At 73.9% G+C, this 55404-nt stretch carries 53 protein-coding genes, 2 tRNA genes, 1 other RNA gene and 1 riboswitch (2 of these 57 cut by a window edge); of the genes, 30 read left to right on the top strand and 26 right to left on the bottom strand.

The features are described from left to right. From D6B71_RS16645 to D6B71_RS16635, 3 genes are all read right to left on the bottom strand, one after another. On the bottom strand, positions 1 to 787 hold the 5' portion of the coding sequence (locus D6B71_RS16645; protein WP_206051806.1) for an FAD-dependent oxidoreductase. 221 nt of this gene lie to the left of the window's left edge; the window shows 787 of its 1008 coding nt (coding positions 1-787); the start codon lies at positions 785 to 787; its stop codon lies beyond the left edge, outside the window. Beyond that, complete coding sequence (gene thiE, locus D6B71_RS16640; protein ID WP_206051805.1) at positions 784 to 1392, bottom strand: thiamine phosphate synthase; 609 nt, start codon at positions 1390 to 1392, stop codon at positions 784 to 786. The genes D6B71_RS16645 and thiE overlap by 4 nt, the downstream gene beginning before the upstream one ends. Further along, positions 1390 to 1499: riboswitch (TPP riboswitch) on the bottom strand. It overlaps the preceding gene by 3 nt. A gap of 27 nt (positions 1500 to 1526) precedes the next feature. After that, entirely contained in the window at positions 1527 to 3014 is a 1488-nt protein-coding gene (locus tag D6B71_RS16635) for an FAD-binding protein (protein WP_121257105.1), read from the bottom strand. Between the two features lie 118 nt (positions 3015 to 3132). Between D6B71_RS16635 and D6B71_RS16630 the strand changes: the two genes are divergently transcribed. Next, positions 3133 to 4638 carry a potassium/proton antiporter gene (locus tag D6B71_RS16630; protein ID WP_121257175.1) on the top strand — a complete coding sequence of 502 codons (1506 nt, stop codon included), beginning with the start codon at positions 3133 to 3135 and terminating at the stop codon, positions 4636 to 4638. Between the two features lie 3 nt (positions 4639 to 4641). On the opposite strand, the gene D6B71_RS16625 is transcribed toward D6B71_RS16630, so the two are convergent. The 3 genes from D6B71_RS16625 to D6B71_RS22890 form a co-directional block, all read right to left on the bottom strand. Further along, positions 4642 to 5160 (bottom strand): LytR C-terminal domain-containing protein, encoded by a 519-nt coding sequence (locus tag D6B71_RS16625; protein WP_121257103.1) that lies wholly within the window; start codon positions 5158 to 5160, stop codon positions 4642 to 4644. Next, a complete protein-coding gene (locus D6B71_RS16620) occupies positions 5153 to 5488 on the bottom strand; it encodes a type II toxin-antitoxin system VapB family antitoxin (RefSeq protein WP_121257101.1) in 336 nt (111 codons plus the stop codon). Before D6B71_RS16620 ends, D6B71_RS16625 begins: the two co-directional genes overlap by 8 nt. An 86-nt stretch (positions 5489 to 5574) precedes the next feature. Further along, complete coding sequence (locus D6B71_RS22890) at positions 5575 to 5751, bottom strand: hypothetical protein (protein ID WP_164519709.1); 177 nt, start codon at positions 5749 to 5751, stop codon at positions 5575 to 5577. Between the two features lie 179 nt (positions 5752 to 5930). Here D6B71_RS22890 and D6B71_RS16615 point away from each other — a divergent pair, with 179 nt between their 5' ends. Next, entirely contained in the window at positions 5931 to 6404 is a 474-nt protein-coding gene (locus D6B71_RS16615) for a nuclear transport factor 2 family protein (protein ID WP_164519708.1), read from the top strand. A 16-nt stretch (positions 6405 to 6420) separates the two neighbouring features. Here D6B71_RS16615 and eccCa read toward each other — a convergent pair whose 3' ends face one another. Further along, positions 6421 to 10392, bottom strand: coding sequence for a type VII secretion protein EccCa (gene eccCa, locus D6B71_RS16610; protein WP_240641494.1), 3972 nt, complete (start codon positions 10390 to 10392; stop codon positions 6421 to 6423). Between the two features lie 201 nt (positions 10393 to 10593). Here eccCa and D6B71_RS16605 point away from each other — a divergent pair, with 201 nt between their 5' ends. From D6B71_RS16605 to D6B71_RS16580, 6 genes are all read left to right on the top strand, one after another. After that, on the top strand, positions 10594 to 11994 hold the full coding sequence (locus tag D6B71_RS16605; RefSeq protein WP_121257095.1) for a ubiquitin family protein: 1401 nt from the start codon (positions 10594 to 10596) through the stop codon (positions 11992 to 11994). 138 nt (positions 11995 to 12132) lie between these two features. Next, positions 12133 to 12456, top strand: a complete 324-nt coding sequence (locus tag D6B71_RS16600; protein ID WP_121257093.1) for a WXG100 family type VII secretion target — start codon at positions 12133 to 12135, stop codon at positions 12454 to 12456. Between the two features lie 30 nt (positions 12457 to 12486). Then, positions 12487 to 12783, top strand: a complete 297-nt coding sequence (locus tag D6B71_RS16595) for a WXG100 family type VII secretion target (RefSeq protein ID WP_164519706.1) — start codon at positions 12487 to 12489, stop codon at positions 12781 to 12783. 152 nt (positions 12784 to 12935) lie between these two features. Then, a complete protein-coding gene (gene eccD, locus D6B71_RS16590) occupies positions 12936 to 14288 on the top strand; it encodes a type VII secretion integral membrane protein EccD (RefSeq protein WP_121257089.1) in 1353 nt (450 codons plus the stop codon). Positions 14289 to 14295: 7 nt separating this feature from the next. After that, on the top strand, positions 14296 to 15711 hold the full coding sequence (locus D6B71_RS16585) for a type VII secretion protein EccB (protein ID WP_121257087.1): 1416 nt from the start codon (positions 14296 to 14298) through the stop codon (positions 15709 to 15711). After that, complete coding sequence (locus D6B71_RS16580; protein ID WP_164519705.1) at positions 15708 to 17009, top strand: S8 family serine peptidase; 1302 nt, start codon at positions 15708 to 15710, stop codon at positions 17007 to 17009. Before D6B71_RS16585 ends, D6B71_RS16580 begins: the two co-directional genes overlap by 4 nt. Positions 17010 to 17072: 63 nt before the next feature. On the opposite strand, the gene D6B71_RS16575 is transcribed toward D6B71_RS16580, so the two are convergent. Further along, positions 17073 to 17161, bottom strand: a tRNA-Ser gene (locus D6B71_RS16575). A gap of 123 nt (positions 17162 to 17284) precedes the next feature. On the opposite strand from D6B71_RS16575, the gene ffs reads away from it, so the two are divergent. From ffs to D6B71_RS16540, 7 genes are all read left to right on the top strand, one after another. Beyond that, positions 17285 to 17375: signal recognition particle sRNA small type (ffs, locus tag D6B71_RS16570), an RNA gene on the top strand. A gap of 96 nt (positions 17376 to 17471) precedes the next feature. After that, a complete protein-coding gene (locus tag D6B71_RS23840) occupies positions 17472 to 19598 on the top strand; it encodes a DNA polymerase III subunit gamma and tau (protein ID WP_121257083.1) in 2127 nt (708 codons plus the stop codon). 61 nt (positions 19599 to 19659) lie between these two features. Further along, positions 19660 to 20058 carry a YbaB/EbfC family nucleoid-associated protein gene (locus D6B71_RS16560; RefSeq protein ID WP_121257081.1) on the top strand — a complete coding sequence of 133 codons (399 nt, stop codon included), beginning with the start codon at positions 19660 to 19662 and terminating at the stop codon, positions 20056 to 20058. Positions 20059 to 20061: 3 nt separating this feature from the next. Continuing rightward, positions 20062 to 20661: a recombination mediator RecR gene (recR, locus tag D6B71_RS16555; RefSeq protein ID WP_121257079.1), complete on the top strand. Its 600-nt coding sequence runs from the start codon at positions 20062 to 20064 to the stop codon at positions 20659 to 20661. After that, positions 20654 to 21226, top strand: coding sequence for a DUF5063 domain-containing protein (locus tag D6B71_RS16550; protein WP_121257077.1), 573 nt, complete (start codon positions 20654 to 20656; stop codon positions 21224 to 21226). The genes recR and D6B71_RS16550 overlap by 8 nt, the downstream gene beginning before the upstream one ends. 165 nt (positions 21227 to 21391) lie before the next feature. Continuing rightward, positions 21392 to 22666, top strand: a complete 1275-nt coding sequence (locus D6B71_RS16545) for an aspartate kinase (protein ID WP_121257075.1) — start codon at positions 21392 to 21394, stop codon at positions 22664 to 22666. Next, positions 22663 to 23712: an aspartate-semialdehyde dehydrogenase gene (locus D6B71_RS16540; protein ID WP_121257073.1), complete on the top strand. Its 1050-nt coding sequence runs from the start codon at positions 22663 to 22665 to the stop codon at positions 23710 to 23712. The genes D6B71_RS16545 and D6B71_RS16540 overlap by 4 nt, the downstream gene beginning before the upstream one ends. Before the next feature lie 13 nt (positions 23713 to 23725). On the opposite strand, the gene D6B71_RS16535 is transcribed toward D6B71_RS16540, so the two are convergent. From D6B71_RS16535 to D6B71_RS16525, 3 genes are all read right to left on the bottom strand, one after another. Beyond that, the gene (locus D6B71_RS16535; protein WP_121257071.1) at positions 23726 to 24544 is read right to left on the bottom strand and encodes a hypothetical protein; all 819 of its coding nucleotides are present in this window, start codon (positions 24542 to 24544) and stop codon (positions 23726 to 23728) included. 124 nt (positions 24545 to 24668) lie between these two features. Beyond that, positions 24669 to 24742: transfer RNA gene (locus D6B71_RS16530), tRNA-Pro, on the bottom strand. Between the two features lie 123 nt (positions 24743 to 24865). Beyond that, a complete protein-coding gene (locus D6B71_RS16525) occupies positions 24866 to 25789 on the bottom strand; it encodes a metallophosphoesterase (protein WP_121257069.1) in 924 nt (307 codons plus the stop codon). A gap of 26 nt (positions 25790 to 25815) precedes the next feature. Between D6B71_RS16525 and D6B71_RS16520 the strand changes: the two genes are divergently transcribed. Continuing rightward, positions 25816 to 26274: a GatB/YqeY domain-containing protein gene (locus D6B71_RS16520; RefSeq protein ID WP_121257173.1), complete on the top strand. Its 459-nt coding sequence runs from the start codon at positions 25816 to 25818 to the stop codon at positions 26272 to 26274. Between the two features lie 20 nt (positions 26275 to 26294). Here the strand turns inward: D6B71_RS16520 and D6B71_RS16515 are convergent, their stop codons facing one another. Next, complete coding sequence (locus tag D6B71_RS16515; RefSeq protein ID WP_121257067.1) at positions 26295 to 28652, bottom strand: penicillin-binding protein; 2358 nt, start codon at positions 28650 to 28652, stop codon at positions 26295 to 26297. 220 nt (positions 28653 to 28872) lie between these two features. On the opposite strand from D6B71_RS16515, the gene D6B71_RS16510 reads away from it, so the two are divergent. Continuing rightward, positions 28873 to 29160: a WhiB family transcriptional regulator gene (locus D6B71_RS16510; protein ID WP_121257065.1), complete on the top strand. Its 288-nt coding sequence runs from the start codon at positions 28873 to 28875 to the stop codon at positions 29158 to 29160. 30 nt (positions 29161 to 29190) lie between these two features. Here the strand turns inward: D6B71_RS16510 and bagB are convergent, their stop codons facing one another. Next, positions 29191 to 30378 carry an ArsA family ATPase gene (bagB, locus tag D6B71_RS16505; RefSeq protein ID WP_121257063.1) on the bottom strand — a complete coding sequence of 396 codons (1188 nt, stop codon included), beginning with the start codon at positions 30376 to 30378 and terminating at the stop codon, positions 29191 to 29193. Continuing rightward, positions 30378 to 31424 carry an ATPase BagA gene (gene bagA, locus D6B71_RS16500; protein WP_476739134.1) on the bottom strand — a complete coding sequence of 349 codons (1047 nt, stop codon included), beginning with the start codon at positions 31422 to 31424 and terminating at the stop codon, positions 30378 to 30380. Before bagA ends, bagB begins: the two co-directional genes overlap by 1 nt. 142 nt (positions 31425 to 31566) lie before the next feature. Here bagA and D6B71_RS16495 point away from each other — a divergent pair, with 142 nt between their 5' ends. From D6B71_RS16495 to sigJ, 5 genes are read left to right on the top strand one after another with little or no spacing between them, the layout of a single operon-like run. Beyond that, positions 31567 to 32349 carry a CoA transferase subunit A gene (locus tag D6B71_RS16495; protein WP_121257169.1) on the top strand — a complete coding sequence of 261 codons (783 nt, stop codon included), beginning with the start codon at positions 31567 to 31569 and terminating at the stop codon, positions 32347 to 32349. After that, entirely contained in the window at positions 32346 to 32984 is a 639-nt protein-coding gene (locus D6B71_RS16490; RefSeq protein WP_121257061.1) for a CoA transferase subunit B, read from the top strand. Before D6B71_RS16495 ends, D6B71_RS16490 begins: the two co-directional genes overlap by 4 nt. A 51-nt stretch (positions 32985 to 33035) precedes the next feature. Further along, the gene (locus tag D6B71_RS16485) at positions 33036 to 33449 is read left to right on the top strand and encodes a hypothetical protein (protein WP_121257059.1); all 414 of its coding nucleotides are present in this window, start codon (positions 33036 to 33038) and stop codon (positions 33447 to 33449) included. After that, positions 33446 to 34186 (top strand): SDR family oxidoreductase, encoded by a 741-nt coding sequence (locus tag D6B71_RS16480; protein ID WP_121257057.1) that lies wholly within the window; start codon positions 33446 to 33448, stop codon positions 34184 to 34186. Before D6B71_RS16485 ends, D6B71_RS16480 begins: the two co-directional genes overlap by 4 nt. Continuing rightward, positions 34183 to 35076: an RNA polymerase sigma factor SigJ gene (gene sigJ / locus D6B71_RS16475; protein WP_121257055.1), complete on the top strand. Its 894-nt coding sequence runs from the start codon at positions 34183 to 34185 to the stop codon at positions 35074 to 35076. Before D6B71_RS16480 ends, sigJ begins: the two co-directional genes overlap by 4 nt. On the opposite strand, the gene D6B71_RS16470 is transcribed toward sigJ, so the two are convergent. Further along, positions 34965 to 36434 carry an MFS transporter gene (locus D6B71_RS16470; RefSeq protein ID WP_206051804.1) on the bottom strand — a complete coding sequence of 490 codons (1470 nt, stop codon included), beginning with the start codon at positions 36432 to 36434 and terminating at the stop codon, positions 34965 to 34967. The genes sigJ and D6B71_RS16470 overlap by 112 nt on opposite strands. 77 nt (positions 36435 to 36511) lie before the next feature. Here D6B71_RS16470 and D6B71_RS16465 point away from each other — a divergent pair, with 77 nt between their 5' ends. The 3 genes from D6B71_RS16465 (at position 36512) to D6B71_RS22505 (ending at position 40293) form a co-directional block, all read left to right on the top strand. Further along, complete coding sequence (locus D6B71_RS16465) at positions 36512 to 37132, top strand: YdeI/OmpD-associated family protein (protein WP_121257165.1); 621 nt, start codon at positions 36512 to 36514, stop codon at positions 37130 to 37132. Positions 37133 to 37257: 125 nt separating this feature from the next. Continuing rightward, complete coding sequence (locus D6B71_RS16460; protein WP_121257053.1) at positions 37258 to 38610, top strand: hypothetical protein; 1353 nt, start codon at positions 37258 to 37260, stop codon at positions 38608 to 38610. 66 nt (positions 38611 to 38676) lie between these two features. Next, a complete protein-coding gene (locus tag D6B71_RS22505; protein ID WP_126688298.1) occupies positions 38677 to 40293 on the top strand; it encodes a hypothetical protein in 1617 nt (538 codons plus the stop codon). Here the strand turns inward: D6B71_RS22505 and D6B71_RS16450 are convergent. The 4 genes from D6B71_RS16450 to D6B71_RS16435 form a co-directional block, all read right to left on the bottom strand. Then, positions 40182 to 42620, bottom strand: a complete 2439-nt coding sequence (locus D6B71_RS16450; RefSeq protein ID WP_121257049.1) for an ABC transporter permease — start codon at positions 42618 to 42620, stop codon at positions 40182 to 40184. The two genes, D6B71_RS22505 and D6B71_RS16450, sit on opposite strands and share 112 nt — an antisense overlap. Then, positions 42617 to 43408 (bottom strand): ABC transporter ATP-binding protein, encoded by a 792-nt coding sequence (locus tag D6B71_RS16445; RefSeq protein WP_121257048.1) that lies wholly within the window; start codon positions 43406 to 43408, stop codon positions 42617 to 42619. Before D6B71_RS16445 ends, D6B71_RS16450 begins: the two co-directional genes overlap by 4 nt. Before the next feature lie 127 nt (positions 43409 to 43535). Next, positions 43536 to 44219, bottom strand: coding sequence for a response regulator (locus tag D6B71_RS16440; protein ID WP_276311011.1), 684 nt, complete (start codon positions 44217 to 44219; stop codon positions 43536 to 43538). Then, complete coding sequence (locus D6B71_RS16435) at positions 44216 to 45436, bottom strand: sensor histidine kinase (protein WP_121257046.1); 1221 nt, start codon at positions 45434 to 45436, stop codon at positions 44216 to 44218. Before D6B71_RS16435 ends, D6B71_RS16440 begins: the two co-directional genes overlap by 4 nt. A gap of 83 nt (positions 45437 to 45519) precedes the next feature. Here D6B71_RS16435 and D6B71_RS22885 point away from each other — a divergent pair, with 83 nt between their 5' ends. From D6B71_RS22885 to D6B71_RS16420, 4 genes are read left to right on the top strand one after another with little or no spacing between them, the layout of a single operon-like run. After that, positions 45520 to 45675 (top strand): Sp36 family protein, encoded by a 156-nt coding sequence (locus D6B71_RS22885; protein WP_164519704.1) that lies wholly within the window; start codon positions 45520 to 45522, stop codon positions 45673 to 45675. A gap of 11 nt (positions 45676 to 45686) precedes the next feature. Next, positions 45687 to 46178, top strand: coding sequence for a RidA family protein (locus D6B71_RS16430; RefSeq protein ID WP_121257161.1), 492 nt, complete (start codon positions 45687 to 45689; stop codon positions 46176 to 46178). A gap of 2 nt (positions 46179 to 46180) precedes the next feature. Then, the gene (locus D6B71_RS16425; protein ID WP_338036805.1) at positions 46181 to 47065 is read left to right on the top strand and encodes an NUDIX hydrolase; all 885 of its coding nucleotides are present in this window, start codon (positions 46181 to 46183) and stop codon (positions 47063 to 47065) included. A 30-nt stretch (positions 47066 to 47095) separates the two neighbouring features. Continuing rightward, on the top strand, positions 47096 to 47917 hold the full coding sequence (locus D6B71_RS16420; protein ID WP_121257044.1) for an MBL fold metallo-hydrolase: 822 nt from the start codon (positions 47096 to 47098) through the stop codon (positions 47915 to 47917). Here the strand turns inward: D6B71_RS16420 and D6B71_RS16415 are convergent. The 3 genes from D6B71_RS16415 to D6B71_RS16405 are packed head-to-tail and all read right to left on the bottom strand — an operon-like array spanning position 47892 to position 50499. After that, complete coding sequence (locus D6B71_RS16415; protein WP_121257043.1) at positions 47892 to 48779, bottom strand: hypothetical protein; 888 nt, start codon at positions 48777 to 48779, stop codon at positions 47892 to 47894. The two genes, D6B71_RS16420 and D6B71_RS16415, sit on opposite strands and share 26 nt — an antisense overlap. Next, positions 48779 to 49993, bottom strand: a complete 1215-nt coding sequence (locus D6B71_RS16410; protein WP_121257041.1) for a TolB family protein — start codon at positions 49991 to 49993, stop codon at positions 48779 to 48781. Before D6B71_RS16410 ends, D6B71_RS16415 begins: the two co-directional genes overlap by 1 nt. After that, positions 49990 to 50499 (bottom strand): SigE family RNA polymerase sigma factor, encoded by a 510-nt coding sequence (locus tag D6B71_RS16405; protein WP_121257039.1) that lies wholly within the window; start codon positions 50497 to 50499, stop codon positions 49990 to 49992. The genes D6B71_RS16410 and D6B71_RS16405 overlap by 4 nt, the downstream gene beginning before the upstream one ends. A 108-nt stretch (positions 50500 to 50607) precedes the next feature. On the opposite strand from D6B71_RS16405, the gene D6B71_RS16400 reads away from it, so the two are divergent. After that, the gene (locus tag D6B71_RS16400; RefSeq protein ID WP_121257037.1) at positions 50608 to 51699 is read left to right on the top strand and encodes a hypothetical protein; all 1092 of its coding nucleotides are present in this window, start codon (positions 50608 to 50610) and stop codon (positions 51697 to 51699) included. A 16-nt stretch (positions 51700 to 51715) separates the two neighbouring features. Here D6B71_RS16400 and D6B71_RS16395 read toward each other — a convergent pair whose 3' ends face one another. The 4 genes from D6B71_RS16395 to D6B71_RS16380 form a co-directional block, all read right to left on the bottom strand. Further along, a complete protein-coding gene (locus D6B71_RS16395; RefSeq protein ID WP_121257035.1) occupies positions 51716 to 52975 on the bottom strand; it encodes a hypothetical protein in 1260 nt (419 codons plus the stop codon). Next, positions 52972 to 54345 (bottom strand): hypothetical protein, encoded by a 1374-nt coding sequence (locus tag D6B71_RS16390; RefSeq protein ID WP_121257033.1) that lies wholly within the window; start codon positions 54343 to 54345, stop codon positions 52972 to 52974. The genes D6B71_RS16395 and D6B71_RS16390 overlap by 4 nt, the downstream gene beginning before the upstream one ends. After that, positions 54342 to 54884 carry a SigE family RNA polymerase sigma factor gene (locus D6B71_RS16385; protein ID WP_121257031.1) on the bottom strand — a complete coding sequence of 181 codons (543 nt, stop codon included), beginning with the start codon at positions 54882 to 54884 and terminating at the stop codon, positions 54342 to 54344. Before D6B71_RS16385 ends, D6B71_RS16390 begins: the two co-directional genes overlap by 4 nt. A gap of 82 nt (positions 54885 to 54966) precedes the next feature. After that, positions 54967 to 55404 carry the 3' portion of a Crp/Fnr family transcriptional regulator gene (locus D6B71_RS16380; RefSeq protein WP_121257029.1) on the bottom strand. 240 nt of this gene lie beyond the right edge of the window, so 438 of the gene's 678 nt are visible here — the last part of the coding sequence; the start codon falls outside the window, past its right edge — the gene reads right to left on this strand; it ends in the stop codon at positions 54967 to 54969.

Below are 55404 nucleotides of genomic sequence, written 5' to 3'. Positions count from 1 at the left end.
CCCGGTCGAGGGCGGGCCACAGCCGCCGGGCCGCCGTCAGCAGCCGCAGCACTCCGCCGGCGGTGACGATCGGCGGCGCCGCGTGCTCCTCGCTGGTCGCGCCGACGACGACCTCGCCGTCGTCGCGAGGAACCAGGTAGACCGGCTCGCCACCGATCCAGCCGCGGACCGTCCGGGTCGGTGGGTCGCTGCTGCGCAGCCGGAGGATCTCTCCGCGCACCCCGCGGACCAGCCCGGTCCAGGGCTCGGGCAACCGCGACCCCGTCGCGACGACCGTGACGTCCGGGCTCGCCGGGTCGTCGGGCACGACCGGCACCCTGCGCAGCAGCGCCGCGCAGACCGCGCGCGGGTCGACGCTCGACTCGGTCTCGATCAGTGCCCCGCCCGCGACCCGCGTCAACCCGGGCTCGAGGGCGGCGACGCCGCGACGGTCGAGCAGGTCGGCCGGCGTCGCGTGCCGGGCCAGCAGCGCGACCTGGCGCTCCACCTGTTGCAGGTCGCCGGCGTCGTACCCGACGAGGAGGGTGCCGCCCTGCCGTCGCTCGACGCGGAGCCGGTCGGCGAGCGCCGGCCACAGCGCCAGCGAGGCCGTCCCGAGCCGGAGCAGGTCCGCCTCGCCGTGCCACACCTCGGTGGCCGGGCTGAGCATCCCGGCGGCGGCGTAGGACGCACCGGCGGCCGGACTGCGGTCGACCACGGTCACGGCGTGGCCGCGCCGCTGCAGCTCCTCGGCGACGCTCAGGCCGACGATGCCGGCGCCGAGCACCCGGACGCGCAGCCCGCTCACGCGATCGCCGTGAGCAGCTCCTCTGCCGCCTGCACCGGATCCGGATGTCGCCAGAGCCCGCCGATCAGGGCGATGCCGTCGGCCCCGGCCGCCAGCGCGCTCGGCGCCCCGGCCGCGGTGATGCCGCCGATCGCCACCACGGGGAGCACGCCGGTGGCCGCCCGCAGCCCGGCGAGGCCGAGGGGCGCGGGCAGCCCGTCCTTGCTCGTGGTGGCGAACACCGGGCCGACGCCCGCGTAGTCCGCGCCGCCGGCGGCGGCCAGTTCCACCTCCGGCAGCGAGCGGCAGGTCGCGCCGATGACCAGCTCGGGCGCGAGCCGCCGGGCGGCCTCGACCGGGAGGTCGCGGGCGCCGAGGTGCACCCCGTCGGCGCCGGCGGCGACGGCGACGTCCACCCGGTCGTCGACGGTCACCACGGCACCGGCGGGCCGGACCGCGTCGACGACGATGCGGGCGAGCTCGACGAGCTGACGGGTGTCGGAGTCCTTGCACCGCACCTGGAAGCCGTCGACGCCGGCGGCCGCCAGCCGGGGCAGCAGCGAGAGGTCCTCGCGGCCGGAGACGAGGCAGGTCAGCAGGGGGACGGGACGCACGGATCGCTGCACGGTGGCTCCTTCGCTTCCTTCGCCGGTATGAGCCGGATCAGGTTCGACGGTCGGAGCGGCTACAGCTCCCTCTCAGCCCGCTGCCGCGGACTCCCGTGGGTGGATGCCAAGCACGCTAACAGAGCGGCCGGTGGTCAGTCACGGCTCGCTGCGGCCCGCCCTGCCCGTCGGCCGAAGAACGACCCCTCGCCGAGCTGGGTGCCCGAGCAGTAGCCGTTGCCGTCCTGGGCGATGTTGGAGGCGCAGGCCCCGGCAGCGAAGAGGCCGGGCACCTCGGTGCCGTCGTCGTGCAGGACCCGGCCGTCGAGGTCGGTGCGCAGCCCGCCGAGGGTGAACCCGGCGTAGAGCGCGGTGCCGAGGGTGAGGTCGAAGACGCCCCACGGGCCCTGGTCCTGCGGCGCGAGCCAGTCCGGGTGCTTGTGCAGGTCGGGGTCCTCGCCGCGGGCGGCGTGCTCGTTGTAGCGGGCCAGCGTGGCGACCAGCGACCCCTCGGGCAGCTTCAGCTCGCGCTCCATCTCCTCGACGGTCTCGAACCCGTCGAGGAGGGGGACCAGCCCCATCCGCTGCTCGGCCATGTGCTCGCTGTCGACGATGAGGTACGCCGCGGCGTCCGGCTGGTGCAGCACGTGGTACGACGTGCGGGCGTGGTAGCTGTCCTCGGCGACGAAGCGCCGGCCGAGCTTGTTGACGATCAGCCCCTTCACCAGCGACGAGGGCGGGTAGAACGGCGCGGTGATGAACGGCTCGTCCATGTGCTTGAGCTGACCGCCGACCGAGGCGCCGAGCCGGATGCCCAGCCCGTCGTCGTAGGTGGAGCCGAGCGTGAACAGCTTCGAGCCGAGGGCCGGGGTGTGCTCGCTGACCATGTCGGGGTTCATCACGAAGCCGCCGGCGGCGACGACCACCGCGTGCGCGCGCAGCACGCCGGTCTCGCCGAACGAGCGCCAGCCCACGCCGACGACGCTGCCGGAGTCGTCGGCGACCAGGTTCGTCACCCCGGTCTCGTAGCGGACGGCGACGCCGGCCTCGGCGAGCCGCTCGACGAGCAGGTCCATCACGAGCTTGGCGCCCTCGGTGTCCCCGGGCACCGGCACCTTGTGCCCGCGCGGGGCGGGCCGGGCCTGGTCGCGGTAGGGCCAGACCTTCTCGTTGCCGGTGAACATCAGGCCCTCGGTCTTCGGCTGGATCACCGCCTTGCCGGGGAAGAAGGACCGCTCGAACTCGAACCCGAGCGCCTCCAGCCAGTCGAAGTGCTCCACGGAGCCGTCGCAGTAGGCCCGGATCTTGTCGAGCTCGGGCTCCAGCGAGTTCGCGACGAGGTAGTCGTACATGTCGTCGGGGGTGTCGTCGTGGCCGGTGGCCACCTGCACGGCGGTGCCGCCGCCGAGGTAGAAGTGGCCGCCGGCCATGACCGTGGTGCCGCCGGGGACGGCGGCCCGCTCCAGCACCAGCACCCGCGCGCCGGCGCGGGCGGCCTCGAGGGCAGCGCAACCGCCGGCGATGCCGAGGCCGACGACCACGACGTCCCAGGTCTCGGCGTCGCCGGGCAGCGCGTCGGCGGGGAGGACGGCGGGCAGCGCGGTGCCCTTCGCCTCGCCCGGAAGGGGGGTGCTGGAGGTCATGGGCGCCAGCGTAGGGCCGAACTAGAACAAGTTCCAGTTCGATGGTCGATACACTGCGGCCCCGGAGGTCTCGGCAGGCTCGACCACCGGGATGCCCGCCGCCTACCGCCGAGGTGACATGAGCTTCGACGTCCACCAGCTCGACCTGTTCCTGCTGGTCGGGTCCGGGGTGCTGCTCCTCGCGGTGCTCGCGGTGCGCGCCTCGACCCGGGCCGGCCTCCCCAGCCTGCTGATCTACCTGCTGATGGGCGTGCTCCTGGGCGAGTCGGCGCTCGGCATCCAGTTCGAGGACGCCGAGCTGGCTCACGCGCTCGGCTTCGGTGCCCTCGTGGTGATCCTGGCCGAGGGTGGCCTCACCACCAACTGGCGCGAGATCAAGCCTTCGATGCGGCTCGGCGTCGCGCTCGCCACCATCGGCATGAGCGTCTCGGTGGCCGTGGTCGCCGTCTCTGCCCACTTCCTGCTCGGTCTCTCCTGGCAGATCGCGATCCTGCTGGGCGCGGCCACGTCCGCGACCGACGCGGCCGCGGTGTTCTCGGTGCTGCGCACGGTGCCGCTGCCCCGCCGGCTCACCGGCGCGCTCGAGGCGGAGTCGGGCCTCAACGACGCACCCACGATCGTGCTGGTGGTGCTGGTCTCCACCGGAGCCGCCGCCGAGCAGGGGCCGCTGGCGATGGGGCTGACCATCCTGTTCGAGCTGGTGGTGGGCGTGCTCGTCGGCCTGGGCGTCGGGTTCGGCGGCGGCTTCCTGATGCGGCGGGCGGCGCTGCCGTCCTCGGGCCTCTACCCGATCGCGGTGGTCTGCCTGACCGTCTTCGCCTACGGCGGCGGCGTCGCGCTGCACGCCTCCGGCTTCGCCGCCGTCTACGTCGCGGCGCTGGTGCTGGGCAACTCCGAGCTCCCGCACCGGGCGGCCACCCGCTCCTTCGCGGAGGGGATCGCCTGGATCGCGCAGATCGGCCTCTTCGTGATGCTCGGACTGCTCCTCTCGCCGAGCCGGATCACCTTCGAGATCGTCGGGCTGGCGCTCGCGGCCGGACTGATCCTCACCTACGTCGCGCGGCCGCTGTCGGTGCTGGCCAGCGCGGTCGTGCAGCCGATGCCGTGGCGCGAGCTGACGTTCCTGTCCTGGGCCGGGCTGCGCGGCGCGGTGCCGATCGTGTTCAGCACGATCCCCCTCGCGGAGGGTGTCGACGGCTCCCAGAAGCTCTTCGACATCGTCTTCGTGCTCGTCGTCATCTACACGCTGCTCACCGGACCCACGCTGCCGCTGGTGGCCCGGGTCCTCGGCGTGGCGACACGAGACGAACCGCGCGGCTACGAGCTCGAGGCCGCACCGCTGGAGCGGGTGGACGCCGACATGCTGCAGGTCTCGATCTCGCCCGGCTCGCGGATGCACGGCGTCGAGGTGGGAGAGCTGCGGCTGCCCAAGGGGGCCTCGGTGACCATGGTGATCCGGGACGGAGAGACGCTCGTGCCCGAGCGGCGTACCGTGCTGCGCCACGGCGACGACCTGCTGATCGTGACGCCGCGCCGGCTGCGGGAGCAGACCGAGGCCCGGCTGCGGCTGGTCAGCGTGCGCGGCCGGCTGGGCCGCTGGACCGACGAGAAGCCGCCGGCCTGACTGCTACTCGACGACCGGCCCGCACACCCGGGCGGGTGCCGCCGCGGCCACCGACTGCCGCCCCTTGCGCAGCTTGTCGAACTTGTCCCCGACGACGACCACGACGCCGGGGAAGGCGCTGCTGCGGGCGAGCACGGGGACCTTCTTGCCGAGGCGGCTGCGCACCAGCCGGACGGCGGGGTTGTCGGGCTCGTCGCTCCAGATCTGGGCCCGGGCGATGTCGGCGTCGTCGGGTGCGTTGCCCAGCTCGCCCTGGTCGAACCCCTGGTTGGCCAGCTTGCCCATGACGTCTCCGGCCAGGCCGGAGCGCTCGCCGGCGTTGAGCACGCTCACCGTGACCTGCTCGGGGAAGACCCGCTCGCCCTCGGCGATGTCGACCATCGTGCACACCTCGGGCTCGGTCTTCCCCGGGAACGGCTCGGTCACCGCGGACCAGCCCCAGACCGCCCCGACCGCCAGCAGCAGGGCGAGGACGACCATGGTGACGGTGGTCCTGGCCCCGGCCGAGAGCTGCTCAGCCAAGGCCGGCCTCCTGGGCGCCCGCGCGGGTCAACGAGTCGGCGATCGTGTGCACCCGCGCATGGAGGACGTGGCGCTGCTGCAGCGCCGCGCGCAGCGCCCGGTGCAGGCCCTCCTCGAGATAGAGCTCGCCGCGCCACTCGACCACGTGCGCGAACAGGTCGCCGTAGAACGTGGAGTCCTCGTCGAGCAGCGCGGCGAGCTGCAGGGTGTCCTTGGTGGTGACCAGCTGGTCGAGGCGGATCTGTCGCGGCGGCAGCGCAGCCCAGGCCCGGGAGGTCATCCCGTGCTCGGGGTAGGGGCGCCCGTCACCGACGCGCTTGAAGATCACGCGGCGAGTCTAGGCCGTGTCACCAGCCAGCACCCCCGGCCGCCTGCGGACCGACGCGGATCTCGCGGTCGGGCGGGCTCACCCGGTCACACGCACCAGCGCACCGAGTCGTCGACGAGGTCGGCCAACGCGTGGACCCCGCGCAGGTCGTCGCGCTCGGCCATCAGCCGGGCCAGCGCTCGCGAGTGCCGCAGCCGCAGCGCGCTCCCGCGGGCGGCGACGGGGTCGAGCTCGGTGCCGGCGTTGGTGGTGGGGTGTTCCATCGTTGCCTCCTCGGGGGACGGGGCGCCGGAGTGCGGCGCCGGTGCGGCCCGGTGTGGTGGGCCCAGGAGACACTGTGGACAGCCCAGATCGCCGGGAGGTTGACCCCTGGTTACGGGCTTGTCTCACTGACAGGTGATCCGGCTCACGCCGCCTCGCCCGCCCGCCTACGGTGCCTGGCGTGAACCACGACCTTCCCGGAGCCGACGCCGACACGGCGGCCATCTGCCAGCTCAAGTACCGCTACCTGCGCACCCTGGACACCAAGCAGTGGACGGAGTTCGAGGACTGCTTCGTGCCCGAGGTGACCGCCGACTACAACGGCCTGGTGTTCGCGGACCGGGCGAGCCTGGTGGGCTACATGCGCGAGCAGATGACCGAGGGCATGATCACGATGCACCAGGCACACCACCCGGAGATCACCGTGGACGGCGACCGGGCCACCGGCCGGTGGTACCTCCAGGACCGGGTGGTGGTGCCGGCGTTCTCGTTCATGCTCGAGGGGGCGGCGTTCTACGAGGACGCCTACGTGCGCACCCCGGACGGCTGGCGGGTCGCCCACACCGGCTACCGGCGTACCTTCGAGATGACCTACGACCTGCGCGACCTGCCCGGGCTGAAGGTGAAGGGCCCCGGCGAGCACACGCACGTCTGAAGCGAGCCGGGGCCGGTCACAGCGACGGGTCGGTCCAGGCGGTCTGCACGACCTCGACGCCGCGATCACGGGTGAGCAGCCGCCCCCGGCCCGGCGGCGAGGGCTGCGGGCGCAGGTTGCCCAGCAGCGGACCCTCCTCGGGGCTGCCCGACAGCATCAGGCCGGGCATGGCCAGGTCGCGCAGGGTCTGGATCACCGGCTCGTACATGGCCCGGGACGCACCACCGGAGCGGCGTGCGACGAACACGTGCAACCCCACGTCGCGCGCCTGGGCGAGCAGCGGTTGCAGCACCGCCAGCGGGGAGCTCTGCTGGGTCGCCACCAGGTCGTAGTCGTCGACCAGCACGAACACCTCGGCCCCCTGCCACCAGGTGCGGGCCCGGAGCTGCTCGGGGGTGACGTCGGGACCGGGCAGCCGGTTGGTGAGGTAGTCGGCGAGGTCGCCCAGGGCCGGGGCCGCCTGGGTCGCGGAGGTGAGGTAGTTGAGGAGGTACTCCTCGGGGACCTCGCCGAGCAGTGACCGGCGGTAGTCCACCAGGACCAGCTGCGCCTGCTTCGGGCCGTGGGTGCGCATCACCTCGTGCGCCAGGGAGCGCAGCAGCCCGCTCTTGCCCGAGCGGCCGTCGCCGAGCACCAGCAGGTGCGGCTCGGTCTCGGGGTCGAGCATGACCGGCGCCAGCTCCTTCTCGTTGATGCCGAGCACCAGCCCACGCTCGGGGTGGCCGGCGAGCGTCCGGACCTCGTCGAGGTCGATGCGCTCCGGGAGCAGCCGCAGCTTGGGTCCGCGCTGGCCGCGCCAGGCCGCGGCGGAGCGGGCGACCAGGTGGTCGACGCCGTCGCCGAGCGTCGCGGGATCGGGGTCGCCGTCGATGCGTGGCAGTGCCCCGAGGAAGTGCAGCTTGCCCGGCACCAGTCCGCGGCCGGGCCGCCCGGTCGGCACCAGCTGGGCGACCTTGCGGTCGATCTCGGAGTCCATCGGGTCGCCCAGGCGCAGCTCGAGGCGGGTGCCGAACAGGTCGCGCATCGCCGACCGGAAGTCGGACCAGCGGGCGGTCGCGGTGATCACGTGCAGCCCGAAGGTCAGGCCGCGGGTGGCCAGCTGCTGGATCTCCATCTCCAGGTCGTCGAACTCGGCCCGCAGGGTGCTCCAGCCGTCGACGACGAGGTAGACGTCGCCCCATCCGTCGTCGACCTGACCGCGGCGGCGCCGGGTGCGGTAGGTCTCGATGGAGTCGATGCCCTCGGCGCGGAAGAACGCCTCGCGGCGGTCGACGACGCCGCCCACCTCGGCGACGATGCGGCGTACGACGTCCGGTTCGGCCCGCGACCCCACGCCGGCGACGTGGGGCAGCTGGCCCATCGGGGCGAAGGTGCCGCCGCCGAAGTCGAGCACGAAGAACTGCGACTCCAGCGGGGTGGTGGTCAGCGACAGGCTGGTCAGGAGCGTGCGCAGCAGCGTGCTCTTGCCGGTGCGAGGACCACCCACCACCGCGGCGTGGCCGCCGGCTCCGGCCAGGTCGATGGTGAGGGTGTCGCGGCGCTGCTCGCGCGGGCGGTCGACGGTGCCGAGCGGGACCGTGAGACCGCCGACAGCCCGCCAGCTCGGCGAGACCAGACCGTCGTGGGGGTCCTCGACCAGGTCGCCGAACAGTCCGTCGAGGGTGTCGGGCACGTCGAGCGGCGGCAGCCACACCTGGTGGGCGGCCGGTCCGTGGCCGAGCATGCGGGCGACCGCGATGTCGAGCAGCGTCTCCTGGTCGTCCGCCGCGGGCGCGACCGGCTGTGGCTCCCGCTCCGGCTCCGGCTCGGGACGCTCGAGCTGCTGCACCTCGGCGACGGTGAACGGCAGGATGCCCTGGAGGTGCCCGCCGTCGTCGCGGCGCACCGGACGGGGGCCGGCGGGTGGCCCGGAGACGTAGGCCGCCTTGAACCGCACCATGCTCGTCGGATCGGGCTTGAGGTAGCCCAGGCCCGGCACCGCCGGCAGCTCGTAGGCGTCGGGGACGCCGAGCACGGTGCGCGACTCCTGGGCGCTGAAGGTGCGCAGGCCGATCCGGTAGGACAGGTGCGACTCCAGGCCGCGCAGCCGGCCCTCCTCCAGCCGCTGGGAGGCGAGCAACAGGTGCAGTCCCAGTGAGCGGCCCAGCCGGCCGATGGCGACGAACAGGTCGATGAACTCCGGCTTCGCCGACAGCATCTCGGAGAACTCGTCGACGACGATGAACAGCGACGGGAGAGGGGCGAGGTCCTCACCGGCGAGCCGGGCCCGCTCGTAGTCGCGCACGGAGGCGAAGTTGCCGGCCTCGCGGAGCAGCTCCTGGCGGCGCACCATCTCACCCGACAGGGCGTCCTGCATGCGGTCGACGAGCGTCAGCTCCTGGGCGAGGTTCGTGATCACCGCCGACACGTGCGGCATCTCCGACATGCCGGCGAAGGTGGCGCCGCCCTTGAAGTCGACCAGCACCATGTTCAGCTGCTCGGGCGAGTGGGTGAGCGCCAGCCCCAGCACCAGCGTGCGCAGGAACTCGGACTTGCCGGATCCGGTGGCGCCGATCACCAGGCCGTGCGGTCCCATGCCCTGCTGGGCCGACTCCTTGATGTCGAGGTGGATCGGGGCGCCGTTCTCGCCGACGCCGATCGGCACCCGCAACAGGTCGCGGGCCGGTCGCGGCCGCCAGCCGGCGGTGGGGTCGAGCCGGCGGACGTCGCCGAGTCCCATCAGCTCCATGAAGTCGGTGGGACCGGCGATGTCGGCGCCGGGGGTCTCGGCCGGCGAGCCCACCGAGACGGTGTGGAGCGGCGTGAGCCTGCGGGCGAACGCCTCGGCGGTCGCCAGGTCGCACTGGTCGGCCTTGGCGCGCACCGGCTCCTCGCGGACCCGCAGCGCCAGGACCGGGTGGGTCTCGGGGTCCGGGGCCGAGTCGGGATCGGGCAGGTCGAGCTGCAGGCGCAGGCGGGAGGGGTCGGTGAGCTCGTCCCAGCGCGAGGGGAGATCGATCAGGGTGACGCCGTGCAGGCCGTCGGGCGGGACGACGTGGTTGCCCGGCGGCAGCGTGGCCCCGTCGGTGAGCAGCAGCACGTGAGGGACGGCGGGCCGCTCGTCGGCTCCGAAGCGCGGCCGGTCGGCCAGGTCGGCGGGGAGCATGGCGGCCAGGTCGTCGAGGGAGGTGCTGACCATCCGCTTCGGCCCCAACGCATCGGTCTCGCGTCCGCTCAGCGCGTGGGGCAGCCACTTGACCCAGTCCCAGTGGGCCAGGGTGTGGTCGGAGGCGAGCACGGCGACCTGCAGCTGGTCGGGGGAGTGGAACGCGGTGGCCGAGCAGAGCAGGGCCCGGGCCAGGGAGCGGGCCTGCTGCTCGGGGCCACACACCTCGACCCGGTCGAAGGCTCGCAGGTCGACCGAGGCGGGGAGATCGGGCTGCAGCCGGTGCACGACCAACAGCCGGTGCAGAGCCGATGCGGCCGCCGGGTCGACCTGGTCGATCGGGGCGCTCTCCGGCGGCACCAGCTCCAGGGCCAGCGGCTGCGCGCACACGCCGTAGCGGATGTGGAAGGCCAGCGGGTCCGCCGAGCCGCGCTCCCAGACCCGGGTGCGGTCCTCGGCCAGGGCCGGAAGCGCCGCAGAGGACGGGTGCTGCCAGGTCAGGGCGCGGCGCTGCTGGTCGGCCGCGTCCCGGGCGACGGCGCGCACGCTCGCCAGGTAGCGGAGGTACTCCGTGCGGGAGCCGGTCACCTGCTGGTGGCGCTGCTTGCGCTGCCGGTCGATCTGCACCACGACGAACCCGAGCGTCGCGAACAGGAACATGCCCGCCGCGATGTAGCCGCGGCCGCCGCTGCCGCCGCCCATGGTGGCGACGAGCACGATCGAGCCGACGCTGCCCAGCATCGGGATCGCGTTCATCAGCACGCCGGCGGCGCCCTCGTGCTGCTGGATCTCGGGGGGCGGCTGGAGCTGCACCCGACCGGTGGGCACCTCCGGCGCTTCCACGCGAGGGCCACGAAGCGTCGTGCTCACGGTGGTGTCCCCCTGACCTCGCCCGGACGGCGCCGGTTGTGCCTCGGGCCGGCGCTCGCCGCCTGCCCGTGTGGGCCCGATGATAGGGGTCGATGGTGGGCTGGGGATGGGGCTGGCCCCGGGACAGCGACTACCCTGCCCGCGTCGGGCTCGAGATGGCCGGGAGGTGGGGGCGTGGTCGCAGCAGGCGAGCTGGCCGACGGGTTCGCGTTGAGCGTGCACGGCCCGGCCGGTGTCCTGGACCTACGCGTCCCTGCGGGCGCGCTGGTGCGTGACGTGGCCAGGGAGTACGCCGACCACGCGCGGCTCGGCGCCGAGCCTGCGCTGTGCACGCTCGCGGGCGCGCCGCTGCGACCCGGCAGCGCGCTGGCCGAGGCCGGGCTCCGCTCCGGTGCGGTCGTGGTGGTGACGCCGCCCAGCACGCCGGCGTCGGGCGTCCGTGCTCCGGGCGCTCGGACGGGTCGACCGGCCGGCCAGGCCGGGCGCACGGCGGGACGGCGGTCGCTCCTGCCGGCGGCCGTGGTCTGCGTCGTCGCCTCGGTGGCCGCGCTCGCTGGCGGCTGGCTGGCCGCGGTGTCGGATGACGAGACGCTCCGGGTGGCGACGGTGGCGGTGCTGGCAGTGGCGAGCCTGATCGGCGTGCTGCCCGGTGGCCGGCTGGCCCCGGCGAGGGCGGTCGCCGCGCCCGCCTTCGCCGCCGCGGCGACGCTCCCGATCGTCTGGGACACGCTCCCCGAGCGGGTGCCGACGGTCGTCGGGGTGTGTGCCCTGGCCGCGGCGGTGGTCGCGGCGGTGGCCCGCTCCTTCGACCGCAGGGCCGAGGAGGCTCTCGCGGTGTGGATCGTGGTCGGGTCGGGGATCTTCGTCATCACCGGGCTCGCGGCGCTGGCCGGCCTGCCCCCGAGAGCGGTGTGGGCGGTGCTGCTGGTGCTGGCGACACTGGCGGCCCGGGTGGTCCCGGGGTTCGCCGTGGACGTCCCCGACCAGCTGTTGGTCGACCTCGAGCGCCTGGCGGTGACCGCCTGGTCGGCGCGGGAGCGGCCCAGTGGCCGGCGGGGACGCACGATCGTGCGTCCGAAGGCCGTGGCGGCCGTCGCCGAGCGTGGCACCCGACTGGTGCTGGCCTCGTGCGCGGCGGTCCTCGGGGTGTCGCTGCTGGCCGCTCCGCTGCTGCTGGACTCCGCGACCTGGCCGCTGGACCGGCTCGGCGCGCGGATCCTGGTGGGTGCCGCGGGCGCGGGGCTGCTGCTGGCGGGTCGCAGCTATCGCCACCCGGTGGCCCGCGCCCTGCTCCGGCTGGCCGGGCTGGCCTGCTGGGGCTTCCTCCTGGCATCCCTGCTGCCGGGGCTAGACGGTGGACGGTCGACGGCCGTGGCGGTCGCGGCTCTCCTCGTCGGCGTGCTCCTGGTGGTCGTCGCGGTGGCCACCGGCCGTGGCTGGCGCTCGGCCTGGTGGTCGCGGCGCGCGGAGATCGCCGAGGGTCTGGCGGGTGCGGTGCTGGTCGCGTCGGTGCTCGTCGCGACCGGAGTTTTCCGCAAGATGTGGGAGTTGGCGTGGGTGAGGTTTAGCGCCTGATAGCCGGGGTAAGCCCTGCTTGTCGATCCCGGGGTCTGCTCAGGGGCTCCCGAGACTCGGCATCGTTGATCATCACCAGACCATCACCTGATATCTCGACGCGGTGTGGGTGCCGCCGGGGGAAATGGAGCAGAGCGCATGTCTCAGGGCGCAGCAGAGATGGGCCAGGGGGAGAGGACTCTCTCCCAGGCAGCCGGCATGGTTGCCGAGGCCAAGAAGGACTTCGACACGTTCAGCAAGACCCTCGACGGTCAGATCGCCGGCATGCGCGGCAAGTGGGCCGGCGGCGGCGCCGCAGCGTTCTTCAACCTCCACCAGGCGTGGACCGAGAAGCAGCAGATCATCGTCAACGCTCTCAACGAGTTCGAGAACTCGCTGCAGACGACCGAGCGCGACAACATCAACACCGACGAGACCCAGTCCGCGAACTACGCCCGCACCGCGGGCCGCCTCGGCGGCTGAGCCCGGTCGAGAGAGTCAGGAGAGATGACCATGAGCATGGACGGAATCCGCGTCAACCACGCCGGCCTCGACCAGGGTGCCGACGACCTCTACCGCACGGTCAAGCAGATCGACGACCGGCTCAACCGGCTCGAGAGCGAGCTGGCGCCGCTGCGCAGCGACTGGACCGGTAACGCCCAGCAGGCCTACACCTCCGCGAAGGCCAAGTGGGACAACGCCATCCTCGAGATGCGCAACCTGCTCGACGAGACCGGCCGCACGGTGCAGCAGTCCAACGCCGACTACAAGGCCGCCGACGCCCGGGGCGCGGCCGCCTTCGACATGTGAGCCGGCCTCGAGACCGAGACTCACACGTTTGACCGACGACACGGCCGGGCCGGGGTTTCCCCGGCCCGGCCGTGCGTCCGCTCACCGCTACCATCGCTGGCGCGCGGTGCCGACGGGCACCGCGCCCGCGCTCACTGTGACGAGGAGGCTCGATGACCCAGGCGCCTGCCAATGCCACCGGTCTGGTGCGGGTCACGGTGTCCTCCGGAACCCGCCGCGTCGACCTGGTCCTGCCCGGCACGATGCCGGTGGCCGAGCTGCTCCCGGAGCTCGCCCGCAGCGTCGGACTGCTCGACTCCTCGACGGTCTACGGCGGCTACCGCCTCAGCACCGCTGAGGGCCGCCGGCTCGCCGGAGACCTGGGCCTGACCGCCCAGGGCGTCGAGGACGGCGGCCTGCTGGCGGTCTCCGCCGGTGTCGACGAGCCGGCGCCGCGGGTCTACGACGACGTCGTCGAGGCGATGACCGACGTCGTGGAGCGCGAGCTCAAGCCCTGGCAGCCCGCGGCCGGGCGACGCACCGCGCTCGGGGCTGCCGGGCTGCTGATGGCGCTGGGTGCCACCGCCCTGCTGGTGCAGCGGGGCAGCCTGCTCGCCGCGGTCGCCGCCGCCGTCGCGGCCACCGCGCTGGTCGGGGGGGCGGTGGTGCTCTCCCGGGCCCAGCGCGAACCCGAGGCCGCCGTGGTCGTCGCCTGGATGGGGGCCGGGTACGCCGCGCTCGCGGGCCTGCTGCTGGTGACCGACGGCGACTTCTTCGCCCGGCCGGTCGCGGCCGCCGGGGCCGGGGCGCTGGGTGCCGGGTTCCTGGCCATGGTCGGCCTCGGCGCCGGACGCACCCTCGTGCTGCCGCCGGTCGTGATCGGGGCCGTCTTCTCCATCACCGGCCTGGTCATGGAGGTCGCCACGTTCGACGCCCCGGTGGTGCTGACCACGGCGCTCACCCTGGTCGTGCTGGCCGGCTCGCTGTTCCCCTGGCTGGCGTTGGGAGTGACCGGCACGTCGGTCGACCAGCTCTACTCCACCGCCGACATCACCGCCGACCCCTCCGAGGTCGACCCCGCCAAGATCAGTGCCGATGCCCGCATCGCGCACGAGATCCTGGTGGCGATCTCCGCGACCGTCGGACTGCTGCTGGTCCTGGTGGCGCCGCTGGCCGTCGCGCTGGGTCTCGCCGGCACCCTGCTCGCCGTGGTGGCGGCGCTCGTGGTCATGCTCCGCACCCGGCAGTACCGCACCGGCACCGAGGTGCTGGTCGGCCTGGTCTCCGGCATCGCGGGCCTGGCCGCGGTGGCGGTCTCGGTGCTCTGGCAGCACCCCGACTGGCGACCCACGACGGCCGTGGTGCTGGCTGCGACGGGCGGCCTGTTGCTCGCCACCACGCTGACTCCGGCCGCTCCCTCGGTGCGGCGCGGCCGGTTGGGTGACATCACCGAGTCGATCTGCCTGCTGAGCCTGGTCCCGCTGCTGGTGCTGGCCACCGGCGTCTTCTCCTCGATCCGGAGCTGAGCGGGGCGTGGCCACCAAGAAGGACCTCGTCGAGGCGTACTCGTTCAGCCGCCGGCGGCTGGTCACCGCCTTCGTCTCCGGCGCTCCCGGCGGCCGGGAGGTCGAGCCGGCCCGACCGGGGCGCAGTGTCGTCGGGGGGCTCGCCCTCTCGGTGCTGCTGATCGCCGGGGCGGCGATCGCCGGCATCTTCACCGGGCGGCCCGAGATCGACTGGAGCCAGCCGGGGATGTTCCTGTCCAAGGAGCGCGGCGCGCTCTACGTCGTGCTGCCCGACTCCGACTCGGAGCTGCGCCCGGTGATCAATGTGACCTCGGCGCAATTGATCCTGGGCGCCGAGGTCACCCCCGAGATCGTGGCCCAGGACGAGATCGAGCAGCAGCACGTCGGAGACGACATCGGCATCCTCGGTGCGCCCGCCGACGTGCCGTCCGCCGACAGTCTGGTGCCGTCCGGTTGGACCGCGTGCACCTCCCACGGCAAGGGCATCGCGGTCGAGATCGGCGGGAGCTCGACGGTCACGCCGGTGCCCCGCGGCGCGTTCACCGTGTCGGTCGGCGACGACACCTACGTGATCGCCCAGTCCCGCAGCAGCGCCACCGAGGAGACCGGCGCCTACGTCTACGCCGTGCCGGGCGACCAGGCCCAGCGCGACCGGGTGCTGAGCAGCCTCGCCCTGCCGAACACCAGTGCGGCGATGGCCGTCCCCGAGGCGTGGGTGGGGCTGTTCCCGCGTGGTGAGGCGTTCACGCTCGAGCCGTTCGGCATCGGCGACTTCGGGGCAGCGGTCGAGGGCCCGGGTCTCCCCGAGGGCGCCGAGCAGGGCGACTGGTTCCGTCTGGACGACGAGGACGAGGGTGGCTTCGTGCTGACCGAGCTCGGACCCGCGCCGCTCAGCGGTTTCGAGTTCACCCTCTACCGGGCGCTGGCCCAGGACAAGGCGGCGGAGCTCACGGTCAGCGAGATGTCGATGTCGCAGGGCGAGATCGATCTCGACGCCACGCGGTGGCCCGACCACCAGCTGGTGCCACCGTCCGACGAGCTGTGCGGACAGCTGGTCGCCGAGGAGGGAGCCCCGCCGCGGATCCTGCTCGCCACCGATCCGGAGGGGGCCGTCTCGGCGGTGGCCTCGGCGGCCAAGCCGAACGACGTCAGCCCGACCGTCGAGGACGGGTTCGGCGCCTACGTGCACTCGGCGGCCTGGGACGCCGGCGACGGCGGACTCCCGTTCCTGCTGACCTCCAAGCCCAGCCGTCACGAACTGGTCGGCTCGGGCGTCGCGACCCAGCTCGGCTACGACGACGTCGAGTCCCCGGTGGTCCCCGACACGTGGATCGAGCTGTTCCCCGACGGGGTGCCGTTGTCGATCGACGCGGCGCTCTGCCCACCGTCCGCCAGCACCGTCACCGGGAGCTCCTGCTCGTGACCTGCCGCGCCGCCGCCCGCCTCGCCGCGCTCCTCGTGGCAGGTGCCGCGCTCGTGCCGGTGGCACCGCTGTCGACCCTCCCGGCGGCGGCCGACCCGGCCGACGACCTGGTCTGCCTGGGTCTCGAGCCGGACACCGAGGTCGGCGCCGAGGCCGAGAGCGTGAGCCGTCCGCTGGTCCAGGTGCAGGTGCCCGCGGCGCAGCGCCTGCTCGAACGGCGCGGCACGCAGCCCGGTGAGGACTGGGCGATCGCGGTGCTCGACTCGGGCGTCGTCCACGGCGTCGACGTCGAGGCGGTCTATCCGGGCGGTGGCGCGCCCCCGGTCGACTACCACGGCACGGTCGTCGCGAACCTCGCGGCCGGTGCGCCCCGGCCCGACGGCGGTCTGGTCGGCGTGGCTCCGGGTGCCCGCGTACTCGACATCCGGGTCTTCGACGAGCAGGAGGACCCCTCCGGCGCCCCGCCCGGCGTGAACATGGACCGCCTGATCGAGGGGTTGGAGTGGGTCGTTGCCCGCGCCCGCTCGGGCGAAGGCACGCGGATCGCGGTCGCGGTCGTCGCCCACTGGATGGAGCGCGACGCCGACCTCCGGCGCGCGATCGACAAGGTGCTCGCCGAGGACATCGTGGTGGTCGCCGCCACTGGCAACCGCCCCGGCGAGGGCGAGCGCAACTACGACAAGATCGAGGTCGACGAGGCCGGCCGGCCCCTCCCGGGCGAGGACGTCGCCGACCTGGTCCAACCGGCCGGATACCCCGGGGTCCTGGGCGTGGGGGCCACCGCGGACGGCTCGACCGCCGACCTCCGTGCGGCGGTGCTGCAGAGCTCCGCGATCGACGTGGTGGTGCCCACCGCGGGGGCGGTGAGCCGTGGCCTCAACGGACAGTCGTGTGTGCTCGCCGGCGACGAGAACGTGGCGACGTCGTGGGCCGCGGCCGAGGTGGCCGGGGTCGTGGCGATGCTGCGCTCGGCCCACCCCGACGAGACCCGGCAGCAGATCGAGGCTCGGCTGCTGCACACCGCGAACGGCGTCGCCGACCGGCCCAGCGTGCTCACCGGCGCCGGCGTCGTGCAGTCGCTCGAGGCGATCGCGCGTCCGCTGAGCCCGGCCCCCGACGGCACGGTGGTCGCGCCGAGCCCGGCGGCGGAGATCCGGCCGGCCACCGCTCCCGCCCCCCGAACCGACGTCCTGGTCGAGCCGCGTCGACGGGCGGTCTGGGCGGGGCTGATCGGGGGCGGCGTGGTGCTGCTCGCCGTGGTGCTGCGGCCCCTGCTCGCCCGGCGGCGGGGGGCCTGACGCCGGGCGGCGCCGGGCCGAGACGACGAACGGCGCCGCGGTGAGCCGCGGCGCCGTACGCGATGGCGGAGGATAGGGGATTCGAACCCCTGAGGGCTGTTAACCCAACCCGCTTTCCAAGCGAGCGCCATAGGCCACTAGGCGAATCCTCCGCGGAGGAGCGTACCCGGCGGGCGAGGAGGGAGCGAATTGGGCCCGGCGTGGGTCCTGGGCCGCTCCGCGGCGGTGGCGCACCCCGGCTTGGTGGGCCCGCGCGGCTCACCTAGACTCTGGGCAACCCCCCGTGTGGCGGCACCTCACCCAACTCCCCCAGGGCCGGAAGGCAGCAAGGGTCAGTGAGCTCTGCCGGGTGCGCGGGGGGCCTCTGCATTTCCCGGTGCACGGGTGGTCTGCGGTTCCGTGTCGCGACCGGTCGGCCCCGGCCCGCTACCGGGTGTCGGTGTGCCTGGTTAGGGTTCATGCGTGGAGTCCCCCCTGGCGCTGTACCGCCGCTACCGACCCGAGACCTTCGCCGAGGTGATCGGGCAGGAGCACGTGACGGAGCCGCTGCGGGCCGCGCTGGCCAACAACCGGGTCAACCACGCCTACCTCTTCTCCGGCCCGCGAGGCTGCGGCAAGACCACCTCCGCGCGCATCCTGGCCCGCTCGCTCAACTGCGACCAGGCGCCGGTGGCCGACCCGTGCGGGGTGTGCGACAGCTGCCGTGACCTCGCCCGCGGCGGTCCCGGCTCGATCGACGTGATCGAGATCGACGCCGCCTCCCACGGTGGCGTCGACGACGCCCGCGACCTGCGTGAGAAGGCCTTCTTCGCCCCGGTGAAGAGCCGCTATAAGGTCTACATCATCGACGAGGCGCACATGGTGACCACGCAGGGCTTCAACGCCCTGCTGAAGCTGGTCGAGGAGCCCCCGCCCCACCTGCGGTTCATCTTCGCCACCACCGAGCCCGACAAGGTGCTGCCGACCATCCGGTCGCGCACCCACCACTACCCCTTCCGGCTGATCCCGCCGCGGCTGCTCTCCTCCTACCTCTCCGAGCTGTGTGAGAAGGAGGGGGTCCCGATCGAGCCGGCGGCGCTGCCGCTGGTGGTGCGGGCCGGTGCCGGGTCCGCGCGCGACACACTCTCGGTGCTCGACCAGCTGCTCGGCGGAGCCGGGCCCTCCGGGGTGACCCACGCGCTGGCGACCGGCCTGCTCGGCTACACCCCCGACAGCCTGCTCGACGAGGTCGTCGACGCCTTCGCCGCCGGTGACGGGTCAGCGGTCTTCGGGGTGGTCGACAAGGTCATCGAGACCGGGCAGGACCCCCGCCGATTCACCGAGGACCTGCTGCGACGGTTGCGCGACCTGGTGATCGTGGCCGCGGTGCCCGACGCGCCGGCCACCGGGCTGATCGACGTCTCCGAAGACGCCGGCGAGCGTCTCGTCGCCCAGGCCGCCCGGTTCGGGCCCGCCGAGCTGACCCGGGCCGCCGACCTCGTCGCGACCGGGCTGACCGAGATGCGCGGCGCCACCGCCCCCCGGCTGCTGCTCGAGCTGATCTGTGCCCGGGTGCTGTTGCCGGGCGCCGACCACACCACCGACGGCGTGCTGGCCCGCGTCGAGCGGCTCGAGAAGCGCGTCGCGGTCGCCGGCACGCCCAGCCCGGTCGCCGCCTCCCCGGCCACCCACGTGCCGGCGCAGGACCGCCCCCACCCGCTGCGCTCCCACGCCGACGACCCGGCCGAGCGGCCGCCGGCGCGCCCGGTCAGACCGGCCCCGGAGGCCCCTGTCGCGGGTCCGCCCCAGCCGCCGGCCGAGCAGCGCCCGCCCCAGACCGCTCCGCCCGCTGCGCCCGAGCCCGCTCCGGAGCGCCCGGCGCCATCCGAGCCGACGGCCGCGCCCGCGCCCGTCACCCCGCATCCTGCCCAGCCGGAGCCGGCAGCTCAGCCTTCCCCGGCTGCCCCGGCCGGCGGTGGCCTCTCGCTGGTCGAGGTGCGCCGGCTCTGGCCCGACATCGTCGAGGCCACCAAGCTGCGCCGCCGGGTCGCGTGGATGCACCTGACCCAGAACTGTCAGGTGGTCGGCGTCGACGGGCGCACGCTCACCCTGGGCTTCGTCAACGCCGGCGCCCGCGACTCGTTCGTCGGCGGCGGCTGCGACGAGATCCTGCGGCAGGCCGCCATCGACGTGGTCGGTGCCGACTGGCGCATCGAGACCATCGTCGACCCCGGGGCCAGGGCCGACGCGCCGGTGGTCACCCGGCCCGCTGCCGCGCCCGCCGAGCCCCCCGTCCAGGCCGCCCCCGGGGCTGCGCCGCCCGCCCCGCCCGCGGTCCCGGCGCCCGCCGAGACCGCCCGACCCGAGCCGCCACAGGCCCCGCCGTCGCCCGCGCCGCCGGCCGCCGCCGGTGGCGGCATGGCCGCCGCCCGCGACGCCATCGCCCGTGGCGGCAGCCGCCCCGACCGGGGCCCGGCCGAGCCCAGCCACGATCCCGACGCCGACGCCCGGCGCGACGACCTCGACGCCGACGTCGACCAGTTGGGCGGTGCCGAGCTGCTCGAGCGCGAGCTCGGCGCCCGGGTGATCGAGGAGATCCCGCACCAGTGAGACTGACGGTGCGCCCCCGGCGTACCGCGCCTGCCTTCCCGTCCGACCAGGAGTGACCCCGATGACCCAGAACCCCTTCGACGCCCTCGGCGGCGGCTTCGACATGAACGCGCTGCTGCAGCAGGCCCAGCAGATGCAGGAGCAGCTGCAGGCGGCCCAGGAGCAGCTGGCCGAGACCGTGGTCGACGGCACCGTCGCCGGCGGTGCGGTGACCGTCCGCGTCAACGGCATCGGCGAGCTGGTCGGTGTCGACATCAAGGCCGGCGGCTTCGACGGTGGCGACGCCGACGACCTCGCCGACCTCGGCGACATGATCGTCGCCGCCTACCGCGACGCCAAGGCGCAGGCGGACTCCCTCGCCGGCCAGACCCTCGGCCCGCTCGCGGGCGGTGGCGAGCCCGGCGGCGCCGGCGGCAACTCTCTCGGCTTCGGCGGCGGCCCTCTCGGCTTCGGCGGCTGAGCGTTGTACGAAGGCGTCGTCCAGGACCTCATCGACGAGCTCGGCAGGCTGCCCGGGGTGGGGCCCAAGGGTGCCCAGCGAATCGCCTTCCACCTGCTCCAGGCGGACCCCGTCGACGTGCGCCGGCTCGCCGACGTGCTCATCGAGGTCAAGAGCAGGGTGAAGTTCTGCAGCGTCTGCTTCAACGTCTCCCAAGAGGAGAAGTGCCGCATCTGCGCCGACCCGCGGCGCGACCCCTCGGTGCTGTGCGTCGTCGAGGAGTACAAAGACGTCGTCGCCATCGAGCGCACCCGCGAGTTCCGTGGGCGCTACCACGTGCTGGGCGGGGCCATCTCCCCGATCGACGGCATCGGTCCCGAGCAGCTGCGCATCCGTGAGCTGATGACCCGGCTGGCCGACGGCACCATCACCGAGACCATCTTGGCCACCGATCCCAACCTCGAGGGTGAGGCCACCGCGACCTATCTCACGCGCATGCTCAAGCCTCTTGGGTTGCGCGTCACGCGTCTGGCGAGTGGACTGCCGGTGGGTGGCGATCTCGAGTACGCCGACGAGGTCACCTTGGGCCGGGCGTTCGCAGGAAGGCGATCAGCTGATGACTGACCACATCCAGAGTGAGACCGAGGACTTCGCCCAGCAGATCGCCGACCAGGTCGAGAGCTTCCTGGTCGCGCTGCAGGCGATCTCGCGCGAGCAGGAGGGCGGCCGGGCGATCTCGCTGCTGCTGCTCGAGGTGAGCCAGGTGCTGCTCGCCGGCGCCCGGCTGGGCGCGCAGGCCGACTTCACGCCGGAGCAGGAGTACCAGCCCGACGTCGGGCCCGACCCCGACCTGGACCGGATGCGCGAGCGGCTCGGCGGCATCCTCGGACCGGTCGACGTCTATGCGTTCAACTTCGACCCCTACGACCCCCAGTTGGAGACCTCCCGGCTCTCCGACGACCTCACCAGCATCGCCAGTGAGGTGGCCAACGGGCTGCGCCACTACCGCGCCGGCAACGTGGCCGAGGCGCTGTGGTGGTGGCAGTTCTCCTACGTCTCCTCGTGGGGCAACAGCGCCAGCGCGGCGCTCCGGGCCCTGCAGTCGATCGTGACCCACAGCCGCCTGGACTCCCTGGTCGACCTCGACGCCGACCGGGTGGCGGTGGCCGAGGAGATCCTCGGCCACTGACCGGGGTCGGGGCCCACCCCTGAGATATCGTTCGGCCGCCGCAGCCGCCCCCGGTAGACTCGGCCGAGGTCGCAGCGCAGTGCCGCGCGTGCGTCGGACCCCCGGACGGGCCGGGGTGCAGGTCCGGGCCGGCGACCGTCGAACTCTCGAACCCGAGGACCAACCGTGGGCATTGTCGTGCAGAAGTACGGCGGGTCGTCCGTGGCCGACGCTGACGGCATCAAGCGGGTCGCGCAGCGCATCGTGAACACCCGCAAGGCCGGCCACGACGTCGTCGTAGTGGTCTCGGCGATGGGTGACACCACCGACGAGCTGCGCGACCTCGCCGAGCAGGTCTCGCCGCTGCCGCCGCCGCGTGAGCTGGACATGCTGCTCACCGCGGGCGAGCGGATCTCGATGGCGCTGCTGGCGATGGCGATCGCCCAGCTCGGCCACAAGGCCCAGTCGTTCACCGGAAGCCAGGCCGGCGTGATCACCGACTCGGTGCACGGGCGGGCCAAGATCATCGACATCACCCCCGGCCGCATCGAGAACGCCCTCCGTGACGGGGCGATCGCCATCGTGGCCGGCTTCCAGGGCGTCTCCCAGGACACCAAGGACGTCACCACGCTCGGCCGGGGCGCCTCCGACACCACGGCGGTGGCCCTGGCCGCCGCGCTCGGCGCGACGGTCTGCGAGATCTACAGCGACGTCGACGGCGTGTTCACCGCCGACCCCCGGATCGTGCCCACCGCGCGCAAGCTCGACCGCGTCTCCACCGAGGAGATGCTCGAGATGGCCGCCTCGGGTGCCAAGATCCTCCACCTGCGGTGCGTCGAGTACGCCCGCCGCCACGACATGCCGGTCCACGTGCGCTCCTCGTTCTCGAACAAGGAGGGCACCTGGATCGTCCCCGACGACGAGCAGGGAGACCAGCCCATGGAGCAGGCGATCATCTCCGGTGTCGCCCACGACCGGAGCCAGGCCAAGATCACCGTGGTCGGCGTGCCCGACAAGGTCGGTGAGGCAGCCCGCATCTTCGACGTGCTGGCCACCTCCGAGGTCAACATCGACATGGTGGTGCAGAACGTCTCCGCCGCCGCCACGGGGCTCACCGACATCTCGTTCACGGTGCCGCGTGAGGACGGCCAGCCCGCGATGGCGGCGCTGGCACGGATCCAGGACGAGGTCGGCTACGACCAGCTTCTCTACGACGACCGCATCGGCAAGGTGTCGCTGATCGGCGCGGGCATGCGCAGCCACCCCGGCATCACCGCGAAGTTCTTCGCCGCGCTCGCCTCCGCCGGCGTCAACATCGAGATGATCTCCACGTCCGAGATCCGGATCTCGGTGATCGTCGACGAAGCGGAGGTCGACGACGCGGTGCGCGCCGCGCACACCGCGTTCGGCCTCGACGCCGACGAGGTCGAGGCCGTCGTCTACGGCGGGACCGGCCGATGAACGCGCCCAACCGCGGGGTGCGGATCGGCGTCGTCGGTGCTACCGGCCAAGTCGGCGTCGCGATGCGCCAGATCCTCGAGGAGCGGGCGCTGCCGATCGAGGAGATCCGGTTCTTCGCCTCCGCCCGGTCCGCGGGCAAGGTGCTCCCGTTCGCCGGCCGCGAGATCGTCGTCGAGGACGCCGAGACCGCCGACCCGACCGGGCTCGACATCGCGCTGTTCTCGGCCGGCGCCACCACCTCGCGGGCTCAGGCGCCGCGGTTCGCCGCCGCCGGGGTGACGGTGGTCGACAACTCCTCGGCGTTCCGGATGGACCCCGACGTGCCGCTGGTGGTCTCCGAGGTCAACCCCGAGGCGATCGACGAGGCCCGCAAGGGCATCATCGCCAACCCGAACTGCACCACGATGGCCGCGATGCCGGTGCTCAAGCCGCTCCACGACGCGGCAGGGCTGGTGCGCCTGGTCGCATCGACCTATCAGGCGGTGTCGGGCAGCGGCGTCGCCGGCGTGGAGGAGCTCGCCGGCCAGGTGCGCGCGGCCGGCGACAAGGCCCGTGAGCTCGCCTACGACGGGTCGGCCGTCGCCTTCCCCGACCCGGTCAAGTACGTCGCGCCGATCGCCTACAACGTCGTGCCGCTCGCGGGCTCGATCGTCGACGACGGGCTCGACGAGACCGACGAGGAGCAGAAGCTGCGCAACGAGTCGCGCAAGATCCTCGGCATCCCCGGGCTGCGGGTCTCCGGCATCTGCGTGCGCGTCCCGGTCTTCACCGGTCACTCCCTGGCGATCAACGCCGAGTTCGCCGAGCCGATGACACCGGCGCGGGCCAAGGAGCTGCTCGGCGATGCTCCGGGCGTGGTGCTCGCCGACGTGCCGACCCCGTTGCAGGCCGCCGGGCAGGACCCGTCGTACGTCGGTCGCATCCGCACCGATCCCGGCGTCGACGGCGACCGTGGACTGGCGCTGTTCATCTCCAACGACAACCTCCGCAAGGGGGCGGCCCTCAACACGGTGCAGATCGCCGAGCTGCTCGCCGCTCGCCTGTGAGCGGTGCCACGCCCTAGCCGTCTGCGGGCTGGACGTACGTGGTCGTGACCCAGTGGGAGAGCGCGAACGTGGCGGCCCCGCAGACCGGGATCACGATCACCATCCACCACGCGAACAGCACGTCGACCAGGAACACCAGCGCGATCACGGTGAGCAGGCCGATGCCCAGGAAGCTGGTGCTGATGGGATCGCTGACCGCGAAGGCCCGCAGCAGTGCTCCGCCGACGAGCACCAGCGTGGCCAGGATCGCCAGCAGCAGGAAGAAGCCGGGATCGCCGCACGACGACGTGCCGCGCACCGCCTCGCAGGCCTGGAGCGACCCCCAGGTGGCCCCCACCAGCAGCAGGCCGGCGAAGGCGCCCGCGAACACCGCAGCGGCCATGCCGGTCAGCAGCGGGGCTCGGGGCGCGTCGTCGGTAGGCGCCGGCTCGGGCTCAGTCGCCGGCTCGGGCCGGGCGGGCGGCGGAGCGATGTCGGCAGCCTGGCTCTGACCGGCGGGCACCTCGTCGGCGAACAGCGGCGGGGCCTGCTCGGTCGGGGGTGCGGTCACCGGCTCGGGGGCGGCCGGGGGCGTGGTCACCGGCTCGGGGGCGGCCGGGGGCGCGTTCACCGGCTCGGGGAGCACGGTGGTCGCCTCCTCCTCACCGGTCGCGGCAGCGGGCAGCACCTCCGTGGGCTCGGTGGTCGCCTCGAGGTCGGCAGCGGACGCCTCGTCCGGAGCAACGGGCGGCTCGGGCGCCTGCCGTTGCTTGCGCCGCCGCCGCATTGAGAAGCCCAGCGTGGGCGGCTCGAGGGAGGGGCCCTCGGGCCGCTCGCGGTCGTCGTTCGACATGGCCACAGTGTGGCAGACCACACGTGCGGAGCCGGCTGGCTGCGCCGCGGCCCGGCCGGCGAATGCAGAACACCCGGACCCTCGTGGGGTCCGGGTGTCGCCGATGCCTGAGACATCACCTGGGTCGGGCTGACAGGATTTGAACCTGCGGCCTCCTCGTCCCGAACGAGGCGCGCTACCAAGCTGCGCCACAGCCCGATCCGGCGTCCGCTCCCGGGGGAGCAACCGCCGACGGGGAGCATACCCGAGGCCGGGCGGCGGCCCGCAATCGGCCCGGCCGAGGCGTCGATGCTTCCCCGACACGCCGCGAGAATACGGGAATCAGTGCCGGGTCGGCGTCAACGTCAGGAGGGTGGCCTCGGGGCGGCAGGCGACCCGGATCCGGGCGTAGGGGCTGGTGCCGAGGCCGGCACAGACGTGCAGCCAGGAGCTGCCCGGATCGCCGGGTCGGGAGTCGGCGGGGTGCCGGTGCAGGCCCCGGGCCCGCGCGGGCTCGAGGTCGCAGTTCGTGGTGAGCGCTCGGCCACCCGGCAGGCAGACCTGCCCGCCGTGGGTGTGGCCGGCGAGGATCGCGTCGTAGCCGTCGGCGGCGAACCGGTCCAGCACCCGCAGGTACGGCGCGTGGGCGACGCCCAGCCGGACGTCGGCCCCGGCATCGGCCGGGCCCGCGACGGCGTCGAGGTCGTCGTAGCCCAGGTGGGGGTCGTCGACCCCTGCGAACGCGAATCGCAGCCCGGCGACCTCGAGCGTCGCCCTGCGGTTGGTGAGGTCGAGCCAGCCGGCGCCGGTGAACTCCTCGCGCAGGTCCGGCCAGGGCAGCTGCCCCGAGGTGGTGTGCCGGGTGCCGTCGTCGGGCAGCAGGTAGCGCACGGGGTTGCGCAGCGTCGGCACGAAGTAGTCGTTGGACCCGAACACGAACACGCCGGGCGCGTCGAGCAGCGGCCCGAGTGCGTCGCGCACGACCGGCACCGACTCCCGATGCGCCAGGTTGTCGCCGGTGTCGACGACCAGGTCGGGGGCCAGGTCCCACAGTCCGCGCAGCCACTCCTGCTTGCGGTGCTGGCCCGGCGTCATGTGGATGTCGCTGAGGTGCAGCACCCGCAGCGGCGCCGCACCGGCCGGCAGCAGCGGCACCTCGACCCGCCGCAGCGTGTAGGCCCGCGCCTCGGCGGCGGCGTACGCGGTGAGTCCGGCGCCGGCGGCGACGCAGACCCCGAGCAGGCGGGCGAGCGGCGTCGGGATCACCGGGACAGGCTGCCACAATGGTCGTCATGAGTGCTCTCAAGGACCGGCTGCGCGGCGACCTGACGTCCGCGATGAAGGCGCGCGACGAGGTCCGCTCCTCGACGCTGCGGATGATCCTCACCGCGATCACCAACGCCGAGGTCGCCGGCAAGGAGCACCGCGAGCTCAGCGACGACGACGTTGTCGGGGTGCTCTCCAGCGAGGCGAAGAAGCGGCGCGAGGCCGCCGTGGCGTTCGAGGACGGCGGGCGCAAGGAGATGGCCGCCAAGGAGCGCGCCGAGGCCGCCGTGATCGCCGACTACCTGCCGGCCCAGCTCAGCGTCGAGGAGATCGCCGAGATCGTCGCGGCCGCGGTCGAGCAGAGCGGCGCGGCCGGTGAGGGCATGAAGGCGATGGGCAAGGTGATGGGCCTGGTCCAGCCGCAGGTCAAGGGCCGGGCCGACGGCGCGGCGGTGGCCGCCGAGGTGCGTCGCCAGCTCGGCTGAGCCCCCGCCCCGGTGGAGGGTCAGCGCCCGCCGCGACCGCCCCCGCCGCCGTTGCCTCGACCGCCGTTGCCTCCGCCACCGCCACCGTTGCCCTTGGGCTCGGGCCCGGCGGAGGTGTAGATCGTGATCGTGCTGCCGCTGCCGGCCTGTCCGCCGCCTCCAGGTGAGGTGAACGCGACGGTGCCGACCGGATAGCTGGAGTACTGGTCGCCGCCGAGGGAGACCGCGAACCCTGCCTCGGCCAGCACCGCCTGGGCCTCGTCGACACCCATGCCGCCCACGCTGGGCACCGTGGTCATCACGCCGGCGATGTCGTCGGCCGAGGGCGCCACGAAGTCCTGGTACTCCAGCGAGTCGTCGATCACCTGCATCGCGCCGCCCCACATCGGCCCGGCGAACCCGGAGCCGGAGGCGGTGGGGATGTAGGCGCCGCCGATGGTCTGGCCGGCGAGCGGGATCGGCTGGCCGTACTCGTTGGCGCCGGCGATCATCGCCGCGGTGGACAGCTGCGGGGTGTAGCCGACGAACCACACCGCCTTGCCGTCCTGGGTGGTGCCGGTCTTGGCGGCCGACGGCTGGTCGAGCGCGAGTCCTCGGGCCGCGCCGAAGCCGGAGCCCTCCTGCACGCCGCGCAGCACGTCGTTGACCGCGTCGGCCGTGGCCGGGGCGATGACCTGCTGGCAGGTGGCGGGGTACTCCTTGATCACGTTGCCGTCGGCGTCCTCAAGGGCGGTGACCGGTCGGGAGTCGCAGTGCAGCCCGCGACCGGCGAAGGTGGCGTAGGCCTCGGCCATCTCCAGCGGGCTCACGTCGGCCACGCCGAGGGTGAACGAGGGCACCATCTGGGTCGCCGGGTCGTCGAGGCCGATGCCCATCGCCTGCGCGAGCTCGTAGGGCTCGCACAGCCCGGTGTCGCGCTCGAGCTGGGCGAAGAACGTGTTCACCGACAGCTGGGTGCCCTGGTAGAGGTTGAAGGTGCCGTTGGACGTGGAGTTCGAGGGTGACCAGATCTCGCTGCTGGCGTAGTACTCGCCGTCGCAGACCTTGTAGTCGCGCATCGGGATGCTGATCGTCTCGGGGGCGTTGTAGGTGCGGTTGAGCGGGATGTCCTGGTTGATCGCCGCCGCCAGCACGAACGCCTTGAACGTCGACCCCGGCTGGAAGCCGTTGGAGTCGCCGTACTTCTTCGGCACCACGTAGTTGAGGAAGGTCTGCCCGGCGTCCTGGTCGGCGCCCATCGGGCGGGACTGGGCGAGCGCCCGCACCTCGCCGGAGCGTGGCTCGACCATGGCCAGACCCCCGATCGCGGAGTCCTGGGGGAAGACGTTGGCCCGCACCGAGTTGTCCGCGGCCTGCTGCATGTCCAGGTCGACCGTGGTGCGGATCGTCAGCCCGCCGGAGTAGATCAGGCGACGGCGCTCGGCCTTGGTGCGGCCGAGGCTGCGGTCGGCCATCAGGTAGCGCACCATGTAGTCGCAGAAGAAGGGGGCACTGGAGTCGACGCAGCCGTTCTCGTTGGGCTGCACGTTCAGCCCCAGCGGCTGGTCCTTGACCTTGGCGGCCCGCTCGCGGGAGATGACGTTGAGCTCGGCCATCCGGTCGAGCACCACGTTGCGGCGGGCCAGAGCGCGGTTGCGGTCGTTGGTCGGGTCGAGCGCGTCGGGACTCTTCACCAGCCCGGCCAGCAGCGCGGACTGGCGCAGGTCGAGCTGCTTGGCGTTGACGTTGAAGTAGTGCTTGGCCGCCGCCTGGATGCCGTAGGCCCCGTCGCCGAAGTAGGAGATGTTGAGGTAGCGCTCGAGGATCCAGTCCTTGGAGTAGCGCTCCTCGAGCGCGATGGCGTAGCGCAGCTCGCGCAGCTTGCGCGCATAGCTGTCGTCGATGGCCTCGGCCCGCTCCTCGTCCGTCTCGGCCTGCTGCAGCAGCGTCTGCTTCACGACCTGCTGGCTGATCGAGGAGCCACCCTGGACCACGCCGTCGTTGGCCTGGTTGGTGATGAACGCCCGCAGGGTGCCCTTGATGTCGAGCGCGCCGTGCTCGTAGAAGCGGTCGTCCTCGATCGCGACGATCGCCTTGACCATGATCCGCGAGACCTGGGTGAGCTCGACGTTGACCCGGTTCTGGACGAACAGGCTCGCGATCTGGTTGCCGTCGGCGTCGACCACCGTCGTGCGCTGCGGGAGTGACTCGGTCTCGAGCTCCTCGGGCAGCTCGTCCATCGTCTCGGCGATGCTCTTCGCGCCCATGCCGAGCACGCCGGCGAAGGGGATCGCGAGCCCGGCCACGACGACGCCGAGGACCGCGGCCACCACGGCCATCACGCCCAGGTGGGAGAGCACCCGGGAGGGCGAGAGTCGAGCGTCGGGAGGTGCGGCCATGCGCACCAGACTACGGGAGAGCGGGTGCGGAGGCCCCGCGCCGGCGACGGGCCACTACCACAGACCCGGCTAGGGCCATAGTCCTTTCGGGCTATACCACTTGGGTCGAAAGTGTCTGTCGGTGGACGCCGCGGGGTTCTTAACTTGGAGGACGAGGGGATTCACCCGGGTAGGCGTCATGGGGACGCGCACCTATTCCGGCAGATGTGGGGACATCATCATGTGGGTAGAGGACTGGACGCCGCGGGCGGCGTGCCGTGAGGCGCAGCCGGACCTGCTGTTCGTGCGCGGTGCCGAGCAGAACAAGGCCAAGCAGCTATGCAACGGGTGTCCCGTGCGCACCGAGTGCCTGGCCGAGGCGCTGGACAACCAGATCGAATGGGGGGTCTGGGGTGGCATGACCGAGCGGGAGCGTCGGGCGCTGCTGCGTCGGCGCCCCAACGCCTCCTGGCGCGTGGTCCTCGAGGCTGCGCGCGACGGCGGCGTGAAGGTCGACGCGACCGCTTGACCCGGACCCGGGCTCAGTCCGGGACAGGCCTCACCCGCCTGCGAGTAGTGCGCCCACCTGGCGCAACCCCTCGAGGTCGTGCACGTCGCCGGCCAGCGCCGGCACCACCGTGGTCGCCACGTCGGGGTGCGCTGCGGTGAACCGCGAGCGCAGTCGCGCCTCACGCTCGACCAGCCGGCTGCGGTCGGCGTGCAGCCGCAGCAGTCCGGCGGTCAACGACGAGGGGTCGGCGTCGCGCAGCCGGGATGCGGCGGCCATCGCCTCGTCCGCCGAGAGGGCTCCCGTCGGCGACGGTGAGGCGCGGTTGACGACCAGCCCCGCCAGCGGCATCGCGTCCTCGCTGAGCCGGTCGACGAAGTACGCCGCCTCGCGCAGCGCGTCGGGCTCGGGGGCGGCGACCACGACGAACGCGGTGCGCTCGTTCTGGAGCAGTGCGAACGTCTTCTCGGCGCGCGCCCGGAAGCCGCCGAAGAGCGTGTCGAAGGCCGTGACGAACGTCTGCATGTCGCGCAGCACCTGGGCGCCGAGGACCTTGGTGAGGGCCCCGGTGACCAGCGAGAGTCCCGCGGTCATCATCCGCGCTGGGCCGCGAGCGGGCGCCAGCAGCAGTCGGATGAAGCGCCCGTCGAGGAAGCTGGAGAGGCGTTCCGGGGCGTCGAGGAAGTCCAGCGCGGAGCGCGACGGCGGGGTGTCGACCACGATCAGGTCGTAGCTGCCGTCGGCCTGGGCGGCGCGGTGGATCTGGCCCAGCTTCTCCATCGCCATGTACTCCTGGGTGCCGGCGAAGGAGCTGGACAGCGCGACGTAGAAGGGGTTCTCGAGGATCTGCCTGGCCTTCTCCGGGGTGGCCTGGCTGAGCACGACCTCGTCGAAGGTGCGCTTCATGTCGAGCATCATCGCGTCGAGCCGGCCACCCGCGGCGGTGTCGACCCCCTGCACCGGTCGCGGGGTGTTGTCCAGCTCCTCGATGCCCATCGACTGCGCCAGCCGGCGGGCCGGGTCGATGGTGAGCACGACGACCTTGCGTCCCCGCTCGGCGGCGCGCAGGGCCAGCGCCGCCGAGGTGGTGGTCTTGCCGACACCGCCGGATCCGGTGCACACGACGATGCCGGTGCCCGGATCGTCGAGCAGCGCGTCGACGTCGAGCACAGGCGGCTCGTGGGTGCCGGGGGAGCCGGTGGTGCGCGGCCCGGTGCGGCTGCGGGGACGGGACGCCATCAGCCCAGCCCTCCTTCGCGGAGCTCGGCGGCGAGGTCGTAGAGCGACCCGAGGTCGATGCCGGCGGGCTCGCGGGCCAGCTCGAAGATCGGCACGCCGAGGCCCTGCACCACCTCGCGCTGGGCGTCCTCGAGTGCGCGCCGCTCGGCGTGGTCGGCCGCCTCGGCGAGCAGGCCGTCGAGGAGGGCCGGATCGTGCGCCACGCCCACCGACTCGAGGTCGGCGGCGACCCGGGCGCGGTCGAGGGTGCCCGCACGAGCGGCCGCCAGGTCGGCGGCGGCGAGGTCGCGCGGGCGGACCATGTTCACCACGACACCGCCGATGGGCAGCCCCACGGAGCGCAGCTCGGCGATCCCGTCGGCGGTCTCCTGGACCGGCATCTCCTCCAGCACGGTCACCAGGTGCACCAGGGTGCGGGGCGAGCGGAACAGCGTCATCACCGTGTCGGCCTGCGACTTGATCGGCCCGACCTTGGCCAGTCCGGCCAGCTCGCCGTTGACGTTGAGGAACTGGGCGATCCGGCCGGTGGGCGGGGCGTCGAGGACCACGGCGTCGTAGCGGGTGGCGCCCTTGTTGCGGCTGTTGCGCTGCACGGCCTCGAAGACCTTGCCGGTCAGCAGCACGTCGCGCACGCCGGGGGCGATCGTGGTGGCGAACTCGATCACGCCGAAGCGGTCGAGGGCCCGGCCCGCGCGGCCGAGCTTGTAGTACATGGCGAGGTACTCCATGAGGGCCGACTCGGGGTCGATGTGCAGCGCGTGCACGTGGCCGGGCAGGCCGTCGGCGCGGGGCAGTCCGCTGGCGATGCGCCGCTCCTCGTAGGGGAGCGGGTCGACGTCGAACATCCGGGCGATGCCCTGGCGGCCCTCGACCTCGCACAGCAGCACGTTGCGTCCGTGGGAGGCCAGTGCGAGCGCCAGCGCCGCGGCGACCGTCGACTTGCCGGTGCCACCCTTGCCGGTGACCACGTGCAGGCGGACGTGTGACCAGGCGGACGCTGCGGCGGAGGGGGCGCGCGCGCCGAACTCCTGCTTGCGGGTGGACACGTCTGGCAGCGTAGGCCCTCGAATCCAGCGGCGTCCTCGAAGCCGGGTCCTCGGAGCGGGGCCCGCGGCGATGGCCGCCGGCCATGGACACGGTCGGTTAACAGTCACTAACCTCGCCGGGAACCGGCAGGGAGGAGCCGAGATGGACAAGGTGGTGGGGTCGGCCGCCGAGGCGGTCGCCGACATCGGCGACGGGTCGACGCTCGCGGTCGGCGGCTTCGGGCTGTGCGGCATCCCGTCGGTGCTGATCGCGTCGCTGCTGGAGGCCGGCACGACCGACCTCGAGGTGGTCTCCAACAACGCCGGCGTCGACGGTTGGGGGCTGGGGCTGCTGCTGGGCGCCGGGCGGCTGCGGCGCGTCGTGGCGTCGTACGTCGGGGAGAACAAGGAGTTCGCCCGGCAGTACCTCTCCGGCGAGCTGGAGGTCGAGCTGACACCGCAGGGCACGCTGGCGGAGCGGATGCGGGCCGGCGGCTCGGGGATCCCGGCGTTCTTCACCGCGACCGGGGTCGGCACGCAGGTCGCCGACGGCGGGCTGCCCTGGCGGTACGACGAGCACGGCGAGGTGGTGGTCTCCTCACCGCCGAAGGAGGTGCGCACCTTCGACACGGCCGAGGGCCCGAAGGAGTTCGTGCTGGAGTCGGCGATCGTGGCCGACTTCGGGCTGGTCCGGGCCTGGAAGGGCGACCGGCACGGCAACCTGGTCTTCAAGGACTCCGCCCGCAACTTCAACCCGCTGGCCGCGATGTGCGGCCGGGTGACGATCGCCGAGGTCGAGGAGCTCGTCGAGCCGGGCGAGATCGACCCCAACCAGGTGCACACGCCCGGGGTCTTCGTGCAACGGGTGGTCGCGCTGACCCCCGAGCAGGCCGCCGACAAGCGGATCGAGCGCCGGACCGTCCGGCCGAAGGGGGAGCAGGCATGAGCTGGACCCGCGAGCAGATGGCGGCCCGGGCGGCGAGCGAGCTGTCCGACGGCTCCTACGTCAACCTCGGCATCGGGCTGCCGACGCTGGTGCCGAACTACGTCGCCGACGACGTCGAGCTGGTGCTGCAGTCCGAGAACGGCATCCTCGGCGTGGGCGCCTACCCGTTCGAGGGCGAGGAGAGCGCCGACCTGATCAACGCCGGGAAGGAGACCGTCACGCTGCGGCGGGGCGCCTCGTTCTTCGACTCGGCGACGAGCTTCGGGATGATCCGCGGCGGCAAGGTCGACGCGGCGATCCTCGGCGCGATGCAGGTCTCCGCACGCGGTGACATCGCGAACTGGATGATCCCCGGCAAGATGGTCAAGGGCATGGGCGGCGCGATGGACCTGGTGCACGGCGCCAAGCGGGTGATCGTGCTGATGGAGCACGTCGCCAAGGACGGCACCTTCAAGATCGTGCGCGAGTGCTCGCTGCCCTACACCGGCCGTGGGGTGGTGCAGCGCATCATCACCGACCTCTGCGTCGTCGACGTGACACCGGCGGGGCTGCGGCTCGTCGAGCTCGCCCCCGACGTCACCGAGGACGAGGTGCGCGAGAAGACCGAGCCCGAGCTGGTCTCCGCCCTGGTCTAGCCCGGCCGGCGGCGATGTCACACCGGGCGGCCTCGGCCGCGTCACCACGACATGAGCACACGCATCCAGCAGGCGGCGTCGGGTGCCCTCACCGCGTCGGCGTTCTACGTCGGCGGGTGGGGGACGTTCGCGCCCCGCTCGTTCTACGACGACTTCCCCGGGCTCAACCGCGCCTGGGTCGGTGGTGACGGCCCCTTCAACGAGCACCTGGTCCGCGACATCGGGTCGCTCTACCTCGCCCTGGGCGTGGCCGGCGTCCTCGCGCTCCGGTGGCGGCAGCGCGCCGCGACCACGATGCTGGGCGCGGCCTGGGTGGTGTTCTCGGTGCCGCACCTCGCCTACCACGTCGGGCACGTCGGGCACCTGCCCGAGGCCGACGCGGTCGCCGTGGTGGTGACGCTCGCGCTCACCCTGCTCCTGGCGCTGCTCGCGCTGCTGCCGACCCGCACTCGGGAGGAACGATGAGGATCGCGGTGGCCGGCGGCACCGGCGTGGTGGGGCGGCACGTCGTCGACGTGGCCTGGGAGCGCGGGCACGATGTGGTCGTGCTGGCCCGCGCGGAAGGGGTCGACCTCACCACCGGCCGCGGCCTCGCCGAACGGCTGACCGGGGTCGACGCCGTCGTCGACGTGACCAACGTGGCGACCCAGCGTCGCGAGGAGGCCGAGGCGTTCTTCCGGGCGGTGACCGGGACCCTGCTGGCCGCCGAGGCGGAGCAGGGGGTGGCCCACCACGTGGTGCTCTCGATCGTCGGGATCGACGAGGTGGGCCTCGGCTACTACGCGGGCAAGCGGCTGCAGGAGCGACTCGTGGCGGACGGGCCGGTGCCCTGGAGCGTGCTGCGGGCCACGCAGTTCCACGAGTTCGCCGAGCAGGTGCTCGGTTTCGCCCGGGTCGGCCCCGTGTCGCTGGTGCCCCGGATGCTCAGCCAGCCGGTGGCCGCCCGCGAGGTCGCCGAGGCCCTGGTCGACCGGGCGGCCGCCGGCCCGGGCGGCCGGGTGCCGGACCTCGCCGGCCCGCAGCAGCACGACGTCGTCCGGCTCGCGCGGCGGGTGGTCGGGGCTCGCGGGCTGCGGCGGGTCGTGGTGCCGGTTCCGGTGCCGGGCGAGGCCGGCCGGGCCGTGCGCTCCGGTGCGCTGACGCCCGCCACCGACGGCCCGCGCGGGCGGATCACCTTCGATCAGTGGCTGGTGGAGGCGTGAGCGTCGACGAGCTCGCCGCGGCGTACGACGTGGAGCGCCCGCGGCTGGTGCGGGTGGCCTACGCGATCCTCGGCAGCCACGCGGAGGCCGAGGACGTCGTCGCGGACTGCTGGCTGCGGCTGGTCGCCGCGCACGAGCGGGAGCCGGTGCGGGACGTGCCCGCCTGGGCGACGGTGGTGGTGGCCCGGGCCGCCCTCGACACGCTCCGCTCGGCCCGGGTCCGCCGTGAGACCTACGTCGGTCCGTGGCTGCCGGAGCCGCTGGTGGGGGCGCAGCCCGACGAGGCCGCCACGCCCGAGGACCGGGTGTCGCTGGACGAGTCCGTGCGCTACGCGCTGCTGGTGGTGCTCGAGCAGCTGACCCCGGCCGAGCGCACCGCCTGGGTGTTGCACGACGTGTTCGAGATGCCGTTCGCCGAGGTGGCGGCAGCGGTGGGGCGGACCCCGGAGGCGGTGCGTCAGCTCGCCCGCCGGGCCCGCGACCACGTCGCGGCGGCCACACCGCGGGTGAGCGTCGACCCGCGCACCCACGACCAGGTGCTCGGTGCCTTCCTCACCGCGGCCATGGGCGGCGACCTGGCCGGGCTGGTGCGGCTCCTGGACCCGTCGGTGGTGCTGACCAGCGACGGCGGCGGGGTCGTCTCCGCCGCCCGGCGGCCGGTCGTCGGGCCCGACAAGGTGGCCAGGTTCGTGGCGGGCATCGCCCGACGCGACGGGGAGGTACGTCTGGTGGAGGTCAACGGACGCACCGGCCTTGCGCTCTACCGCGAGGGCCGGCTCTACTCGGTGGCCTCGCTGACCGTCGACGGGGAGCTGGTCACCCGGGTCGACATCGTGTTGGCTCCCGACAAGCTCGCGGCGGTGTCGTCCGCGCTGGACGGCCCCGGCTGAGCAACGGCCGGGGCGGTGCGAGCCGCGGTGAGGACCCCCAGCGCCGCCACGGCACTCGCCAGCGCGAACACCGACAGGAACGGGTCGAGCCCGGCCCGGTCGGTGGCGGCGAAGACCACGCCCGAGACCGCGAGCGCCAGCGCGCCGCCCAGCGAGTCGGCGATCGAGAGCGCCGCGGAGTTGAAGCCGCGGTCGGTGTCGCCGGAGGCGGCCAGCATCGCGACGCCGGTGCGCGGGTAGCCGAACCCCATGCCACCGCCGGCCAGGACGTACGCCGCGACCGCGAGCAGTGCGGGCAGGTGGCCGGCCACCGTCAGCGCGAGGACCGCGGTGCCGGTCAGCACGAGGCCGGTGCCCCACCGCATCGCCGAGTGGTCGGTGACCCGCTCGCCGAGCCGGGCCTGCAGTTGACTCGCGGCGGCCCAGGTGAGCCCGACGCCGGTCAGCGCCAGGCCGGCGGTGCCCGGCGTCCAGCCCCAGCGCTCCTGGAGCACGAACACGATGTAGGCCTCGGCGCAGAAGAACGAGGCGCTGAGCAGCCCGCGGGTCCCGATCACCGCGGGCAGGCCGCGGCGGCCGACCAGTGAGCCGGGGGGTAGGAGGCGGCGCAGCGAGACGAGGGCGACCACGAGCGCCACGACCGCCAGCAGGGCCAGCGGGCCGTGCCCGGAGCCGAGCAGCTCCAGCGCGAGCACGGCGGTCGCCGCGAGCACCGCCCACGCGAGTCGGGACCGGGGGACGGGCTCCCCGGTGACCGGGCGGCCGGCTCGCCGCATGGCCGGGGCCACGAGCCCGGCTGCCAGCACGACCATCGCGACCGCCCCCAGGAACACCCACCGCCAACCGAGGGTGGCGGCGACGTAGGCTGCGAGCGCGGGCCCGAACAGCGACGGCAGCACCCATGCGGCGGCGAAGGCGGCGAAGATCCCCGGCTGGAGGACCGGCGGGAACACCAGTCCGACCAGCACGTAGAGGCAGACGGTGAGCGCGCCGCCGCCGAGCCCCTGCAGGACCCGGCCGGCGACCAGCACCTCCATCGTCGGCGCGGTGCCGCAGACCAGCAGTCCCAGGGAGAACAGCGCCAACCCGGCGGCCAGTGGCATGGCCGGCCCGCGCCGGTCGCTCCACCCGCCCGCGGCCACCATGCCGACCACGGCGCTGGCCAGCGGCGCGGCGAACGCGAACGCATAGAGGCCGACGCCGTCGAGGCGCCGCGCGACCGTCGGCATCACCGTGGTCACCGCCGTCGCCTCGAAGGCGACGAGCGCGCAGAGCGCGAACATGCCGACCGTGGTCACGGCGTACGCCGGCGACAGCAGGCGGGGCGCGGGGTCCACACGGGGCGCGGTCGAGGTCACGTCGGGAACCTAGAACCTCAAGTCCGGTGGAGATCAAGCGGGTTTCGGCCGTCGGTGGCCCGTCCTACCCTGCTGGCATGTGCCCGCCTTCCGAACCGGCCGCCGGGTCGAAAGGGCTCCCCGAGCTGCTGGTGCCCGACGCCGCCGCCTGGCGGACCTGGCTGGAGGAGAACCACGCCACCTCGCCCGGGGTGTGGCTGGTGATGACGAAGAAGGGCGGCACGACCACCGCGCTGACCTACGAGGAGGCGGTGCTCGCGGCCCTGTGCTTCGGCTGGATCGACGGTCAGGCCAAGAGTCGCGACGAGCAGACCAGGCTGCAGCGGCTGACCCCGCGGCGTCCGCGCAGCGTCTGGTCGGCGCTCAACGTCTCCCGCGTGGAGCGGCTCGAGCGCGAGGGGTTGATGACCGATGCCGGCCGCGCCGCGGTCGAGGAGGCCAAGGCCAACGGCCGCTGGGAGCTGGCGTACGGCGGGCCGGGCGGCGGCACGGTGCCCGACGACCTGGCCGCGGCGATCGCGGTCGAGCCGGAGGCGCAGCGGATGTTCGAGGTGCTCACCAGCACCAACCGCTTCGCGCTGATCTATCGCGTCAACGAGGCCAAGCGGGCCGAGACCCGGGAGCGCCGGATCCGGCAGTTCGTCGAGATGCTCGCGCGGCACGAGACGCCACACCCGCAGAAGCGGCGTCCCGACTGATCGCAGGACCGGCCGTGGGCCGCCCGCTCGGCGACGGCTCGCTGCCGGTCGGCGCGAACGAGACCCGACGAGGCCGGCGGGGGACATGGTGGGAACGGCCCATCCCCTCGGTGAACGGAGAAGTCATGTCGTCGCGTCGGTCCCGCACGCTCGGGCGAGCCTCGCTCGCGGTCCTCCTGGCCGGGCTGGTCGCCTGGCCGGTCGGGGCCGCGGGCAACCCGGCGGACCCGGCGCGCGAGGGATCGTCCGGCTGGTCCGTGCGTGATCTCGGCACCCTGCCCGGCCACGCCTCGAGCGAGGCCGCCGGCGTCGACCGCGGCATCGTCGTGGGCACCTCCTACGACGAGTCCCTGGCCAGCCGGGCGTTCGCCTACGACATCGGCACCGGCCGGATGCGCGACCTCGGCACCCTCGGCGGCGAGTCGAGCGGCGCGACGGCGATCGACGGCGACACCGTCGTGGGCTGGTCGGACCTCGCCGGGGGCGGGCAGCACGCGTTCGCCTTCGACCTCGAGGACGGCTCGATGCGCGACCTCGGAGCGCTGGACGACGGGCGCTACAGCGTCGCCGCGGACGTCGACGGCGAGATCGTGGTCGGCTCCTCCGATGGAGGCGGTCACTCCAGCCGCCCCTTCGCCTTCGACCTCGCCACCGGAGAGCTGACCGCACTCGCGCTGCTGCCAGGAGGGTCCTTCGGCCAGGCGCTCGGGGTCGACGGCGACCTGGTCGTGGGCTGGTCCGACGTGCCCGACGAGGGTGCGCGGGCCGTCGTCCACGACCTGTCGGCCGGCACCGTCATCCCGCTCGAGACGCTGTCCGGCGACGACGCCGGCTGGGCCTACGCGGTCGACGGCGGCACCGTCGTCGGCGAGTCCCTGACGACGATCGCGTCCGAGGCGTTCGTCTACGACGTGCGCACCGGCAGCGTGCGCGGGCTCGGCCTGCTGCTGCTCGGCGACCGGAGCGCGGCGTACGCCGTGGACGGTGGGCTGGTCGCCGGCCGGGCGAACGTCTACACCGAGGACGACGCCTTCTACTGGCACGCGGTGCTCCGCCCGGTGGGCCGTGGCTCCTGGAGTCGCCTGCCCGAACCGGCCGGCAGCTGGTCGAGCGAGGCCCACGGCATCGACGCCTCGACCGGGCAGACGCGGGTAGCGGGCACGCTGTCCACCCGGGACGGGGACCGCGCGGTGCTGTGGACCCGGCAGCCCGAGGTCACCGGCGCGCGTCCGGTCGTGAGGGGGACTCCGGCGGTCGGCAAGCGGCTCACGGTGCAGCGCGGCTCCTGGAGCCCGGCGGGGGTGACGCTGACCCAGCGCTGGCTGCGCGACGGGAAGGCGATCCGGGGCGCCACCGGCACCCGATACCGGGTGGTCCGCGCGGACCGCGGCCACCGGCTCAGCGTCGCCGTGACCGGCCACAAGGCGGGCTACTCGACCGCGACGATGACCTCGGCCCCGGTCAAGGTTCGTCGCTGAACCGTCTCCGTTGTCGGGTGGGCGTGGCAGCATGGGGTGCCAGGAACCTCGGGATCTGGAGTTGCCATGACGTCGTCGACCGCGCACACCCTCCGGCGGGCCACGCTCGCCGCCGTCCTGACGGGCACGCTGGCCCTGCCTGCCGGAGCCGCGGGCACCTCGTCCGATCCGGTGGGTTCTCGGGCGGAGAGTGCCGCCCCGCCGGTGACGGCGCTCAAGCCGGCCAAGGGCTGGAAAGTGCGTGAGCTGGGCGCTCTGCCCTGCGACGAGGACAGCCATGCCCTCGACGTCGACCGTGGCGTGGTCGTGGGCGCCTCCTACGCGGGCGAGGTGTGGGACCCCTTCGACGAGGAGGGCTACGACCTAGCCCACGCGTTCGCCTACGACGTCGCCCGTGGCCGGATGCGCGACCTCGGCAGCCTCGAAGGCAGCGGTCCTGACCGGTACTACGGGCGGATCAAAAGCGGCGCCACCGCGGTCGACAGTGGCACGGCCGTGGGCTGGTCCGGCACCGAAGAGGGCGACCGACACGCGGTCGCCTTCGACCTCGAGACGGGCGAGATCCGCGACCTCGGAACGCTGCCGGGGGGCACGTCGGCGATCGCCATGGCGATCGACGGCAACATCGTGGTGGGCACCTCGGACGGTACGTCGGACGGCACCCCGGACGGCACCGCCTTCACCGCCCACGCGTTCGCCTACGACCTCGACAGCGGCGAGATGGTCGACCTCGGCACCCTGCCTGGAGGCACGACCGCCCAGGCAGAGGGCGTCTCGGGCAGCCGGGTCGTCGGCACGTCGAGCACCGACGGCGACAAGGTCCCGCATGCGTTCGTCTACGAACTCGACACCGGTGTGATGACCGATCTCTTCGACGTCGTAGGCAAGGGGCCGAGGGAGGCGCACGACGTGAATGGAGACATCGTCGTCGGCGAACGCCTCGGCCGCCCGGGGTGGCCGCGGGTGCGCGAGGCGGGCCTGTTCGACCTTGCCACTGGCACCCTGCGCGGGTTGGGCGTGCTCAATGGCCCGAAGAGCGCGGCGTACGCCGTGGACGGCGGGCTCGTCGTCGGCTGGGCGGAGGCGCTCGTCGACGACAAGACCACGAGCAACCACGCGGTGGTCCGACCGGTCGAGGGCGGATCGTGGCGCGTGCTGCCGGACCCGCCCCATCGGTGGGAGGGGTCGAGCGAGGCGTACGGCATCGACAAGCGTCGCGCGGCCACGCACATCGTGGGCTCGGCGTGGACACGGACGAACACCCGTGCCGCTCTCTGGGCGGCTGGGCGCGTGGTGCGTGGCAAGCCGCCCGTGGTCAGGGGGCAGGCCTACATCGGCCACCGGCTCACGGTGCGGCGCGACTCGCTGCGGGGCTGGCGCCCCGCCGGGGTCAAGCTCCGGCTGCACTGGCTGCGCGGCGGCGAGGTCATCCCTGGAGAGACCCGGCGCACCTACCGCATCAGGCCCGCCGACCGCGACACCCAGATCAGCGTGCGGGTGACCGGCCGCAAGCCTGGCCATGCACCGACGACGATGACGTCGGAGTGCCTGACGGCGGAGAGGAACCGCCGTCACTCCGTCGCCAACCCGGCGGCGGGTGCCGTGCGTGACGCCCGGCGCGCTGGCAGCACGCAGGCGGCCAGGCCGGCCACGGCCGCGACCAGGACCACCAGGGCCAACTGACCCAGGGGCAGGCTCAGCCCCGCGTCCTCGACCAGCGGGGCGACCATCGCGCGCACCCCCACCCAGGCGAAGGCGATCCCGAGCGCGGTGCCGAGCAGGGTCGCGGTGACCGAGAGCAGCACCGCCTCCGCAGCCAGCGTGGTGCGCAACTGGCGCCGGGTCAGGCCGAGCGCCCGCAGCAGCGCGTGCTCGCGGCCGCGCTCGAGCACCGAGAGGCCGAGGGTGTTGCCGATGCCGATCAGCGCGATGACCACCGCGATGCCCAGCAGCGCCACCACCGAGCCGGTGAGCACGTCGAGCTGCAGGTCGACCCACGACCGCTGCCCGAGGCCGTTCGCGAGCTCGGCACCGGCCGTGGAGCCGAGCGCGTCGAGGTCGCCGCGAAGGTCCTCGGCGTCGGCCCCGTCGCTCGCCCGCACCCAGACCGCGCGCGGTGTGGCCGCCTCGCCGACCAGCGCGTCCAGGGACTCCGGCGCGACGACCGCGGCGGTGCCCCACCCCTCCCCGGCGCGCACCCGCAGCGTGCGCACCTGCTCGCCCACGACGACCTGCACGGCGTCGCCGTCGCTCACGTTGCCAGGTAGCGAGTCCCACGGCACCAGCACCTCGCCGCGCTGGGGCAGCACCTGCCCGGCGTCGCGGGCGACATCGGTGACCGCGGTGTCGTCGACGGCCAGCACCTGCAGCTCGCCCACTCCTCCCGAGAGCCGTGCGGTCGTGCCCTCGAGCAGCACCGCAGCGTCGACGCCGTCGATCGCGGCCACGTCGTCGAGCAGGGAGGCGGGCAGCGCGGCGCCGGTCGAGGTCAGCGAGGCGTCGACCGGGTACTGCGCGTCCATCTCGTCGTCGATCGCCGACCGCGAACTCGCCATCCCGGTCAGCACTGCCGTCGTCAGCGTCACCCCGACCAGCAGCGACGCCGTGGTCGCCGCGGTGCGGCGCGGGTTGCGCACCGCGTTCTCTCCTGCCAGCCGCCCCGCGCGGCCCAGCAGCCGACCGCCGGCGGCACCGACCAGCCGCACCAGCCGGGGCACCAGCACCGGACCGAGCAGCAGCACCCCCGTGAACGTCGCGGCGCCACCGGCGAGCATCGGCACCACCTCCTGCGCGGTGACCGCGACCCCGAGCAGGGCCACACCGACCGCGAGCACCACGCCGCCGAGTCCCAGCCGGACCCGCCCGGCGCCGGTGCGGACGTCGACCGCGCCGGCGGGCCGCAGCGCCTCGAGCGGCCCGACCGCGACCACCCGTCGGGTCGGCAGCCACGAGGCCGCCACCGTGGCGAGGACGCCGACCGCGAACGCTGCGAGGTACCACACCGGCGACGGCGTCGCCTCCCCGATCGTGCCGCTGGCGAACTGACCGCGGGCCAGGGCCGCCAGCCCGTAGCCGGCGCCGGTGCCGGCCAACAGGCCTACCGTCGCGGCGGCCACTCCCAGCGCGAGCCCCTCGACCCGCACCGACCGCAGCACCTGGCGCCGGGTGGCGCCGACGCAGCGCAGCAGCGCGAAGTCGCGAGCCCGCTGGGCGAACAGGATCGAGAAGGTGTTCGCGATCACCAGCACGGCGACGAACAGCGCGATCGCGGCGAACACCAGCAGCAGGGTCGCGACCACGTCGACCTCGTTGTTCAGCTGACGTTGTCGCTCGAGCACGAACTCGTCGGTGCTCTGCACGTTCGCACCGGTTGCGCCCTCGAGGGCGGTGACCTGCTCGCCGACGCTGCCGCGACCGTCGTACGCGACGCTGTCGATCCACATGCCGCGGACGAGCGGACGCAGGTCGTCCCACACCAGATAGATCGCCGCGCCGACGCTCGCCGATGGGGTGTCGACCAGGCCGACCACGGTGACGTCCGCGGCGCGGGCGCCGGTGCCGACCTGCACCCGATCGCCGACCTCGAGGTCCCGCGACTTCGCCGCGTTCGCGTCGGCTACCGCCTCGCCCTGCCGCGTGGGGAACCGGCCCTCGCGCAGCTCCTGCCAGCGCAGGGAGGCGTCGTCGGCGAGCGCGCCGACGTCGAGGCGGTCCTCGACCCGGCGGCCGTCCTCGGCCAGCGGCTGCATCGCCCAGCCGAGCACGGCGGCCTTCTCGCCGCGCTCCCGGGCCCGGTCGACCAGTTCGGCGGCCTCTTCACCGTCGAGCTCGGAGACCACCACGTCGGCGTTCTCGTAGGGCACGCCGACGCTGCCGACCAGGCCGTCCTTGGCGGCCGAGGCGAGGAGACCGGTCGCGACCACGAAGGCCACCCCGATGACCACCGCCAGCGCGGCGGCGACGAAGCGCCGAGTGTGTGTGCGCAGCGACGCGAACAGCACGGTTCTCACCGGGCACCTGCCTTCACACGCAGCGCCGCCAGGATCTCGTCGGCGGCCGGGTCGACCAGATGGGCACGGACCCGGCCGTCGGCGATCACGACCACGTCGTCGGCGTACGCCGCCGCGTCGAGCTCGTGGGTCACCATCACCACGGTCTGTCCCAGCTCGCGCACCGAGCGGCGCAGGAAGCCCAGCACCTCGGCGGACGACTCGCTGTCGAGGTTGCCGGTCGGCTCGTCGGCGAAGATGAGCGTCGGCCGACTGACCAGCGCGCGAGCGATCGCGACCCGCTGCTGCTGGCCCCCGGAGAGCTCGCCGGGGCGGTGCCCGAGCCGGTCGGCCAGACCGAGCACGCTCACGACGTGGTCGTACCACTCGCGCCGCTCGCCCTCGACCCGGCGACCCGCGAGCTCCAGCGGCAGCACGATGTTCTGGCCGGCGGTGAGCATCGGCAGCAGGTTGAAGGACTGGAACACGAAGCCGAGCTGCTCACGCCGGAACACCGTCAGCCGGGTGTCGTCGAGCGCCTGCAGCTCGGTGCCGGCGACGGAGACGGTGCCGGAGGTGGGTCGGTCGAGGCCGGCCAGGCAGTGCATCAGCGTCGACTTGCCGGAGCCCGAGGCGCCCATCACCGCGGTGAAGCGGCCGGCCGGCACGTCGAGGTCGACGCCGCGCAGGGCGTGCACGGCGGAGTCGCCGCGGCCGTAGGTGCGCGTCACCGCGCGGGCGGTCGCGGCCAGGGCGGCAGGCCGCGGGTCGGAGGTCGGGAAGGTGGGCGGGAGCGTCGTCTCGAGCATGGCTCCACGCTCGCCGAGCGGGCGTCCCCGGCGCGTCTTGCCGGGGACGGAACCTGCCGTCCACCGGCGGGTGGACCTCGCCTCCCGGCGTACGACCGTGGGTGGACGCCGACCCGGCGCCGGTCGGTCAGCCGGCGCGCACCAAGCCGGTCTCGTAGGCCAGCACCACGAGCTGCACCCGGTCGCGGGACCCGGTCTTGGCCAGCAGCCGGCCGATGTGGGTCTTCACCGTCGCCTCGGCGACCACCAGCTCGGCGGCGATCTCGGTGTTGGAGAGCCCGCGTGCGACCAGCACCAGCACCTCTTGCTCACGCTCGGTGAGGGTGGCGAGGCGGTCGTCGGCCGCCGGGGCCGCCGGGTCGGGCAGCGCGGCTGCGAAGTGGTCGAGCAGGCGCCGGGTGGTGCTCGGCGCGACCACGGCGTCGCCGGCGTGCACCGCCCGGATCGCGCCGAGCAGATCGGGCGGCGCGGCGTCCTTGAGCAGGAACGCCGCAGCGCCGGCCTTGATCGCGGCGAAGGCGTACTCGTCGAGGTCGAAGGTGGTCAGCACGATCACCCGTGGTCGCTCGCCGCGGGAGGCCAGCCAGCGGGTGGCCTCGACGCCGTCGAGCCGCGGCATTCGCACGTCCATCAGCACCACGTCGGCGCGGGTCGCGGCCAGTCTCTCCACGGCCTCGTGGCCGTCGCCGGCCTCGCCGACCACGGTCAGGTCGGGCTGGCTCTCGACCAGCATCCGGAAGCCGGCGCGGACCATCTGTTGGTCGTCGACCAGGAACACCCGGATCGGCTCGTCGGCAGGCGGAGCGGTCACAGCGGGATCCTCGCAGAGACCGTGAACCCACCGCCGAGGCGTGGTCCGGCGTCGAGGTCACCGCCGTGCACGGCGACCCGCTCGCGCATGCCGAGCAGGCCCAGCCCACGCCCGTCGTCGTCGGCAGCGGCGCCCCGGCCGTCGTCCTCGACCACCAGGCTCAGCGTGCCGGGCCGTCCGGGCAGGAGGCCGACGGCGACCCGGGCTGTGGCGCCGGGGCCGGCGTGCTTGCGCACGTTGGTCAGTGCCTCCTGCACGACCCGGTACGCCGTCAACGCCACGCCGTCGGGCACCGACGGCAGCGGGTCGGGCATGGTGAGCGACACCGTCATGCCACCGGCGCGGGCCTCGTCGACCAGCGCGGCCAGGTCCACCAGCCGCGGCTGTGGGCGGGTGTCGGGGGTGCCGGCCTCGGGCCCGCCCCGGAGCAGGCCGAGCATCCGGCGCATCTCGGTGAGCGCCTCGCGTCCGGTGATCGCGATCGTCTCCAGTGCCTCGGTGGCCAGCCGTGGCTCCTGCGCGGCGGCGTACCTCGCGCCGTCGGCCTGGACCACGATCACTGACAGGCCGTGCGCCACGACGTCGTGCATCTCGCGGGCGATCCGGGCCCGTTCGTCGGCGGCGGCCAGCTCGGCGCGTTGCGTCGCCTCGGCTTCCAGCCGCCGGCCGCGCTCGACCAGTGAGTCCTCGTAGGCGCTGCGTACTCGGGCCAGGCTGCCCAGCGCCCAGGAGGCGATGACGATCGTCGCCACCGTGATCGTGTAGGCGATCCAGCCGTCGAGGGTGACCGGCCCGGAGACACCGTCGGAGAGGCCGCGCAACCAGACGTACGCCGCGACGCCGGCGCCGCAGAACCCCACCAGGAGGGCGACCAGCGCCCACAGCGGCCTGGCGTATCGGGCGACGGCGTAGGTCGCGACCGGGAACGCCACCTGGTTCCACAGCGGGGTGTCGACGAGCAGCGCCTGGAGGGCGCTGGCGCCCGCCATGACGGCGAACACCGTCACCGGGTGGGTGCGCCGCCACAGCAGCGGCACGAGTTGGGCGAGGGCGAGCAGCGTCTCGGTGGCGTAGAGGCCGAGGGGGACGTAGGTGGCGACCGGCAGCAGCAGCCCCACCACGAGCAGCACGTCGAACCGGCGCTGTCCGGTCGGGCCGAGCCGCCACCGCGGCCGGGGTGGCCCGGGGTCGGTGGGGACGGGGCTCGCGACGGGCACGCACCCGAGCCTAGGACCGGTGCCGGGCCCCTCGCGTCCGACCGGGGGAGGAGCCGGATCCGTCCCGAGTAGGGTGCGGTGGCATGACCAAGTGGGAGTACCTGACCGCACCGATCCTGGTGCACGCCGCCAAGCAGATCCTCGACAACTTCGGGGCCGACGGATGGGAGCTCGTGCAGGTCGTGCCGGGCATGAACCCGGAGAACCTGGTGGGCTACTTCAAGCGCCCGGTGGCGTGATGACGCGCCCGATGACCGGCCCCGAGGAGCGGCTGGCCGCGATGGGCCTGACCGTGCCGGACGTGCCGGCGCCGGTCGCGTCCTACGTGCCGGCGGTGCGCACCGGCGACCTCGTGCTGACGTCGGGCCAGTTGCCGATGCGGATGGGCGAGCTGATCACCACCGGCAAGGTGGGCGGCGAGGTGACCGCCGAGGAGGCCTACGCCTGTGCCCAGCAGTGCGCGCTCAACGCGATCGCCGCGGTGAAGGCCGAGATCGGCGACCTGTCGCGGGTGGCGCGTGTGGTGAAGGTGGTCGCCTACGTCGCCTCCACGCCCGACTTCACCGGTCAGCCCGGCGTCGCGAACGGCGCCTCGGAGCTGCTCGGCGAGGTGTTCGGTGATGCCGGCCGCCACGCCCGGGCCGCGGTCGGGGTGCCGGTGCTGCCGCTGGACGCGCCGGTGGAGGTCGAGATCACCGTCGAGGTCTCCGACGCTCCGGGCGGCGCGGCGGCGGGGGTCTGAGCGTGGCGAAGGGGATCCCGTTGCCGCCGGTGGGCCTGCCCGAGCACCTCGCCAAGGTCGCGATGGAGTTCGCCGACGGCACCCGCACGGCCGCCGAGCCGCGCAACGCGGCGACCGTGGTGCTGCTGCGGCCGTCCGTCCAGGGGCCCGAGGTCTACCTGCTGCGCCGCCACACGACGATGGACTTCGCCGGCGGCATGTGCGTCTTCCCCGGCGGCGGGGTCGACCCGCGCGACTTCGACGCGTCGGTCGGCTGGGCCGGACCGACGCCGGCGGAGTGGGCGAGCTGGCTGGGCGTCGACGAGGAGACCGCCCGGGCGCTGGTCTGCGCGGCGGTGCGCGAGACGTTCGAGGAGTCCGGCGTGCTGCTGGCCGGGCCGTCGGAGCACACCGTCGTCGACGACACCACCGGCGACGACTGGGAGGCCGACCGGCACGCGCTCGAGTCGCGCGACCTGGCGATGACCGAGTTCCTCACCCGCCGCGGCCTGGTGCTGCGCACCGACCTGCTCGGGGTGTGGGGCGGCTGGCTGACGCCGGTGTTCGAGCCGAAGCGCTACCGCACCTGGTTCTTCGTGGCGGTGCTGCCGCCCGGGCAGCGCACCCGCGACGTCTCCACCGAGTCGGTCGACGTGACCTGGCTGCCGGCGCTCGCCGCGGCCGACGCGGCCGACGCCGAGGAGCTGATGATGCTACCGCCGACCTACCTCACCTGCCTCGAGATCGGCCAGTACGGCACCCCCGAAGCGGTGCTCGACGCCGCCCAGGGGCGCGAGGTCGAGATGTTCATGCCCGAGCTCGAGGAGGCCGGTGCCGAGGACGGGGCCGGCTGGACCCTGTCGATGCCCGACCACCTGCGGCCGCTGGTCGCGACCCGGCGTGGATGATCGGCGCGTGATCACTCCGTGGTGACGCCGATGAGCCCCTGGCAAGGCGGCAGGTTCGGAGACCGGGCCGAGTGCGTGCTCGCCCCGAACGCCGACTTCATGACCCTCGACGGCACCAACACCTGGGTGCTGCGCGAGCCCGGCGCCCGCCGCTCGGTGGTGATCGACCCGGGCCCGCTCGACGAGGGGCATCTCGACGCCGTGGCCGAGGCCGCGGGTGAGGTCGGGGTCGTGCTGCTCACCCACCACCACCACGACCACGCGGAGGCAGCCCGCGCCTTCGCCGAGCGCATGCGCTGCGGCGTGCGCGCGCTCGACCCGGCGTACCAGCTGGGCGACGAGGGGCTCGGCGACGGCGACGTGGTCGAGGTCGACGGGCTCGAGGTGCGGGTGGTCGGCACGCCCGGCCACACCGCCGACTCGCTCTCGTTCCTGCTCACCGCCGAGCAGGCGGTGCTCACCGGCGACACGGTGCTCGGCCGCGGCACGACCGTGGTGGCCCACCCCGACGGCCAGCTCGGCGCCTACCTCGACTCGCTGGACCGGCTGCACGCGCTCGCCGAGTCGCACGAGGTGACCCGCATCCTGCCCGGCCACGGCCCGCTGATCGGCGACGCGCTGGCCACGCTCGACTACTACATCGCCCACCGCCGCGAGCGGCTCGGCCAGGTCGAGGAGGCCGTCGCTCGCCTCGCCGCCGCCGACCACCCCGAGGGCATCGCCGTCGACGAGCTGCCGCGCCGGGTCGTCGAGATGGTCTATGCCGACGTCGACCCGGTGCTGTGGGGTGCCGCCGAGCTCTCGGTGCGCGCCCAGCTCGCCTACCTCACCGAGCGCGGCGGCCTGCTGTAGCGGTGGCGAGGCTGATCTGCCAGTACGCCGCGGGGTCGAGCGCGCGCGCGTCGGTCACCCGGAGCACCTCGCCGGTCGCCGGCCGCCACACCAGGAACCACGGCCGGGTGGCGATCAGCAACGTCTCGTCGTCGAGCCAGATCTCCTCGTGCAGCGGGAACCGGTCGCTGCCCCAGGTGAGCTCGCCGACGGTCTCGCCGGCATCGATCACACGCAATCCGTCTCGGTCCGATCGCACGGACGGGGACTGCTCCGGCTCGGGGGCGGCGGCCGCGGGCACCGGGCCGCGGCCGGGCACCCAGACGAAGGCGCCCGGGGAGCGCAGCCGGACGATGCGGGCCGCTCCGGTGCGCAGGTCGAGCACGACCACCCCGTCTCGCACCGGCCCGGCCCAGCGGCGTCCGTCGGGCGAGAGCTGCCCCGCACCGTAGGTGTCGGAGTAGCGCTGGGCCTCGGGCAGGCCGAGGTCGCCCAGGTTCAGCCGGCGCCACCCCCCTTCGGCCCCGGCGACGAGGAGCTCGAGCTCGGACCATCGCGTCACCGCGATGTTGATCGCCTCGATACGGGGGTTCACCACGACCGTGGCCCGACCGGGCAGGTCGTCGAGCAGCGACGGCAGGTCCGCGCCGGTCTCGGGCAGCCGCCACGGCAGACCGCTCGCGTCCGCCGCAGGAAGACGCGGCCAGGCCGCCGGACGCTGCCCGGCGAGGCTCACGCGCGTCGGCGGCGACGCCTCCGAGTCGGACGCCAGGCCGGTCGCCCGTCCCCCGTCCGACTCGCCGCGGGCTCGGTCACCGGTGCACGCGGTCAGCAGCAGCGCCATCACCAGGGCCAGTGCGCCGGCCGGCCCCCCGCCCCGCATCAGGGGCCCAGCAGGTCGGTGGCGAACGACGCGGCGTACCCCAGCGGCCAGCAGGCGATCCGGGAAAGGGTGCCGGTCTCGACGTCCCAGGCCACGAGGTACTCCTTGGGCGCGCCCTGCGGCAGCACCGTGAACAGCAGGGTCTCGTCGTCGAGCCAGGTGACGGGACGCAGCTCGTCGGCGTGCACGTAGTAGTCGTGGTCGTCGGGCACCGGCAGGTAGGCACGGGTGTCGAAGTCGTCGCGGTCCACGACCACCAGGCCGTCGCGGTCGCTCGCGCGTGTCGACTCCTCGACGACCAGGTTCGCGCGCGCGAACGCGATCGCCGAGCCGCCGACCGCGGGCCGCACCAGGCCTTCGAGCGGCCCGGACGCGGTCCGCCGCACCACCTCGCCGTCGCGCCGTTCGACGATCTCGCGGGTGTCGGTGCCGTGCACCACCGCGCCGTCGGGCGCCAGGGCGTACGCCGCATGGCCGCGCAGGAACGGCAGCGGCTCCTGCTCGCCGGTGCCGAGGCCGACGCGGACGCCGGTCCGGTGGTCGACGAGCACCAGCGACTCGCTGTCCGGAGCCCAGCTCAGCGAGGCCTCGAGGCTCACGCCCGGCACCTCGATCCGCTGCCAGGAGCCGCCGTCGACCGCGCGCCAGAACAGGCCGGAGGCGCCGACCGCCGCCACCCGCTGCCCGTCGGGCGAGAGCACCACGGTGCGCTGCTCGCCCAGCCCGTCGGGCAGGTCGAGCGAGGTCTGCAGGCCGTCGGTGCCCACCAGCAGGGTGCCCTCCTCGCCGTCGAGCAGCGCCACCGCCCGGGTCACCGGTCCCGCCGCCGTCACCGGCAGCACCCGTGGGACCCCGAGCTCGACGACGGGCAGCCCCTCGGCGCCGCGCGGGTCCCAGATCGGCTGCACCCGGTCGCGGGGGATCGCGGGAGCCACCTGCGCCTGGACCGCGTCGGCGGCGCCGGACGACGCCGGCTCGGCCGGGCGCTCCTGGGTGCGCGGGTCGCCACTCACCGCCTGCAGCGAGACGATCAGCGCCGCCACCGCGGCCACGGCCCCCAACGCCGAGGCCGCTCCTCGAGTCCGTACCCGGCGACGGTGGGCCTCGGTGAGCGCGGCCGCGGCCAGGCCCGGCGGTTCGATCGCGTCGGTGGCGCGGTCCAGGGCCTCGTGCAGGTTCAGGTCGCCCCAGGGGTCGGTGCGTGAGTCGGTCATCGGGTCCTCCCGACCAGGTCGAGCAGCTCGGGTGCGCCCTCGCGCAGCCGCGCCAGCGCGGCGGAGTTCTGGCTCTTCACGGTGCCGACGCTGACCCCCAGCGCCTCGGCGGTCTCGCGCTCGGACAGGTCGTCGAAGTGGCGCAGCACCACCACCGCCCGCTGCGAGGCGGTCAGCCGCGCCAGTGCCCGGCGTACCACCAGCGTCGCCTCGGGGTCGCCGGAGACCGCCGGCCCCTCGCCCGCGCCGGGGTCCGCGGCGACCACCTCGAGCCGGCGGCGGCGCCACCACGAGATGTTGTCGTGCACGACGATCCGGCGCGCGTACGCCGTGGGGTTGCCGGTGCGCAGCCTCGCCCACCGCAGCGCGACCTTGACCAGGGCCTCCTGCACGAGGTCCTGCGCGCGATGCAGGTCGTCGGTGAGGAGGTACGCCGAGCGGAGCAGCTGGCGCTCGGCGCCCGCCGCCCACTCCGTGAACTCCACGGAGAGCTCCTGTTCGTCCATCCGGCCCCCTTCGTGGTGTGAACGCTCCCACGACCGCGGATGGTTGGCACGGGTTGAACCCGCCCCAACCTCCCGCGCGGCCCCGGCCGTTCTCCCCCCGTGAGGACCATGTGGACCATCTGGGTCGCCGCCGCCGTGCTGCTGCTCGCCGCCTGCTCGCCCGGGGAGCCCGCCGCCCCGGAGGCGCCACCGGCCGGCACGCCCGAGGCCGCGCCGAGCGCGACCCCGGCGCGGCCTCCAGCCGTGCAGCGGCTCCCCGAGCGGTGGGCGTCGGTGCCGCTCCACGGCGGTCTTCCCCGGCGTGCGCCGGCCGATTCCGACGCCCTGCCCGACGTGCTCGGCGCCGGGGTCGCCGCGCGACTGGCCTACCACCCGACCGAGCGGTGGGAGGACCCCGTGGGTTGGGCGGGGGAGCAGGTGCTGTTCTGGGGGGTCGACGGTCGCTGGCGCGTGCTCGGCCTCGCGGACCTCGGCCTGCCGGATGCGTGGTGGCCGGGACCGGACACCTATGGACCGGGCCGGCTGTCGGCCGACGGCCGCCGCTGGGCCGCGCACACGAACGCGGGGGTCGTCTTCGTCGACCTGACCGAAGGCACCGTCAGGCACGTCGACTTCCCTCGCGGCAGCCGGATGGTGCGCTACGTGGAGTGGCTCCCGGGCAGGAACGCGGTGTCCGCCTACGGCCGGGCGCCCGGGCCCTCGCCCTACCGGACCTTCCACGTCACGCCTGGCGGCAAGGTGACCCCGGTGCCCTACACGGGTTGGCGCAGCCGCTTCGACACCGACGGCACGCCGGTCGAGCTGGTGAGCGACCCTCCGACCGGGCTGCGGGTCACTCGCTGGGAGGGCGGCACGCCGGAGCGGACCACCTGGGACCTCCCCCGGGACTTCCGGCGAGGGCGGCTGTGGGGGGTCTTCGGGGAGACCCACGTCGCGGTGTTCGAGCCTCCCCGGGGCGGCCTGGGCAGCACGATGATCTGGGTCTTCGACACGACCACCGGAGAGCCGGTCGCCCGGCTGCGGGTGCCGTTGACCTCCATCGAGGGCTGGCTGGACGCCGGGTCGCTGCTGCTCCTGGTGGACAGCCGGCGCCTGGTCGTGTGGCAGCCACTCACCGGTCGCTTCCTCCGGTCGACCGTGCTGCCCGGCCCCTACCCCGCGGAGGGGGAGTGGGCCGCCGCCACCGTCAGCCTGCCGTGACAGCGAGCCGGGGTGGTCAGGTCCGCCGGCGGCGGCGCCGGAGGAGCAGCGCGATGGCCAGCGCACCGGCGAGGACCCCGCCGCCGACCCACCACCGGGCAGCCCCGCCGTCGGAGCCGCCGGAGCCGTCCTCGCGCTCGGCCACGAACTCCGGGCGAGGGCGCTCGGTGACCTGGGGCTCGCCGGCCAGCAGGTCGGTCGCGACGGTGAGGACCTCGGGCACGTAGTCCAGCTGCACGAGCCCGACGTAGGCGGGCTCGGAGCCGTCCAGGGCCAGCACACCCAACTCGGGGTCGACGGTGACGACCGCGTGGTCGAGGTCCACCCAGTCGTGCACCGTCACCATGGCGGACCGCAGCGGTGCGGGCAGCGGCACCCACGGGGGTGTGCGGGCCGTCTGGTGGAAGGCGGTCGTCCTGGTCGTGCGGGCGTGGGTGACGTCGGTGCCGTCGGTCGTGGTCGACTCGGGGATGCCGCGGGCCGCGGGGGTGCTCTCCAGGACCCGGCCGTCCCAGGTGCGGACCTCGAGCAGCTCCGCGATCGCCACGGTGCCGTCGTCGGCGACCGCGTAGGTGGCGCCGCCCTCCGAGCGGTGGCCCGGGACCGGCTCGGAGACGTCGGAGCCGGGGGCCACCCGGCCCGCCACGGTGCGGTTCGCGAAGGCCGCCTCGCCGCGGCGCTGCCAGTCACGGACCGGATTGCCCCACCAGACCACCCACTGTGCGTCGGGTGAGAAGGACAGGCCGACCAGGCGCACTCCGTGGCCCTGGTCGATCGGCACGGTGCGCACGTCTCCGGAGACCAGGTCGACGATGCCGACGCCGGTGAGCGCATCGGGGCCGTCGCCCGCCACGGCGCGCGGATAGGCGAGCCGGGTGCCGTCGGCCGAGAGCGCGAGGGTGTCTGCGTCGGCGCTGCCGATCAGCGAGTGCCCGTCGGTGCCGAGCCGGCCGGGCAGCTCCAGGACCCGGTAGGCGCCGGACTCGGCGCCGACGCCGATCACCTGCACGCCGCGCTCGTCCTCGCGGTCGACGGCCATCACCACGGCCTGGGGCCCCACGGCCAGTGACTCCGCGACGGGTGCCTCCTCGTCGTTCTGGGGCACGGACAGGTACGCCGGGACGGCAGCGCTGCCGGAGTCGGCGGCGGCCGGGTGGGAGGCCGACGAGACGAGGGTCGTGAGCGTCGCGACCAGCGCGACCAGCGCGACGCCGACCGTCACGGCGGCGGCGAGCGCCCGGCGTACCGCTCGGTGGGTGGGGGTGCGGGCGGTCATGTCGAGGCTCCCTTGAGGCGTCGGCGCAGCCATGTCACGAAGGAGGCCACCGTGGCCACCGCGAACGCGAGCCCGGCGAGCACCAGCACCCAGCGCTCGTAGGACCACGGCCAGTCGGGCGCCGGTCGCTCGACGCTGGGGCGCTCTGCGGTCATCAGGCCGGTGGCGAGACTGAGCGTGTCGGGCACGCCGGGTTCCACGCTGCCGACGACCTCGGCGGCGCCGTCGGTGGAGAGCAGCAGCAGCTGGCCGTCGGTGTCGTCGGCGCTGCGGGTGCGGACCACGAGGTCATCGCCGAGAGTGCCGAGCACCTCGGCGCTGCCGCCTCCGACCGGCAGGTCGCCGTTCGCCTGGATCCTGCTCACCCGCCCCCGCGCGTCGATCAGCCCGACCTCGAGCTCGTCGCGCGTGCCGACCGCGAGCCCTCCGGAGGTGAGCACGGCGTGGCGGGGCCAGATGTCTCCGCGGACGGCCACGCCGCGCGGCTCGCCGCCCGTCCAGCGCACCAGCCGCCCCTCGTCCACCGCCCACACCTCGCCGGTGTCGTCGACGGCCAGCGTGGCCGACTCGTGGTCGCCCAGGCGCAGCGGCTGCGAGGTCGTCGCGCCCGGCGCCACCCGGCCGCCGGTCGGGAACTCCGCGCCCGAGCCGTCCGGGGTCCAGGTGCCCTGGTGCGCACCGACCCAGGCCAGCCAGGTGCTGCCCGGCGACCACGCGATCTGGCTGACCGCCGTGCCGTCGAACCCCGCGATCTCGACCGTGCGCAGGTCGCCGGTGACCAGGTCGAGCACCCGCAGGCCGCTGGGGATCGGCTCGGCGGCCGCTGCGTCGCGCGTCTCGAACGCCTCGTCTCCCTCGGGGTCGAGGGAGGCGTAGGAGTAGGCCAGTGAGCGGCCGTCGGGCGCGAGCGCGACCGTGGGCGGGGTGAACCCGTCGGCCACGTGTGAGTTGTTGCCACCGAAGTCGGGCAGGTCGAGCAGGTGGTAGTCACCCTCCGCGGCGTCGACCACGACCGGCAGCCCGGCCTCGGTGACCCAGGCGGCCGCGGCCACCCCCACCGCCAGGTCGTCGGTGACCTCGCCGCTCGACCAGGTGTCGTCCAGCCGGCGGTCCGACATCCGCTCCGGCACCGAGTAGAGCCGCTCGGGGACGCCGAGCGAGTCGGTGTCGGCGACCGGCGGCTGGTCGCGCTGCGGCAGCCAGGCGACCAGCCCACCGACGACCGCGAGCACGGCGGCGACGGCCGCCAGCGTCAGGGCCTGGTCACGTCGCCGGGCCCGCCGCCCGCGGGACCAGGTGTCGGCGGGCACCTCCACCACCGGCGCCACCTCGCCGAGCCGCTGCAGCTCCTCGCGCAGCCGGCCGGTCATGCGGAGCCTCCCGCGGGCTCGCCGACCAGCTCGGCCAGCTCGGGCGCCAGGGTGCGCAGCCGGGCCAGGGCCTGCCGGCCGATCGACTTCACCGTGCCGGCGCCGATGCCGAGCACCTCGGCGGCCTGCACCTCGGTGAGGTCCTCGAAGTAGCGCAGCACCAGCACGGTGCGCTGGCGCGTGGTGAGCCGGCCGAGTGCCTGCTCGAGGGTGAGCCGCAGGTCGGGGTCGGCGGCCGGCGTCGCGGCGTCGTACTGCTCCGGCAGCGCGTGCTCGCGCATCCGGCGCCGCGAACGCCACCAGGACACGTTCTGGGTGTAGAGGATGCGCCGCACGTAGGGCTCCGGGTCACCCTCGATGCGGTGCCAGCTCCTGGCGGCTTTGAAGAGCGCTGTCTGCACGAGGTCCTCCGCGAGGTGGGCGTCCCCGGTGAGGAGGTACGCCGTGCGCGACAGGGCAGGCGTGCGCGCCACCACGAAGGCGTTGAACCGCTCCTCGGCACTCGCCCCGGAGTGGTCGTCGTGAGCTGTGAACGGCACCCGAGCCCCCTTTCACTCCCTACGACGCACGCAGGAGCGACCTCGGGGGTCAGCCAAGCAGAAGAATCTCGCGGGAGGACCGTCAGCGGGCGCGGCGGCCCAGCCGCTCGACGTCCATGATCACGACCGAGCGCGGCTCGAGCCGCAGCCAGCCGCGGGAGGCGAAGTCGGCCAGCGCCTTGTTGACGGTCTCGCGGGAGGCGCCGACCAGCTGGGCGAGCTCCTCCTGGGTGAGGTCGTGGTGCACGTGCACGCCGTCGTCGGCGGTGCGGCCGAACCGGTCCGCGAGGTCGAGCAGCGCCTTGGCGACGCGACCGGGCACGTCGGAGAAGACCAGGTCGGCGACGACGTCGTTGGCCTTGCGCAGCCGGCCGGCCAGCTGGGAGAGCAGGCCACGGGCCACGACCGGGCGGCCGTCGAGCCACTTGAGGAGGTCTTCGTGGGAGAGCGAGGCGAACGAGGCGTCGGTGACGGCGGTGACCGTGGCCGAGCGCGGGCCCGGGTCGAACAGCGACAGCTC

It is taken from the genome of Nocardioides ferulae (genome assembly GCF_003660455.1).
In the GTDB taxonomy this organism is placed as follows: Bacteria; Actinomycetota; Actinomycetes; order Propionibacteriales; family Nocardioidaceae; genus Nocardioides; species Nocardioides ferulae.
The sequence above is the reverse complement of the archived record's forward strand: the minus strand, read 5'-3'. Positions and strand labels throughout refer to the sequence as shown.

What these genes read in the sequence shown, in the direction of transcription:
- D6B71_RS16460 (WP_121257053.1), top strand. Translation starts at nt 37,258, where the DNA reads ATGTCGTCGCGTCGGTCCCGCACGCTCGGGCGAGCCTCGCTCGCGGTC.
- D6B71_RS16560 (WP_121257081.1), top strand. Translation starts at nt 19,660, where the DNA reads ATGACCCAGAACCCCTTCGACGCCCTCGGCGGCGGCTTCGACATGAAC.
- D6B71_RS16420 (WP_121257044.1), top strand. Translation starts at nt 47,096, where the DNA reads ATGAGCCCCTGGCAAGGCGGCAGGTTCGGAGACCGGGCCGAGTGCGTG.
- D6B71_RS16535 (WP_121257071.1), bottom strand. Translation starts at nt 24,544, where the DNA reads ATGTCGAACGACGACCGCGAGCGGCCCGAGGGCCCCTCCCTCGAGCCG.
- eccD (WP_121257089.1), top strand. Translation starts at nt 12,936, where the DNA reads ATGACCCAGGCGCCTGCCAATGCCACCGGTCTGGTGCGGGTCACGGTG.
- D6B71_RS16635 (WP_121257105.1), bottom strand. Translation starts at nt 3,014, where the DNA reads ATGACCTCCAGCACCCCCCTTCCGGGCGAGGCGAAGGGCACCGCGCTG.
- D6B71_RS16430 (WP_121257161.1), top strand. Translation starts at nt 45,687, where the DNA reads ATGACCGGCCCCGAGGAGCGGCTGGCCGCGATGGGCCTGACCGTGCCG.
- D6B71_RS16395 (WP_121257035.1), bottom strand. Translation starts at nt 52,975, where the DNA reads ATGACCGCCCGCACCCCCACCCACCGAGCGGTACGCCGGGCGCTCGCC.
- D6B71_RS16465 (WP_121257165.1), top strand. Translation starts at nt 36,512, where the DNA reads ATGTGCCCGCCTTCCGAACCGGCCGCCGGGTCGAAAGGGCTCCCCGAG.
- D6B71_RS22885 (WP_164519704.1), top strand. Translation starts at nt 45,520, where the DNA reads ATGACCAAGTGGGAGTACCTGACCGCACCGATCCTGGTGCACGCCGCC.
- D6B71_RS16390 (WP_121257033.1), bottom strand. Translation starts at nt 54,345, where the DNA reads ATGACCGGCCGGCTGCGCGAGGAGCTGCAGCGGCTCGGCGAGGTGGCG.
- D6B71_RS16510 (WP_121257065.1), top strand. Translation starts at nt 28,873, where the DNA reads ATGTGGGTAGAGGACTGGACGCCGCGGGCGGCGTGCCGTGAGGCGCAG.
- bagB (WP_121257063.1), bottom strand. Translation starts at nt 30,378, where the DNA reads ATGGCGTCCCGTCCCCGCAGCCGCACCGGGCCGCGCACCACCGGCTCC.
- D6B71_RS22890 (WP_164519709.1), bottom strand. Translation starts at nt 5,751, where the DNA reads ATGGAACACCCCACCACCAACGCCGGCACCGAGCTCGACCCCGTCGCC.
- D6B71_RS16595 (WP_164519706.1), top strand. Translation starts at nt 12,487, where the DNA reads ATGAGCATGGACGGAATCCGCGTCAACCACGCCGGCCTCGACCAGGGT.
- D6B71_RS22505 (WP_126688298.1), top strand. Translation starts at nt 38,677, where the DNA reads ATGACGTCGTCGACCGCGCACACCCTCCGGCGGGCCACGCTCGCCGCC.
- D6B71_RS16480 (WP_121257057.1), top strand. Translation starts at nt 33,446, where the DNA reads ATGAGGATCGCGGTGGCCGGCGGCACCGGCGTGGTGGGGCGGCACGTC.
- D6B71_RS16485 (WP_121257059.1), top strand. Translation starts at nt 33,036, where the DNA reads ATGAGCACACGCATCCAGCAGGCGGCGTCGGGTGCCCTCACCGCGTCG.
- D6B71_RS16550 (WP_121257077.1), top strand. Translation starts at nt 20,654, where the DNA reads ATGACTGACCACATCCAGAGTGAGACCGAGGACTTCGCCCAGCAGATC.
- D6B71_RS16495 (WP_121257169.1), top strand. Translation starts at nt 31,567, where the DNA reads ATGGACAAGGTGGTGGGGTCGGCCGCCGAGGCGGTCGCCGACATCGGC.
- D6B71_RS16490 (WP_121257061.1), top strand. Translation starts at nt 32,346, where the DNA reads ATGAGCTGGACCCGCGAGCAGATGGCGGCCCGGGCGGCGAGCGAGCTG.
- D6B71_RS16445 (WP_121257048.1), bottom strand. Translation starts at nt 43,408, where the DNA reads ATGCTCGAGACGACGCTCCCGCCCACCTTCCCGACCTCCGACCCGCGG.
- D6B71_RS16630 (WP_121257175.1), top strand. Translation starts at nt 3,133, where the DNA reads ATGAGCTTCGACGTCCACCAGCTCGACCTGTTCCTGCTGGTCGGGTCC.
- D6B71_RS16540 (WP_121257073.1), top strand. Translation starts at nt 22,663, where the DNA reads ATGAACGCGCCCAACCGCGGGGTGCGGATCGGCGTCGTCGGTGCTACC.
- D6B71_RS16415 (WP_121257043.1), bottom strand. Translation starts at nt 48,779, where the DNA reads ATGCGGGGCGGGGGGCCGGCCGGCGCACTGGCCCTGGTGATGGCGCTG.
- D6B71_RS16600 (WP_121257093.1), top strand. Translation starts at nt 12,133, where the DNA reads ATGTCTCAGGGCGCAGCAGAGATGGGCCAGGGGGAGAGGACTCTCTCC.
- D6B71_RS16515 (WP_121257067.1), bottom strand. Translation starts at nt 28,652, where the DNA reads ATGGCCGCACCTCCCGACGCTCGACTCTCGCCCTCCCGGGTGCTCTCC.
- D6B71_RS16410 (WP_121257041.1), bottom strand. Translation starts at nt 49,993, where the DNA reads ATGACCGACTCACGCACCGACCCCTGGGGCGACCTGAACCTGCACGAG.
- D6B71_RS16405 (WP_121257039.1), bottom strand. Translation starts at nt 50,499, where the DNA reads ATGGACGAACAGGAGCTCTCCGTGGAGTTCACGGAGTGGGCGGCGGGC.
- D6B71_RS16520 (WP_121257173.1), top strand. Translation starts at nt 25,816, where the DNA reads ATGAGTGCTCTCAAGGACCGGCTGCGCGGCGACCTGACGTCCGCGATG.
- D6B71_RS16400 (WP_121257037.1), top strand. Translation starts at nt 50,608, where the DNA reads ATGTGGACCATCTGGGTCGCCGCCGCCGTGCTGCTGCTCGCCGCCTGC.